General features: G+C 46.6%; 56 protein-coding genes, 1 other RNA gene and 2 other annotated features (1 of these 59 cut by a window edge). Of the genes, 11 read left to right on the top strand and 46 right to left on the bottom strand.

Annotated features, from left to right (window positions below; all coding sequences use genetic code 11):
- Positions 1-30 precede the first annotated feature (30 nt).
- Both NYE68_RS14115 and NYE68_RS14120 read right to left on the bottom strand, forming a co-directional pair.
- Positions 31-825 carry an HAD-IIB family hydrolase gene (locus NYE68_RS14115; protein ID WP_324636639.1) on the bottom strand — a complete coding sequence of 265 codons (795 nt, stop codon included), beginning with the start codon at positions 823-825 and terminating at the stop codon, positions 31-33.
- Between the two features lie 32 nt (positions 826-857).
- Positions 858-1,670, bottom strand: coding sequence for a Cof-type HAD-IIB family hydrolase (locus tag NYE68_RS14120; RefSeq protein WP_095352934.1), 813 nt, complete (start codon positions 1,668-1,670; stop codon positions 858-860).
- Positions 1,671-1,919: 249 nt separating this feature from the next.
- Between NYE68_RS14120 and NYE68_RS14125 the strand changes: the two genes are divergently transcribed.
- Complete coding sequence (locus NYE68_RS14125) at positions 1,920-2,630, top strand: MurR/RpiR family transcriptional regulator (protein ID WP_324636636.1); 711 nt, start codon at positions 1,920-1,922, stop codon at positions 2,628-2,630.
- Positions 2,631-2,725: 95 nt separating this feature from the next.
- Here NYE68_RS14125 and manA read toward each other — a convergent pair whose 3' ends face one another.
- The 6 genes from manA to NYE68_RS14155 all read right to left on the bottom strand — a co-directional run bounded on the left by manA (position 2,726) and on the right by NYE68_RS14155 (position 10,376).
- A complete protein-coding gene (gene manA, locus NYE68_RS14130) occupies positions 2,726-3,673 on the bottom strand; it encodes a mannose-6-phosphate isomerase, class I (protein WP_324636634.1) in 948 nt (315 codons plus the stop codon).
- Positions 3,674-3,687: 14 nt separating this feature from the next.
- On the bottom strand, positions 3,688-5,646 hold the full coding sequence (locus NYE68_RS14135) for a fructose-specific PTS transporter subunit EIIC (protein ID WP_324636632.1): 1,959 nt from the start codon (positions 5,644-5,646) through the stop codon (positions 3,688-3,690).
- Between the two features lie 152 nt (positions 5,647-5,798).
- Positions 5,799-7,751, bottom strand: coding sequence for a BglG family transcription antiterminator (locus tag NYE68_RS14140; RefSeq protein ID WP_324636630.1), 1,953 nt, complete (start codon positions 7,749-7,751; stop codon positions 5,799-5,801).
- Positions 7,752-7,980: 229 nt separating this feature from the next.
- Positions 7,981-8,898: an MBL fold metallo-hydrolase gene (locus NYE68_RS14145; RefSeq protein WP_256683594.1), complete on the bottom strand. Its 918-nt coding sequence runs from the start codon at positions 8,896-8,898 to the stop codon at positions 7,981-7,983.
- 44 nt (positions 8,899-8,942) lie between these two features.
- Positions 8,943-9,425: a Cys-tRNA(Pro) deacylase gene (gene ybaK / locus NYE68_RS14150; protein ID WP_033574163.1), complete on the bottom strand. Its 483-nt coding sequence runs from the start codon at positions 9,423-9,425 to the stop codon at positions 8,943-8,945.
- Positions 9,426-9,491: 66 nt separating this feature from the next.
- Positions 9,492-10,376 (bottom strand): LysR family transcriptional regulator, encoded by an 885-nt coding sequence (locus NYE68_RS14155; protein WP_015417890.1) that lies wholly within the window; start codon positions 10,374-10,376, stop codon positions 9,492-9,494.
- A gap of 124 nt (positions 10,377-10,500) precedes the next feature.
- On the opposite strand from NYE68_RS14155, the gene NYE68_RS14160 reads away from it, so the two are divergent.
- Positions 10,501-11,709: an MFS transporter gene (locus NYE68_RS14160; RefSeq protein ID WP_015240270.1), complete on the top strand. Its 1,209-nt coding sequence runs from the start codon at positions 10,501-10,503 to the stop codon at positions 11,707-11,709.
- 149 nt (positions 11,710-11,858) lie between these two features.
- Here NYE68_RS14160 and NYE68_RS14165 read toward each other — a convergent pair whose 3' ends face one another.
- The 7 genes from NYE68_RS14165 to NYE68_RS14195 form a co-directional block, all read right to left on the bottom strand.
- Complete coding sequence (locus NYE68_RS14165) at positions 11,859-15,020, bottom strand: bifunctional cytochrome P450/NADPH--P450 reductase (RefSeq protein WP_324636625.1); 3,162 nt, start codon at positions 15,018-15,020, stop codon at positions 11,859-11,861.
- Positions 15,021-15,047: 27 nt separating this feature from the next.
- A complete protein-coding gene (locus NYE68_RS14170; protein ID WP_014418456.1) occupies positions 15,048-15,614 on the bottom strand; it encodes a TetR/AcrR family transcriptional regulator in 567 nt (188 codons plus the stop codon).
- A gap of 209 nt (positions 15,615-15,823) precedes the next feature.
- Entirely contained in the window at positions 15,824-16,363 is a 540-nt protein-coding gene (locus NYE68_RS14175) for a methyltransferase domain-containing protein (protein ID WP_007408228.1), read from the bottom strand.
- 172 nt (positions 16,364-16,535) lie between these two features.
- Complete coding sequence (locus NYE68_RS14180; RefSeq protein WP_007408227.1) at positions 16,536-16,691, bottom strand: hypothetical protein; 156 nt, start codon at positions 16,689-16,691, stop codon at positions 16,536-16,538.
- 173 nt (positions 16,692-16,864) lie between these two features.
- Entirely contained in the window at positions 16,865-17,005 is a 141-nt protein-coding gene (locus NYE68_RS14185; protein WP_003152787.1) for a YrzI family small protein, read from the bottom strand.
- Positions 17,006-17,394: 389 nt separating this feature from the next.
- A complete protein-coding gene (locus NYE68_RS14190; RefSeq protein ID WP_007408225.1) occupies positions 17,395-18,195 on the bottom strand; it encodes a formate/nitrite transporter family protein in 801 nt (266 codons plus the stop codon).
- 266 nt (positions 18,196-18,461) lie between these two features.
- On the bottom strand, positions 18,462-18,830 hold the full coding sequence (locus NYE68_RS14195; protein ID WP_007408224.1) for a DUF2294 domain-containing protein: 369 nt from the start codon (positions 18,828-18,830) through the stop codon (positions 18,462-18,464).
- 306 nt (positions 18,831-19,136) lie between these two features.
- Here NYE68_RS14195 and fdhF point away from each other — a divergent pair, with 306 nt between their 5' ends.
- Together fdhF and NYE68_RS14205 are read left to right on the top strand one after the other, a co-directional pair.
- The gene (gene fdhF / locus NYE68_RS14200) at positions 19,137-22,079 is read left to right on the top strand and encodes a formate dehydrogenase subunit alpha (protein WP_100001722.1); all 2,943 of its coding nucleotides are present in this window, start codon (positions 19,137-19,139) and stop codon (positions 22,077-22,079) included.
- 17 nt (positions 22,080-22,096) lie between these two features.
- The gene (locus NYE68_RS14205; protein ID WP_085342221.1) at positions 22,097-22,588 is read left to right on the top strand and encodes a DUF1641 domain-containing protein; all 492 of its coding nucleotides are present in this window, start codon (positions 22,097-22,099) and stop codon (positions 22,586-22,588) included.
- Positions 22,589-22,627: 39 nt separating this feature from the next.
- Here the strand turns inward: NYE68_RS14205 and NYE68_RS14210 are convergent, their stop codons facing one another.
- The 5 genes from NYE68_RS14210 to NYE68_RS14230 form a co-directional block, all read right to left on the bottom strand.
- On the bottom strand, positions 22,628-22,858 hold the full coding sequence (locus NYE68_RS14210) for a YrhC family protein (protein WP_012118061.1): 231 nt from the start codon (positions 22,856-22,858) through the stop codon (positions 22,628-22,630).
- An 83-nt stretch (positions 22,859-22,941) separates the two neighbouring features.
- On the bottom strand, positions 22,942-24,084 hold the full coding sequence (locus tag NYE68_RS14215) for a bifunctional cystathionine gamma-lyase/homocysteine desulfhydrase (protein ID WP_032866647.1): 1,143 nt from the start codon (positions 24,082-24,084) through the stop codon (positions 22,942-22,944).
- A gap of 1 nt (position 24,085) precedes the next feature.
- On the bottom strand, positions 24,086-25,009 hold the full coding sequence (locus NYE68_RS14220; RefSeq protein WP_032866645.1) for an O-acetylserine dependent cystathionine beta-synthase: 924 nt from the start codon (positions 25,007-25,009) through the stop codon (positions 24,086-24,088).
- A gap of 47 nt (positions 25,010-25,056) precedes the next feature.
- A complete protein-coding gene (gene mtnN, locus NYE68_RS14225; protein WP_003152774.1) occupies positions 25,057-25,752 on the bottom strand; it encodes a 5'-methylthioadenosine/S-adenosylhomocysteine nucleosidase in 696 nt (231 codons plus the stop codon).
- Positions 25,753-25,772: 20 nt separating this feature from the next.
- A complete protein-coding gene (locus tag NYE68_RS14230) occupies positions 25,773-26,414 on the bottom strand; it encodes a class I SAM-dependent methyltransferase (protein WP_032866643.1) in 642 nt (213 codons plus the stop codon).
- A gap of 183 nt (positions 26,415-26,597) precedes the next feature.
- Between NYE68_RS14230 and NYE68_RS14235 the strand changes: the two genes are divergently transcribed.
- Positions 26,598-26,801 (top strand): YrzA family protein, encoded by a 204-nt coding sequence (locus NYE68_RS14235; RefSeq protein ID WP_003152771.1) that lies wholly within the window; start codon positions 26,598-26,600, stop codon positions 26,799-26,801.
- Positions 26,802-26,840: 39 nt separating this feature from the next.
- Here the strand turns inward: NYE68_RS14235 and NYE68_RS14240 are convergent, their stop codons facing one another.
- The 13 genes from NYE68_RS14240 to NYE68_RS14300 all read right to left on the bottom strand — a co-directional run bounded on the left by NYE68_RS14240 (position 26,841) and on the right by NYE68_RS14300 (position 40,126).
- The gene (locus NYE68_RS14240; protein ID WP_003152769.1) at positions 26,841-27,557 is read right to left on the bottom strand and encodes a YrrS family protein; all 717 of its coding nucleotides are present in this window, start codon (positions 27,555-27,557) and stop codon (positions 26,841-26,843) included.
- Positions 27,558-27,620: 63 nt separating this feature from the next.
- Complete coding sequence (locus NYE68_RS14245) at positions 27,621-29,375, bottom strand: penicillin-binding protein 2 (protein ID WP_174747044.1); 1,755 nt, start codon at positions 29,373-29,375, stop codon at positions 27,621-27,623.
- 53 nt (positions 29,376-29,428) lie between these two features.
- Positions 29,429-29,902 carry a transcription elongation factor GreA gene (gene greA / locus NYE68_RS14250; protein WP_003152766.1) on the bottom strand — a complete coding sequence of 158 codons (474 nt, stop codon included), beginning with the start codon at positions 29,900-29,902 and terminating at the stop codon, positions 29,429-29,431.
- Positions 29,903-30,155: 253 nt separating this feature from the next.
- On the bottom strand, positions 30,156-30,791 hold the full coding sequence (udk, locus tag NYE68_RS14255) for a uridine kinase (RefSeq protein ID WP_003152763.1): 636 nt from the start codon (positions 30,789-30,791) through the stop codon (positions 30,156-30,158).
- 6 nt (positions 30,792-30,797) lie between these two features.
- Positions 30,798-32,066 carry a U32 family peptidase gene (locus tag NYE68_RS14260; RefSeq protein ID WP_174747043.1) on the bottom strand — a complete coding sequence of 423 codons (1,269 nt, stop codon included), beginning with the start codon at positions 32,064-32,066 and terminating at the stop codon, positions 30,798-30,800.
- A gap of 17 nt (positions 32,067-32,083) precedes the next feature.
- The gene (locus NYE68_RS14265; RefSeq protein ID WP_007408214.1) at positions 32,084-33,013 is read right to left on the bottom strand and encodes a peptidase U32 family protein; all 930 of its coding nucleotides are present in this window, start codon (positions 33,011-33,013) and stop codon (positions 32,084-32,086) included.
- 6 nt (positions 33,014-33,019) lie between these two features.
- Positions 33,020-33,673 (bottom strand): O-methyltransferase, encoded by a 654-nt coding sequence (locus NYE68_RS14270; protein ID WP_174747042.1) that lies wholly within the window; start codon positions 33,671-33,673, stop codon positions 33,020-33,022.
- Positions 33,674-33,824: 151 nt separating this feature from the next.
- Positions 33,825-34,916 (bottom strand): endolytic transglycosylase MltG, encoded by a 1,092-nt coding sequence (gene mltG / locus NYE68_RS14275; RefSeq protein ID WP_053573165.1) that lies wholly within the window; start codon positions 34,914-34,916, stop codon positions 33,825-33,827.
- A 110-nt stretch (positions 34,917-35,026) separates the two neighbouring features.
- Positions 35,027-35,308 (bottom strand): DUF1292 domain-containing protein, encoded by a 282-nt coding sequence (locus NYE68_RS14280; RefSeq protein WP_003152751.1) that lies wholly within the window; start codon positions 35,306-35,308, stop codon positions 35,027-35,029.
- A 12-nt stretch (positions 35,309-35,320) separates the two neighbouring features.
- Positions 35,321-35,737: a Holliday junction resolvase RuvX gene (gene ruvX, locus NYE68_RS14285; protein ID WP_003152750.1), complete on the bottom strand. Its 417-nt coding sequence runs from the start codon at positions 35,735-35,737 to the stop codon at positions 35,321-35,323.
- Between the two features lie 8 nt (positions 35,738-35,745).
- On the bottom strand, positions 35,746-36,012 hold the full coding sequence (locus NYE68_RS14290; RefSeq protein ID WP_003152749.1) for an IreB family regulatory phosphoprotein: 267 nt from the start codon (positions 36,010-36,012) through the stop codon (positions 35,746-35,748).
- Positions 36,013-36,096: 84 nt separating this feature from the next.
- Positions 36,097-38,733 carry an alanine--tRNA ligase gene (gene alaS / locus NYE68_RS14295; protein WP_069473521.1) on the bottom strand — a complete coding sequence of 879 codons (2,637 nt, stop codon included), beginning with the start codon at positions 38,731-38,733 and terminating at the stop codon, positions 36,097-36,099.
- 80 nt (positions 38,734-38,813) lie between these two features.
- Positions 38,814-39,021 (bottom strand) — a binding site (T-box leader).
- Between the two features lie 43 nt (positions 39,022-39,064).
- Positions 39,065-40,126, bottom strand: a complete 1,062-nt coding sequence (locus NYE68_RS14300) for an AI-2E family transporter (RefSeq protein WP_033574169.1) — start codon at positions 40,124-40,126, stop codon at positions 39,065-39,067.
- 218 nt (positions 40,127-40,344) lie between these two features.
- Between NYE68_RS14300 and NYE68_RS14305 the strand changes: the two genes are divergently transcribed.
- The 4 genes from NYE68_RS14305 to NYE68_RS14320 are packed head-to-tail and all read left to right on the top strand — an operon-like array spanning position 40,345 to position 43,303.
- Positions 40,345-41,073 carry an amino acid ABC transporter ATP-binding protein gene (locus NYE68_RS14305; protein ID WP_324636600.1) on the top strand — a complete coding sequence of 243 codons (729 nt, stop codon included), beginning with the start codon at positions 40,345-40,347 and terminating at the stop codon, positions 41,071-41,073.
- Between the two features lie 20 nt (positions 41,074-41,093).
- Positions 41,094-41,921, top strand: coding sequence for a transporter substrate-binding domain-containing protein (locus tag NYE68_RS14310; RefSeq protein ID WP_324636598.1), 828 nt, complete (start codon positions 41,094-41,096; stop codon positions 41,919-41,921).
- Positions 41,922-41,977: 56 nt separating this feature from the next.
- Entirely contained in the window at positions 41,978-42,628 is a 651-nt protein-coding gene (locus NYE68_RS14315) for an amino acid ABC transporter permease (protein WP_007408207.1), read from the top strand.
- 18 nt (positions 42,629-42,646) lie between these two features.
- Entirely contained in the window at positions 42,647-43,303 is a 657-nt protein-coding gene (locus NYE68_RS14320) for an amino acid ABC transporter permease (RefSeq protein WP_012118075.1), read from the top strand.
- Between the two features lie 35 nt (positions 43,304-43,338).
- On the opposite strand, the gene NYE68_RS14325 is transcribed toward NYE68_RS14320, so the two are convergent.
- The 8 genes from NYE68_RS14325 to cymR form a co-directional block, all read right to left on the bottom strand.
- Positions 43,339-43,470: a YrzQ family protein gene (locus tag NYE68_RS14325; RefSeq protein ID WP_003152741.1), complete on the bottom strand. Its 132-nt coding sequence runs from the start codon at positions 43,468-43,470 to the stop codon at positions 43,339-43,341.
- 21 nt (positions 43,471-43,491) lie between these two features.
- Positions 43,492-43,683: a hypothetical protein gene (locus NYE68_RS14330; RefSeq protein ID WP_003152738.1), complete on the bottom strand. Its 192-nt coding sequence runs from the start codon at positions 43,681-43,683 to the stop codon at positions 43,492-43,494.
- A gap of 12 nt (positions 43,684-43,695) precedes the next feature.
- Positions 43,696-44,154 carry a PRC-barrel domain-containing protein gene (locus NYE68_RS14335; protein ID WP_007408205.1) on the bottom strand — a complete coding sequence of 153 codons (459 nt, stop codon included), beginning with the start codon at positions 44,152-44,154 and terminating at the stop codon, positions 43,696-43,698.
- Positions 44,155-44,272: 118 nt separating this feature from the next.
- On the bottom strand, positions 44,273-46,651 hold the full coding sequence (locus NYE68_RS14340; protein WP_324636594.1) for an ATP-dependent RecD-like DNA helicase: 2,379 nt from the start codon (positions 46,649-46,651) through the stop codon (positions 44,273-44,275).
- Positions 46,652-46,669: 18 nt separating this feature from the next.
- Positions 46,670-47,320, bottom strand: a complete 651-nt coding sequence (locus NYE68_RS14345) for a tetratricopeptide repeat protein (protein ID WP_007408203.1) — start codon at positions 47,318-47,320, stop codon at positions 46,670-46,672.
- 57 nt (positions 47,321-47,377) lie between these two features.
- The gene (gene mnmA, locus NYE68_RS14350; protein WP_012118077.1) at positions 47,378-48,493 is read right to left on the bottom strand and encodes a tRNA 2-thiouridine(34) synthase MnmA; all 1,116 of its coding nucleotides are present in this window, start codon (positions 48,491-48,493) and stop codon (positions 47,378-47,380) included.
- 36 nt (positions 48,494-48,529) lie between these two features.
- Positions 48,530-49,669 carry a cysteine desulfurase family protein gene (locus tag NYE68_RS14355; RefSeq protein ID WP_007612815.1) on the bottom strand — a complete coding sequence of 380 codons (1,140 nt, stop codon included), beginning with the start codon at positions 49,667-49,669 and terminating at the stop codon, positions 48,530-48,532.
- Positions 49,670-49,687: 18 nt separating this feature from the next.
- A complete protein-coding gene (cymR, locus tag NYE68_RS14360; protein ID WP_003152730.1) occupies positions 49,688-50,104 on the bottom strand; it encodes a cysteine metabolism transcriptional regulator CymR in 417 nt (138 codons plus the stop codon).
- 194 nt (positions 50,105-50,298) lie between these two features.
- Between cymR and NYE68_RS14365 the strand changes: the two genes are divergently transcribed.
- Complete coding sequence (locus NYE68_RS14365) at positions 50,299-51,567, top strand: replication-associated recombination protein A (RefSeq protein ID WP_324636589.1); 1,269 nt, start codon at positions 50,299-50,301, stop codon at positions 51,565-51,567.
- 116 nt (positions 51,568-51,683) lie between these two features.
- Here the strand turns inward: NYE68_RS14365 and NYE68_RS14370 are convergent, their stop codons facing one another.
- The 5 genes from NYE68_RS14370 to NYE68_RS14390 form a co-directional block, all read right to left on the bottom strand.
- A complete protein-coding gene (locus tag NYE68_RS14370; protein WP_015240289.1) occupies positions 51,684-52,448 on the bottom strand; it encodes a tRNA threonylcarbamoyladenosine dehydratase in 765 nt (254 codons plus the stop codon).
- Positions 52,449-52,519: 71 nt separating this feature from the next.
- Positions 52,520-52,711: non-coding RNA, 6S RNA (gene ssrS / locus NYE68_RS14375), on the bottom strand.
- Positions 52,712-52,773: 62 nt separating this feature from the next.
- A complete protein-coding gene (aspS, locus tag NYE68_RS14380) occupies positions 52,774-54,552 on the bottom strand; it encodes an aspartate--tRNA ligase (protein ID WP_020956140.1) in 1,779 nt (592 codons plus the stop codon).
- A 14-nt stretch (positions 54,553-54,566) separates the two neighbouring features.
- Positions 54,567-55,841 carry a histidine--tRNA ligase gene (hisS, locus tag NYE68_RS14385; protein WP_015417909.1) on the bottom strand — a complete coding sequence of 425 codons (1,275 nt, stop codon included), beginning with the start codon at positions 55,839-55,841 and terminating at the stop codon, positions 54,567-54,569.
- 63 nt (positions 55,842-55,904) lie between these two features.
- Positions 55,905-56,137: a binding site (T-box leader), on the bottom strand.
- 60 nt (positions 56,138-56,197) lie between these two features.
- On the bottom strand, positions 56,198-56,368 hold the full coding sequence (locus NYE68_RS14390; RefSeq protein ID WP_012118083.1) for a YrzK family protein: 171 nt from the start codon (positions 56,366-56,368) through the stop codon (positions 56,198-56,200).
- 130 nt (positions 56,369-56,498) lie between these two features.
- On the opposite strand from NYE68_RS14390, the gene NYE68_RS14395 reads away from it, so the two are divergent.
- A protein-coding gene (locus tag NYE68_RS14395; protein ID WP_015240291.1) for an SH3 domain-containing protein crosses the window boundary here: on the top strand, positions 56,499-57,671 show its 5' portion. 390 nt of this gene lie beyond the right edge of the window; only the first 1,173 of its 1,563 coding nucleotides appear in the window; its start codon is at positions 56,499-56,501; its stop codon lies off the right edge, out of view.

Genomic DNA, 57,671 nt, shown 5'->3' on the forward strand with positions numbered 1-57,671 from the left:
AGTAAGTCATGCCGCATTGATTTTAGCCCATCATTGTTTTTGCAGCGCTAATATTCTCATAATCGTGTGCATAACGCTGCTTTCCTCATTTGATTTGATGACCGCATCTTTTATTTCGTCAATGGCATTCTTAACCGCAAAGCTGTAGGATGCCGCTTCCATCAATTCTTTGTCATTGCGGCCGTCTCCGAACGCCATTGTTTCATCAGCCGAAACCCCTAATAATCGCTGCAGTTCTTGTACTGTTGTTCCTTTATGTATTCCGATATTTGCTATGTCCATCCAGGTATCCTCTGATGCTACGATATATAATTGGTGAAAAAATTCATGCAGCTTTTCTCTCGTTTCCGGACAGTTGGCGTCGGGATCATGAACCGTAATCTTGATAAAATCGTCTTTTATCTCAGTAAAATCAGTTATTTTCGTTACATGTGCATAAGAGGCATTTACATATTTCATTTCACTTTCAGACAGATTTTCTTTTACGATCGCGCCATTTTTTGTGCATGCGATAATGCTATGCCCGCAGCTGATTTTTTCTAAAGCGCCTATAATTGACAGTCCCGCTTCATTGCTGATCAAAGATTCATATACGAACTTGCCGTTCTTTTTTATACGTGTGGCACTGTCTCCTAAAATCCAAAAATCTTTCGCATCTTCTCCGAATAAAGCTTCCACTCTTTCACACTGCTTCCCGGTGCAGATGGCGAAAGCGACATGCTGTTCCTCCATTACTCGTTTTGTCTTTTCAAATAACGTTCTGTCAAAATCGCCTTGATTATTTAAAAATGTACCGTCTAAATCCGTAATCACTAATTTAATCATCGTTCAGCACCTCCGCAGTTAAAACGTCTTTTTCAGACAAAGGGTTTTTCACATTTGAGGATGGAATCAATCGCATTTAAGACCCCTTCTTCATTGTTTGATTGCGTGATATACGCGGCAGCCTGTTTAATGCTTGCCTGCGCATTATCCATAGCGACTCCGTATTTCACGGCAGACACCATCTCCAAATCATTGCCGCTGTCTCCGAAGGCCGCACACTCTTCATCGCCCATCCCCCATTGTTTCTGGAGGAGCTTAATCCCGCTTGCTTTATGAAGCCCCGGTATGATCAGATCTATGTCACCGTGCCCGCTTGATACAGGCGTGACGAAAGACCCGATGGCGTTTTTTAAACGGCTCAGAAGTGCGGAACAATGTTCGGCGGGAAAGCTGATGGAAAATTTTAAAATGTCATCATCGATGTTTTCAAAATGCGGCACCCTTTTTAACACATAATAATACTTACTGGCATGCAGATATTCATCTTCACCGGCATTTTCATGAATATACGCGCTTTTTTTTCCGCAGACAATGACGTTATTCACCTCATACTGCTTTAAAGCACGGATCACTGCTTTTATAGTGTCTTCAGACATCCTGCCCGCGAATAATTCTTCTCCGGCATTCACGACGAAAGCGCCATTCTCGGCAACGAAAGCGATTTCACTTTTGATTTCCGGAAAGAAGGATGTAAGCTGCGCATACTGGTTTCCGCTTGCTACGGCAAATTTAATTCCCCGCGATTTTAATTCACGATACTGATTCATAAAACGCTCTTTGTTATATGCCATTTCATCATTCAAAAACGTTCCGTCCATATCAACCGCTATCAGTTTGATACTCATATTGTCCTCCTTTTTTCGGCCGCTTTTGTCAGAGACCCTTGAAGAGATCATGCATAAAGCGTATGAACGAATTATATCCGCAGTTGTTTTGCGCCGTAAATCATTGGCTGACGTCTTGTTTTGAATGACACAAAAAGTGATTTGTCACATAAATATAACACTATGTTTCTTTTAAAAATGATATGTTACGATTAGATGTACATTCACCATTCTCATAAAAAGGAGAATCCCCCTGCATGTTCACACGAAATGATTGCTTCATTTAACGAGCTTGAAACTTCTTTATACAACTACATCTCCCAAAACAGCGAGAAAGTCGTCTATATGCGAATCCGTGAATTGGCAAATGAAACCCATGTATCTACGGCTTCTATTTTACGTTTCTGCAAAAAAATAAACTGTGAAGGGTTTTCGGAGTTTAAGGTGAAGCTGAAAATGTATACGGAGGCAAATAAAAAAACGATTTTAAAGAGTCCCCATCATTCCGTTGCCGAATTTTTTGAAAGAACAGTAAGCGGAGGGATGGAAGAAAAGCTGAAGGAAGCAGCAGCCCTTGCGGCCGATGCAGAAAGCGTTATTTTTATCGGAGTGGGAAGTTCAGGAATTCTCGCCGAATACGGAGCCAGATATTTTTCGTGCTTAGGGAAACTTTCAATGTATATTAAAGATCCTTACTTTCCGGCCCATTCCCATTTCCGTCATAACAGCATCACGATCGCATTATCGGTTTCAGGTGAAGGAGATTCTACGGTGACTCATCTGAATCAGCTGAAACAAGAAGGCAGCCGGGTCATCAGTATTACAAATCATAAACATTCAACCATTGCCAAAATGGCCGATGTGAATATTTCATATTATGTGACGGAAGAATGGGTTGAAAATGCGAATATCACCACCCAAATCCCCGCTATGTACATACTTGAATCGATGGCTCGGGAGATATACAAATTGAGAGAATAAGTTCAGGAACGAAAACACTGATACACTGGAAATTTCGTCCTTTTTGTAAAAATAATGAAAAACCCTTCTCTGATGCTAGAGAAGGGTTTTGAGGATCACAGATGAGACACAATACAATTTGCATGGCCGGCCAGTTTATATTCTCCCAAACCGGAAGGCAGGAGAATATGATCTCCTTTTCTAAAGGGATATTCATGCCCGCCTGCAATCATTATTCCGTCTCCTTCGATCACGCTGACAAGAAGGAAGGGCTGATGCTGGAATAGATTTGCTTCACCTTTTACATCCCACTTTTCGACTGAAAAATAAGGACATTCTATTAAAACAGCCGCAAGCAGATCATCTGTTTGTTTATAGTGAACGGTCGGCCGTTCACGGACAGATGGAACGTCTATCACTTCTATACTTTTTTCCAGATGGAGCTCGCGCATCCTGCCGTCCGCATCTTTTCTTCCGTAGTCATACAATCTGTAAGTCGTATCTGAATTTTGCTGCGTCTCTAAAATAAGTGTGTTCTTTCCAATCGCGTGAACAGTGCCGCTTGGAACAAAGAAGAAATCTCCCGGCTTTACCTTAACTCTGTTCAGGAGCCCGTCCCATTCTCCGCGCTCAATCATGGATATCAGTTCTTCTTTTGTAGTTGCGTTGTGGCCGAAAATGATCTCCGCATCTTTTGCACAATCAATGATATACCAGCATTCGGTTTTTCCAAGTTCCCCGTTTTCATGCATTTTGGCAAAGTCATCATTCGGATGCACCTGAACGGACAGGTCTTGGTCCGCATCCAAAATTTTTGTAAGAAGAGGAAAACGGTCTCCTTCAAGGTTTCCGAATAAATCTCTGTGATGCTTCCACAATTCACCGAGCGTACATCCTTTATACATGCCGTTTCGAACTGTGCTCTGTCCATTTTGATGAGCGGCGAAGGCCCAGCACTCCCCTGTCCGCTCGGACGGAATATTATAGTGAAAATCACGCAGGGCGGCGCCTCCCCAAATTCTTTCTTTGAAAACCGGATTGAAAAATATCGGTTCAGTAGACATGATCATCCCCCGCTTTATTCGATTTCTTCCAGAAGCTCATACGCCTCTTCTTTTGTCTGAACGGAGAGCAGCCTTTCCCGATAGCTGTCATCCATCAGTTTTCGGGATAACATCTGCAATATTTTCAGATGCTGATTTCCGCCGCTTTCCTTCGGTACGGCAATCATAAAAATCAGTTTTGCATCAGAACCATCAAGGCTGTTCCAGTCAACACCCGAACGTCTTATTCCGAAAGCGACACCCGGTGTTTTGACGGCTTCAGACTTTCCGTGCGGAATGGCGATATTCATACCTATCGCCGTGGTTCCCTGCTGTTCCCGGCTCAAAAGGGCCTGCTTAAAACCGTTGTCAGACAGCAGCATACCTTGACGGGACATTTTCTCGATCATTTCATCGATAATGTCATCCCTCGTTTCGCCGGATAAATGCGGTTCAATCAAGTCCGTACTGATAATGTCAGTCAGTTTTTTGATTTCGGTCATCCCGGCTTTTCGGCTGTCAGCCTGAGATGGTTCCTTTGTTTCTTTTGCCGCTGCAGCTTCATTTGATGCGGCAGACGGCAGCACCTCGCCGGACGCGGGGGATTTCGCCATATCTTTCTTCAGTACATTAACCAACAGAGCGGTGACAAGAGAGCCTGCTGTTACAGCGATAAAAAACATCAATACATGATCTACTGCTCCAAGTACAGCAACGATGGGGCCGCCGTGTGCCACTCTGTCCCCCACATGGCCGATCATCGCTATCACCGAGCCGGTCATAGAACCCGCCATAATACTCGGGATCACACGAAGGGGGTCTTGGGCCGCAAATGGAATGGCTCCTTCCGTGATACCGAAAAGGCCCATCGTAAATGATGCTTTTCCCATTTCTCTTTCTGCGGCGGCGAATTTTCTTTTTCCTAAAAACGTCGCAATCCCAAGCCCTATCGGCGGTATACAAATGGAAACGGCAATCGGGCCCATAATTTCATAATTTCCCTCTCCGATCATTGCCGATCCGAAAAGAAAGGCCACCTTGTTTACGGGTCCTCCCATATCAAAGGAAATCATCGCTCCTAAAATCAATGCCAGAAGAATTGAGCTCGAACCTTTCATTCCCGCAAGCCAAACCGTTAATGATGCGAAAATATGAGCGACGGGGGCGCCAATCAGAAATACAAACGCCAAACCGACGATCAGTGAGGCAAACACCGGAATAATAATGATCGGCATAATCGGCTGTATTGCTTTAGGAACTTTACATTTTTTGATTGCAAGCGCCGCATATCCCGCCAAAAATCCCGCAATGATTCCTCCAAGAAATCCTGCGCCGCTTGCACTGTCGTAAAAGCTGCCGGATGCCGCAATATATCCGCCGATCATTCCGGGGACAAGACCCGGCTTATCAGCGATGCTGAACGCGATGTACCCGGCTAAAATCGGGATCATGAATGAAAAAGAAGCACTGCCGATCTGTTCAATCGTTTTCCAAAAAGACTCGTCCGGAATGACTAAGCCCTTTGGTGTTTTTTCTCCTCCAAGCATCAATGCAACCGCTATCAATAATCCGCCGACGACAATGAAAGGAACCATAAAAGAAACGCCGTTCATTAAATGACGGTAAATCGGGTTTTGTTTTTTGCCCTGCTGACTTGCGGATTCAGCTTTTGAAGCAGATTGATAGACCGGCACTTCACCGCTAAGCGCTTTTTGAATTAATTCTTCCGGTTTGCGGATGCCTTCCTGAACCCCGACGGCCAGCAGCTTTTTTCCCGCGAATCGGTCTTTATTCACCGAACGGTCCGCCGCGATAATGATTGCGTCCGCTTCCCGGATTTCCTCTTCGGTCAGCCTATTTTCCACCCCGATTCCGCCCTGGGTTTCCACTTTGATCTCAACGCCTAATCTGCCGGCTGCTTTTTGTAAATTTTCAGCAGCCATATACGTATGGGCAATGCCGTTCGGACATGATGTAATCGCTAACAGTTTCATATAAATCCTCCTTTGCAGTCTGAATTTCAAGATCTTGTCTCAACTTTATACTGAAATCAGCCTGTGATAAGCGCGTTTTTTTACCATAAGTTCCGGAAATAACGGCATTTTTCCCTATAAACAGAAAAAAAGCAGGGAGCCATTCCCTGCTTTTAATAGTTTAAATACGATAAAAACGTCATCACATTTTTTTCTTCCGTCAGTTTTTGAATAAATGCCGGCTGCTCGCTAAGATAGGAAAGCTCACTGAATAATTGCTTTACCTTGTTTTGATCTTCGTGTTTGACGGCAAGCATAAAAACGAGCGACACCTTTTCTGTCCCCCATTCAATCGGCTCTTTTAAGGTGGCGATTGCAATGGCTGATTGTTTGATATATTTAGAGTTCGCGTGAGGGATGGCAATACCCGCCCCGATATTTGTCGCCGACATTTTTTCTCTCATTACTGCATGAATGCCATACTCTTTTTCTACATAGCCTTTTTCATACAAAGCCTGCGCCAGCTTTTCAATGACCTGATAACGGTGCTCTGTCTCTTGCTGTAAAAAAACGAGAAACGGAGTCGTGTCGTTCAGCATTTTAAACGTTTTTTGCTCCCGGCGATGTGATGTATCAAGCTGTTGCATAAATGCGCTGAGCTTCTTTTCATCAGCAGACTCCAAAAGCGGTGATACGACAATATGAGGGATCGTTACATTTCCAAGCCCTATCGTAGAAATGACGAAATCTATATCTTTATGCTTTTTGATATACTCTGTCAGCTCCGCTTTTGCGATACAGTCTTTTACCGTAATGTGATGAAATTTGCGTTCAATTTTAGTCCGCAGCAATTGTGACATGCCAATGCCCATATGGCAGACGATGATCGTCCTTTTAGGGTTATGACTGCTTCGGCGCAGCCGTTCGATCGCTGCCTGAAAATGCAGCGTCAAATAGGCCGCCTCTTCTTCAGGAATATAAAGATCAAATGTTTGATTGATGTCTTCTAAAACGTCAATGATAAGATGAAACAAATAAGGGTACATTTTTTTGATGTCGTGAAGCATGGGGTTTGAAACAGAGAGATCATAGCTCAGCCGCTTCAACACCGGATCGAGATGAATGTTCAATCCGTTGATTAGTTCCTGGTCTTTATGAAAATCCAGCATTTGCAGTTCTGAAACACGATTGATCAAATGCCTGACGACTTTGGAAAGCTCAGAATCTTCAAAATCAAGCTTCTTTTCTTGCTGCGATGGATAGCGGACTTTCCCGCCTATTATATGTAAAGTTAAATAGACGGCTTCTTCCTCAGGAAACCGTATGGCAAATACCGGCTCAAGCCGTTTAAAACAAGCCAGTGTCCATTCATATTCTTTCTTCTTTTTTACCGCGTCCAGCTGTCTTGGAGAAATGGCGACCGGCTGTTTCATTTTGATACGGCGGATAGTCAGCAATGTATGCAGCAGCAAACTTTCAAATGTTTCATCCGTAAAATAGATAGAATGGTTTTTTTGTAATAACTTGATTTCTTTTCTCACAAAGTCCGCTTCATAACTTAAAAACTTACTTTTTATAAATTGGCTTGTAAATTCCGCATTATCAATCAAATCTGAAATTCGTGCCAATGCTTTTCTTTTGTTTTTTTCGTCCCCTTCAATCTTTAAGCCGAGCCGCTGTTTAGAAACCAGCGTGAGATCAAATCGCTTCAGCCACTCTTCAACCGCACTTACATCCTTTTTAATGGAAGCTCTGTTTACAAAATGCTGTGCGGCAATTTCTTTTGCGGAAATGGGCTTTGAATTCATTAATAAATCATAAGCGATGTGAAGTATTCTTTCTTCATCGGTCTTGTGCCTGCACGTAAAGTGCTCATTATAAATTTGCCGGCTTAACCGTGACCTTTCCTGTTCCGATATATGTAAATAGACGCCTAATCCCGGTTTGCGGATCAGCTGAGCTTGAGCATGTTCATTCAGGAAATCTTCAATCGTTTTCAAATCATTCCTGATCGTTTTTTCAGAACAGCGGACCCTGTCTGCGAAATCTTGCACAACTAAGTAGTCATCAGGTTCAGATAACAACAGATACAAAATCTTTTTCTGCCTTGAATTCATGTATTTCATCTGTTTTTCTATCCTTCCTGTCCGTTTCTGCTGGAGCAATTGTGATAGGTTAAATATACTGCGCATACGAAACCGTTTTCATTTTATAGTGAAACAAAAGAGTAAAAAGTTTTGTTTTTTACCGCAGGTTCCGGAAAAATCATGTTTTATACAGAGACAATTCACCTTTGATTGACGTCAAAACACCAACCGTTTTTAAACGATTGGTGTCGGCAGCGAAAACCTGCTGTTACAGCCAAAATGTTTCGCCAAGCGCTAATGCTTTCAGGTTTTCAGGAGGTAATGCAAGCCGATCCCACTCGCCGTGCAGTCTGCTTAATGCTTCCGGGCCTGTATCATCAGCAAGCCGGAATGCCCCGTAATGCATGGGAATGAAGCTGTCAGCCTTCAGCTCCAAAAACGCTTTTACGGCGTCTTCCGGATTGATATGTGACACTTGCATAAACCATTCCGGTTCGTATGCTCCGATCGGCATCAGAGCCGCCTTAATACGAAACCTCTCTCCGATTTCTTTAAAGCCTTCAAAATAGCCTGTATCTCCTGCAAAATAGATGGACTCGCCGTTTTTGCTTTCTATGACCCAGCCTCCCCAATGAGAGGTATCGGTATCCCAAAGCGTTCTCCGTGTCCAGTGCTGGGCCGGAACAAATGATATGTTCACCCCCCGCAGCTCAAAACGATCCCACCAATTCATTTCATGAACCTTTTTGCGGCCTTTTTTGTTGAACAGCTTTTTCAATCCCGCAGGCACGTAAAAATCCGGGTTTCCTCTCAGTTTTTTTATACTCGGAAAATCAAGATGGTCATAATGCCCGTGTGAAATGAGCACGGCATCAATGTCAGGCAGTTCGCTCAATTCATATCCCGGCTCTGTCAACCGTTTTTGAAAACCCATCCTCCGCGCCCATACAGGGTCGGTCATTATGTTAAGCCCCTGTATTTGGATCAGAAATGAAGAATGGCCGATCCATGTTATGGCGGTTTCCGTCCGATTGACGGCAACATCACGGACATCCCTTGTGACCGCTTTCGGAATGTTCTCGCTTAAGTCTTTACTTTTTTCTCTTCGTTCTTTCATCCATTTCCACATGTCCCTGAATCCATGTTCATTCTTCACGCCATTCAAGTTTTCATATCTTTTTTTCATTATCATTCTCCCTTGACACGTGTTCCATTAGATTCATCGGACATTTATACAATGTCTGTAAATACCGCCCCGCTTGCTTTGGCCAAATCTTGAGGCGCTGCTTTCAGCTGCATTCCGATTTTCCCCGCACTGACAATCATAAACTCCAGTGTTTCAGCGGATCTATCAATAAAAGTCGGAAACCTTTTTTTCATGCCGATCGGAGAGCAGCCGCCGCGCATATAGCCGGTTACTCCCAAAAGGTCCTTCATGGCAATCATTTCTATTTTCTTCTCACCTGCCGCCTTCGCAGCTTTTTTCAGATTCAGTTCTTTTGCAACGGGAACGACAAAGACGTAATAACGATCAGTACCTGCAGATGCCACTAAGGTTTTATAAACATATTCGGCAGCGTATCCGATTTTTTGTGAAACAGAAAGACCGTCTGCGGGCTGTCCCCCTTCTGTTTTGTAACCTAATAGCTCATAGGGAATGTTTTGCTGCTCAATGATACGGACAGCATTTGTTTTCACTGTTTTTTTCGCCATGGTTTTCCTCCGTTTTTGTATTTCTTTCTGCTTTATTTTCAACTTCGATTTTAATAAAATGACCGCTCAGTTGCGTGCTTTGTAATACTCAAGTGCAAACTGTTTAAAACGCTCAGCAGCGGGAGAGAGTGAATGGTTTTTCAGCTGGGCTAACGCTATGGTGCGTTCGCATTGGTAATCTGCAACCGGTAGAAAAACGACCGGAAAGTATGAATGCTCCGCGGTTTTCGGCAGCACTGCAGCCCCCAGACCCGCGGCGGTCAGTCCTAATATGGTTGACACTTCCTCTCCTTCAAATGCGAGATGCGGGTGTATATTCAAATCCCGGCACATCAGATCAAACATATACCTCAGCCCGTATCCCGGTTTAAAACCCACAAAATCCTCGTCCTGCATCTCTTTCATTTGAATGCTTTTATTTCCTGCAAGCGGGTGGTTCTCAGGTAGCACCGCATAAAGAGGCTCTTTCTCCAGCACTGTCCATTGTAAAAGCTCGCTGGGAAGCGGCGGGGAGCTGAGACAGATATCCGCATCTCCCGTTTCCACCATTTTGCGAAGCGTTTCATTTGCGCCTTGATAAAGCCGGAAGGTCACGTTTGGGTATAGCTTTTTAAATTCGGCAATCAGCTGAGGCATTAAGCGCAGCCCGAGCGTATGAAGAAAAGATACAGATATTTCGCCGTGCTCCAGGCTCATATTCTTTTTCACTTGTTCAACGCCTTCATTTAAAGCTCGTCTCGCTTGTTTTGCTTTTATTAAGAACTGCTCTCCGTGCCTTGTCAGCCGGACGGCTTTTGTCTCTCTGTAAAATAACGGCGCGCCTAATTCTTCTTCGAGCCTGATAATCGATCGGCTTAATGCCGGCTGAGAAATCATTCTTTCTTTTGCCGCATTTGTGAAATGCTGATGAGTTGCCGCCGCAATGAAGTTGTCAATTTGATGAAGCTCCATTTTCTCCTTCTCCCCTTTCTTCATAACCTACACGCATTAATTCTATAGTTATTATAAATTAGACACATTGAAATGAAAAGCGTACGATACATATATAACCAACAGTGAGAAAAGAGGGACATTCATGACGTTTATTCAGCCTCATACAAAGGCTTACAGAAAGGCCAGCTTGGCTCTGTTTATCAGCGGCTTTGTGACCTTCGCCACGCTTTACACGACACAGCCGCTTCTGCCTTTGTTTTCGGAAGAGTTTCATATTTCCGCTGCGGCTGCCAGCTTAACTTTATCCATCTCAACAGCCGTTTTGGCATTTTCATTATTGGCCGCCGCTTCGTTGTCTGACGGATTCGGCAGAAAAAAATTAATGGTGCTGTCGTTAACAGCTACTTCTGTTTTAGGTCTATTAACAGCGTTCAGTCCGGCTTTTCCCGCGCTTTTGGCGATGAGAGCGCTGCTCGGTATTTTCCTGGCAGGCGTTCCGGCTGTCGCTATGACATATGTAGGCGAGGAGTTTGATCCGAAGGGCCTCGGGAAAATGATGGGCTTGTATATCAGCGGCACAAGCATCGGGGGAATGAGCGGCAGGCTGTTAACGGGGCTTCTGACCGATGTATTCGGCTGGCGGCCGGCGCTTGCCATCATCGGCATTCTTTCTATTGTATTAAGCTATTTGTTTTGGCGTTTTCTTCCGGCTCCGCGCCATTCATCTCAGCGGCATGCGGGCGTAAAAGCGGCATGTAAGGAATACGGAGCGGTCCTGCACCGCAAACGGCTGCTTTTGTTAATATCTCTGGGATTTATATTAATGGGGAGTTTTGTGACATTATATAATTATATCGGCTTTCATTTAATGGCGGCTCCTTATCATTTGTCGCAGACTGTGATCGGTTTTATTTTTATTGTCTATCTCGCGGGGACGTTCAGCTCTGTCTATATGGGGAAAAAAGCAGATCTTTTCGGAAGCGCGAAAATGATTAAGATTGCGATTTTTGTTATGCTTGCCGGCGCAGCGGTGACACTTTTGCCCCAGCTTGCGCTCAAAATCGCGGGGATTGCCGTCTTTACCTTCGGCTTTTTCGGCGCGCATTCGATCGCAAGCGCCTGGGTCGGCCGCGCAGCCGGTGATCATCGTGCGCAAGCCTCTTCATTATATCTGCTTGCATACTATATCGGTTCAAGCGTGGCAGGGTCTTGCGGCGGTTTCTTTTGGACGCATTTTCATTGGATCGGTATCATTTCATTTATTTCGGTTTTGCTATTGCTGTCTTATCCGGTTTTATTTCTGGCGGAATTCAGAAAAAAGGGACATAGCCGCCTGCATGTAAATCAATAAAAACATTAAAGATTTGTGCCTTTTGTCCGATACTAAAGATAAGGCCGGCACGATACTCCCTATAACTATTCCTTTTGATTCAGTAGATTTCAAATATCGTGCCGGCTTTCTTCAATTAAAAAACATTCTTCAGTTGTCTCACTCTTCTGTTACATACCTGCCCAAACATCTTTCGCATATCTTCCTTCCGCCTGCAGCTGTTCAAGCCACTCCAAGGAAACTTTTGAATCGGTGTTATGCACCTTTTCATACGCCTGAAGCAGTACATTTTCGACAGCCGGAGCCATTTTGCTTCCGTCACCGCATATATAGAGATGGCCGCCTTGGTCAAGAAGGGCAATAATTTGTGCAGCCTCGCGAAGCAGGGCATCCTGTACATATACTTTACAGTCCTGATCTAACCTGGAATACGCCCGATGCACGGTGACAAGACCGTTTTTCTCCGCATGGTCGAATTCATCTTTGTACAGATCGTCTTCTTCAGGATGCCTGCAGCCGAAGTATAAATGAGCTTCACCCAGGCTGTTACCGGACATTTTTTCGGCAGCCCGCGCCTGGATAAATCCCCTGAACGGCGCAATTCCTGTGCCTGCTCCGACCATAATGAGAGGCGTTTTCGGATTTTCAGGCAATGCGAAACCCGACTGCGGCGAGCGGATGAAACAGACGGCAGAATCGCCTTTTTGTAATCCGGCTAAATAGTTCGAAGCCACGCCCCGGTATTCCCCACGGCCGCTCCATGCCGGAGCCGTCACAACGCCGACCGTGATACTGAGCTCCCCGCTGGCTGCCTTCGGTGAGCTTGAGATTGAATAATAGCGCACCTTTAAGGACGGCAGAAGTTCTAAAAAGCGCTCAAACGGCAGTTCACATGCGGGATAATCTTCCAGCAGGTCCAGCATGGTCATTCGTTTTTTCAGCACGTTTTCTTTATATGCCGCATCATCAGAATAAAGATGCTCCAATTCTTTTTGGTGCGGCGGGCACACGGTATGTGCGGCAAGTTCGCGAAGCTGGGCTCTCGTTGCCGGCTCCTGCAGCTCTACATAGGACGCCAAAAGCTCCGGCGCATTAACCGGCCGGTCCATCGGCAGATGAGGCAGCTGCCGGCCCTTGATCTTAAAGTGCTGGTTCGGATCAAGACCGAATCGGCGAATGACACGGCTGATCAGTTCCCCGCTGTTTTGCGGAAGCACCCCGAGATGATCTCCTTCCTGATACGTTTCTGTTTCAGGGAGACGCAGCTCAATATGCCGGACTGAGCGCTTGCTGCTTTCGGTATGAAGCTCTTTGTTCGTGATGACCTCTGCCTCAAATGCTTTGTACGTTTTGGCAATCGGCGTCTCGGCTGCTTCACTTACGTATTCGATTGATAGCTGTGATTTGTTTGTCTGTTTTGGAGCGGCCTCTATATGAAAAGCCTTCATGATGTCCTTCCAGAATGAGTCTTCCCAGGCTTCCTGACTGTACTCAAAATCATCGGCATTGTCGCCCTCTCCGATAGAGGTCAGCCGTTTTGCCCCTTTTTCTTCAAGCACTTTGTCTATCAGGCGGGGGATCCTTTGGTAAGTGGCGGCCCAGTTGCGGTCTCCGCAGCCGAAGACGGCGTAAGAAACACCCTTTAATTCCTGATCTTCAAGGGTTTCCATCCATTTCACAAAACCCGCCGCATTATCAGGCGGCGCCCCGTTATAAGAAGCCGTAACAATAACGACCGCGCCTTTTACAGGCAGTTTCCCGGCATAATCATCGAGCGGGCCGGTTTCAGTTGAAAATCCTTTGCTTCTTCCGATATCAGCCAGCTCTTCCGCGATTCCTTCCGCAGTTCCTAAATTTGATCCGTAAAGAATGAGAAGCGGCGTTCCGTGGGACGGGATTTCTTTCGTTTCTTCTTTGTGGCCGCTGCCTTCAGCTTTTTGGCTTTGTACGGGCTGATGATTGGACACGTCCTTGTTTTTCACACGGATTTTAAAATCACCGGGCTTAATGGTTAGAGCTTCTTTAATCGTAAGCTCATAATCAGTATGATCAATCAGTTCAAAGTGTTTCAGGACAAGGCCGAGCACCATTGTCGCTTCCTGCAGGGCAAACTGCATCCCGATGCATGCGCGCTGTCCGTTTCCGAACGGCTTATACGCATCTGCCGGAATGGCCGCGGGATCACTGAACCTTTCCGGACGGAATGACTCGGCATCTTCTCCCCACGCGCTTTTATCCCGGTGCAGCTGCGGAGTCAGAATCGTCACCGGCTGTCCCTTCGCAATCGGATATTTCCCGCCGAGAACCGTATCTTCTTTCGCGTACAGAGAAAATGCCGGGGCAGTCGGATACAGCCGCAAAGTCTCGTTTAGCACCATGCGGATATATGTCAGCTGCTGAATCTGCTTATATTCAGGGGTCTCTCCCGTCAGCACCCGCTCGGCTTCCTGAACGGCTTTTTTCAATTTATCTTTATTTTTCAGCAGGCAGTATATCGCAAAAGAAAGCAGCCCGCTTGTGGTTTCATGCCCAGCGATCAAAAAGGTAATGATTTGATAACGGATATTTTCATCATCCAGCCTTTCCCCTGTTACAGGGTCTTTCGCTTCAAGCATCAATGCTAAAAGGTCAGACAGATTCTCATCCGGATTTTCCCTCCGCTCAGCGATGATCCGGTCTACAAGCGAATTCATCTCTTCAATATCCTGCTGGAACTGATGTCTCGTTTTGATCATCAGCTTGTCCTGCAGGCTGTGTCTTTGTGATTGGCGCATTGCCTCCTGCAGCGCACGAAGCATACTTGTGATAAAAGGATGCTGTGTGTCGCGGTAAAAGCTGTTAAAGCGGTAATGAAATCCGCACAGGCCGATTGTATCCAGCGTCAGGCGCGTCATATCTTCGGCAACGTCAATTTCTTCATTCGGATTTAATCTGCTCCACTTCTGCACGAGCTGCATGGCAATATCCAGCATCATTGAATGATAGCCTTTCATCGCCTTCTGGCTGAAGCTCGGCAATAAAATCCGATGCGCTTTCTGCCAATTCTTTTCGTGAGTCCAGCTCGTAAATAGTCCGTCACCGCCAAACTCACGGACTTTCAGCAGGGCTTTGCTGAGATTTTTGTCAAATCGCTTTTCATCACAGACTTCTGCCGCGAGCTCGCGGCCTGATACGAAGACCCCGACAGAGCTCGGAAATTCAAAACGAAAGATCGGGCCGTATTCTTCGGCAATTTTCCAAAGCGATTGTGACAGTTTTTCTTTTTCCAAGTGAGGGAGATTTTTCAGAGGCCCGTATGTTTTCGGCTGCGGTATAGCGCTTAGCTGTTTCATATCGATCTTCCTTCCTTCGGCGAATAATTAATGAGTTCTGATGGCATCCCAAGAACATTGCTCCAATTCTTTCAGAAACGGTTTTGTTATTTCGACGCTTCCCGTCCGGACAAGCTGATAGAGTTTGAGATATGCCCCGAGCAGCAGCGCCATCAGCACATTGGACGGCAGATTGCGGAGCACGCCTTCAGACTTGCCGCGCTGAAAAAAGACGTCAAGCATCTGTGTTATTTCATCAAGAAGCTTACGGCTCGTTTCATTCAGAAAGTAGGCGTCCTTATTCGTTTCAAGAAAAAACAATGCATACTCACTTTCCTTCGTAAAATCAATCAGACAATAAAACAGGTGATGAAACCCTTCTCTTACAGATATCCCCTGAAAGTCCGTTTTGACTTTTTTCATAAAACGCTGCGCACTTTCCTGATACAGTACGTTCACAAGTGTCTCTTTACTGTCAAAGTAACGGTAAATTGTGCCGGTTCCGACATCGGCCTGAGCGGCAATCATCGGAATCGTCGTGGCGTCAAATCCTCTATCTGTAAACAAAGTAAGCGACGCTTTCATAATGAGTTCAACCTTATTTGAAGCTGTCATTTCATCCCCCTTTCTAAATGCGGAATGAATATTCATTCCGTTTGTTCAAAATATTTAAAATGTACGGTCATCTGATTACCATTGTATAAGAAAAAAACTTTTTTTAATATAAAATATATGTGAAATAACCAAAAATAAGGAAATATGCCCAATTTCACAAAAAGAGCTGCAGTGACTTAAGCAGCTCTTTTTATTTCCCAAGAAATATTCTATTTAATGGCAGTAATAAAATGGAATGAATCTCTGCTGACAACTGAAATGTCTCTGAAATGCTGATCATAGAGCACCTCAATCACATCCTTTTCACTCATCCGCGAAGGTTTCAAAACCATATAGAAACACCCGTCAATTTGAAGAACGCGGTACACTTCTTTACATGCCGTGCGGTAATCGCTGACTGTTTCAGCAGTATGTAACGAGAAGACTTTATGAAAACTGCGGTCGCGGAACGGTATGCTTTCCGGCCTCCCCTGCTGAATGTTTCCGAGCCCGGCTTTTATAACCGAACGGTTTGCGCGCTGTGTTTTCCGTATTTTACGTTTCGATGTTTCTATGCTTTTAAGACTGCCCTTTTCAAGCTGTCCGATGATTTGTTTAAACATTGAGCCGTTTCCGGTCCCGATTTCCAAAATGCGGTCGTATTCCTGTATGTCCATCAAGATTTGCTGAATGACTGACTCTGCCGGTTCTGATGCAGCAAAGTATTTCGCGCGCATTCGTTTTAATGCTGAAGATGTATGTTGCAACATTGTATAACACCCGCTTTTCCATTCCTGTGATTTATTATTCAGAAATAATATTACCTCGTATTAGTATGAGGTACTAACTAGACGCACTTCTCTTCATGAACGTTTCGATTTATTTGAAATTTATATTTGTTTTCATAAAAAAAAGACGGAAAACGTAGGTTTTCCGCCTGCTCTAGTACCAATAATACGGTGCTATATATCTTGTCTGCCGGGAAAGCGCCGCCATTCTCTGCCGGCGATACGGGTTGCCGTAGCCGTGTTTAAATGAATGGGGCATTGACGCATACCCGTGCCCGATGGATGGAATTCTGTTCTGACCGCCTTGCATGCTATCACCCGCTTACCAATTTTTCTTTCTTTACCATGGTATGCAGGCCGTCTGCGACGTGACAGCAACATCCTCGCTAAACCTGGTCCTTCTCCATTGTGTAATGATTCAGCAGTTCAATTCTGAACATGATAATCTCCTCCTTCTCCTCCGTTTTGGCCCTTCGTGTCCGTTCAGTTCATATAAAAGTGTTTCAGCTGGCGTTCTTTCGCTTCATTATAAAACTCTTCGACCTGCTGTTCTCGTTCATACTCTTCCGCACTTTTAAAACGCTTTGAAATGGTCAGTGTTAAAAAGAAAAGATTAATGGTCATTATCGCTCACCCCCTTTCAATATCCGCACAAGCGAAAATAACCCGCAGCAAAGTTCATATGCGCTGCGGGCAGACTAAATCCGCAGACAAAAGAAGACTGTGCTTCTTTCCCTGCGGGGAGCTGCGAATGTCCTGATACTCCGAAATTAACGTGCTTGACAGGCAGAGGTTAAGGAAGGACACGAACTCTTCCACAGGCTGAATCGGTTCAATTGTAGATTTTGATTGCCGTTTAACGTCGTCATGTGATTCAACCTCCCTTTGCTTTTTTCTTACTTTGTAAGTATATCCATCAACTTCCATTTTGTAAACATTTTTTTCAAGATTTGGACGGAAAATGTGCTGGCATTCCGCTTCAATTGTCCATGTTTTCCGGCATCTTTCTTACCTCAGGAAACTCTTTTCATCCCTTGCTTTTTCTGATCTTTTTTTGAATATGCAATAAAATAAATAAGGCCGACAAACACTGCCCCGCCGATGACATTCCCGATAAAGGCCGGAATGAGATTGCCAATCAGATCACCCCACGAAAAAGAGCCTGCAAATATCGCAGCCGGGATGATAAACATATTGGCTACAACGTGCTGAAAACCAATTGCGACAAACGCCATAATCGGAAACCATATACCCGCGATTTTTCCGGCTCCGTCTTCTGCGCCGAAAGAAAGCCAGACGGCCAAACAGACAAGCCAGTTACAGCCGATCGCCGAAACAATGACTTTTCCAAACGGCATATCCAATTTGCCTTGTGCGACCGCAATTGTTTTTTCCAAGTAAGGTCCTGTTTCGGTTAATCCGACAACATGTCCGAAAAAGTAAGCGACAAACAGTGCGCCGACAAGATTCATCAACGTCACGATCACCCAATTTTTCACTAATGCACCGGCGGATATTCTTCTGGAAAACAGCGCCATGGATACCGACATCATATTTCCCGTAATCAGCTCCGCGCCGGCAAGAACGACGAGCACCAATCCGATGGGAAACACGGACGCCCCGATTAAACTCGACAGGCTTCCCCATTCTTTCGGAAGGTCGCCGATGACACGGATATCAAGCAAATAACCGAGTGCGATAAACGCTCCTCCCAAAAATCCTAATACAATCAGTGCTGAAAGCGGTGAATGCACCTTTTTTACCCCTGATTCGACCGCAAGCTCCGCTATTTCGTCCGGTTTACGAAAAGCCATAATAACCCCTCCATTTATCATTTCAGCCCGCAGTTTCCAAAGACGCCTAACAAAAAAGGCAGCATTCAACTAACCCGTCTGAAAAAACGGGGTTTGAATGCTGCCTAACTTGTATGCATACCCATACAACAATATCAAGCAGAATGAAAATATGCGGTATAGAATATGTACAGATCATGCACACATTCCATAAAAAATCGTCCTTAGGCCACTGCTGGCAGTTCATATCATATCAAATGTGACAATTTCGTGTCAATTGAATATTGTCAGCTTTTGATTTCTTCTTTATGCTCTTCAATTGAGCGGTCAAAGACAAACACCGATACAGCAATATTTTCCTCTATTTTAATATCTGAAAACAGATGCACAAGCTTTGCTCCGATGAGCTCTTCCATTCCGTCAGGCGTTTGTTTTGAATACAGTTCCTGAATTAAGCTGGTTCGCGCCGCATGAACCATTTCTCTTCCTTCAGGCGTGCGTGCGATAAACTGCTCACTTGCGCTTAGATTGCCGTAAAGCGTAGATACCGCCATGTTATCCACAAAAACGGTGTGAATTCGTTCAGGCCCCTTTCCAAATAATTCTTTGCGCAATTTCCGGATAATATCGTTAAATTCATGAATTTTTTTAGACATATTGACCCCTCCGATTTTAGCCTATGAAAGACATTCCCGGTTCCCCTTTGTGACATTTCACCTGGTTAAAGTTTTCCTTTCGTATTGTATTATAATAAATATCATCTTATAATAAAAGCAGTGAAGATGGATTTGTAATAGGAAACGTGTTATGAGTCTATCGTTTTATACAAATAGGATTGGTCTGTTAGTAAGACTTGCTAGTGAACTATTCCGCCATGCGTATTTATACCGTTCTCCGGACAGGAGGCCGGTATCTATGTGCATGGCTTTTTTTCGAGTTTAAAAGATGGAGGGGAATTGGAAGTGACAGACGTTCAGTCTATCCGTGTCAAAATTGACGGCACGGAGTATGAAGCACCAGAGGGGTCTAAGATTTTAGATATTTTAAACCAAAACGGAATTGAGATTCCGCAAATATGCCATGTACCGGAAGTGGATCCGATTCAAACATGTGACACCTGTATTGTTGAAGTAAACGGGAAATTGCAGCGCTCTTGTTCCACGGCTGCAGAAAACGGGATGTCCATCTCGCTTACGTCGGGAAGGGTAAAAGAGGCTCAGACAGAGGCCATGGACCGCCTGCTCGAGAATCACCTGCTTTACTGTACGGTATGCGATAACAACAACGGCAATTGCACACTGCATAATACAGCGGAAATGATGGGAATTGAGCATCAGAAATATCCGTATACGCCGAAAGATGATTCAAAGTGCGCGGTTGATATGTCTCACCCGTTTTACCGCTATGATCCGAACCAATGCATCGCCTGCGGCCAATGTGTGGAAGTGTGTCAAAACCTTCAGGTGAATGAGACCCTTTCAATTGATTGGGAGCGCGACCGCCCGCGGGTCATTTGGGATGAAGGCGTCGCCATTAATGAATCTTCCTGCGTCAGCTGCGGCCAGTGTGTCACTGTCTGTCCTTGTAACGCACTGATGGAAAAATCAATGCTCGGCCAAGCCGGATTTATGACAGGAATAAAAGAAGATGTCATGGAACCGATGATTGATTTAGTGAAAAATGTTGAACCCGACTATACAAGCATCTTCGCCGTGTCTGAAGTGGAAGCGGCTATGCGCGATAAACGGACGAAAAAAACAAAAACAGTCTGCACGTTCTGCGGCGTCGGATGCTCTTTTGAAGTATGGACAAAAGGACGTGACATCCTTAAAATTCAGCCTGTTTCCGATGCTCCGGTTAACGCGATTTCCACTTGTGTGAAAGGGAAATTCGGCTGGGACTTCGTGAATTCGGAAGAACGGATTACAAAACCGCTTATCCGGAAAAACGGCGCATTTGTTGAATCGTCATGGGAAGAAGCTCTTGATCTTGTCGCTTCAAGACTCGGTTCGATCAAGGCCGAACACGGAAATGGTTCTGTCGGTTTTATTTCTTCTTCTAAAATTACGAATGAAGACAACTATGTCATCCAAAAATTAGCGCGCCAAGTATTTGAAACCAACAACGTGGATAACTGCTCACGCTACTGCCAGTCACCGGCAACGGACGGCTTATTCCGCACCGTCGGTATGGGCGGAGACGCCGGCACAATTAAAGATATCGCAAAAGCGGGCCTCGTGCTCATCGTCGGCGCCAATCCGGCGGAAGGACATCCGGTTCTGGCCACACGCGTGAAACGCGCCCATAAACTGCACGGCCAAAAACTGATTGTTGCCGATCTGCGCAGAAATGAAATGGCTGAACGGTCCGACCTCTTTATCAGCCCGAAACAAGGGACTGACCAGGTCTGGCTCATGGCAGTAACGAAATATATGATTGACCAAGGCTGGCACGATCAAGCGTTTATTGATGAAAATGTCAACTACTTTGATGATTATAAAGAAACGCTGGAAAAATACACATTGGAATATGCGGAGCGCATCACCGGACTTTCTCAGAATACGATCATCCGCATTGCCGAAATGATTCGTGATGCAGACGGCACTTGTGTTCTTTGGGGCATGGGCGTTACTCAAAATACAGGCGGCTCTGATACATCAGCGGCGATTTCCAACCTGCTGCTTGCCACAGGAAACTACCGCCGTCCGGGCGCCGGAGCCTATCCGCTGCGGGGACATAACAACGTTCAAGGCGCTTGCGATATGGGAACTCTTCCAGGCTGGCTTCCGGGGTATCAGCATATTACCGATGATGCGGCACGCGCTAAATTCGAAAAAGCTTACGGTGTTGAAATTGACGGCAAGCCGGGTCTTGATAATATCGAAATGCTCCATGCGATTGAAGAAGGAAACATGAAAGCCATGTATCTCGTCGGTGAAGATATGGCGCTCGTCGATTCAAACGCCAACCATGTTCATAACATTTTATCCAGCCTTGATTTCTTTGTTGTGCAGGATATTTTCCTTTCAAGAACGGCGCAATACGCGGATGTCATCCTGCCTGCGGTTCCATCTCTTGAAAAAGACGGAACATTTACAAACACAGAGCGGCGTGTGCAAAGATTGTATCAGGCGCTTCCGACACTCGGCGATGCAAAACCCGACTGGTGGATTATTCAGGAAGTCGCCAATCGTTTAGGCGCTGATTGGAATTACACGCATCCTAGCGACATTTTCTCAGAAATGGCGAGCCTTTCTCCGCTGTTCGGAAAAGCAAGTTATGACGTTCTTAGCGGCTGGAACAGCTTCTTGTGGGGAAGCTTTACGGGAGAAAGCACTCCGCTTCTTTATGAAGACGGCTTTAACTTCCCGGACAAAAAAGCCCGTTTTGCGCTGAGCGATTGGGTGGAGCCTGCTGTATTCCCTGAAGAATATGACCTGCATATTAACAACGGACGGATGCTTGAACATTTCCACGAAGGAAACATGACAAACAAGTCAAAAGGCATTCAGTCTAAAGTTCCGGATGTATTTGTTGAAGTATCGCCGGAGCTCGCGGCTGAACGCGGAATTTGCGACGGAACAATGATCCGGCTCGTCTCTCCTTTTGGGGCGGTTAAATTGAACGCGCTTGTGACAGACCGCGTCCGCGCAAATGAGCTTTATCTGCCGATGAACTCTACAGATAAAGATTCTGCGATTAATTTCCTGACCGGGCCTGCGTATGATTCACGGACACATACACCTGCCTATAAGCAGACAAAAGTCCGCATGGAAGTGCTTGGTTCCTGTGATACTCCGCCGCTTCCGAAAACAAATCCGCGGAACAAAAAACGTCATCCGCAAAACGGTGTGGAAGCTCAGCGAAAATGGAACCGTCCGGGCTATGTGCACTTAACTGATTAAGGAAAGGAGGAAACATTATGGCAAGCCCAATTACTGAAATTCAAAAAGAAACGAAAACAGAGGAACAGCTGAAAGCTGAAAAACTGGAAGAACTGAAGACGCTTCTCGCAGAAAATGAAGAAGCTGTCGCGAAAACGATGTCCATCATGGCAGAGCTGAATGGCTTGGGCATTTTTGATGCCGCCGGCTATATGCTCCAGGCAAAAGAGGAGATTGCCAAAATCGCACTCGGACAGATTTCCCGGGAACCTGTCACCAATCTCCTAAATACGATGATGGCCGCGGGAGGCGCGCTGTCAAAAGCTGATCCCGAATTTATGGGCAGACTTTTAGAAAGCGCCATGGCCGGGACGGATCAGGCGCAAAGATTTTTAAAAGAGGACAGGAAAGTCAGTATGTTTGAACTGATGAAAGCCGTCGGTGATCCTGATATTAACCGCGCGCTCGGCTTCGGGCTGCAGTTTTTAAAAGGGATGGGAAAAGAATTACGCGAACCCCCGTCTGAATAAGAAACGAAAAAGCCATTGTCAAAAGACAATGGCTTTTTTTTATTCATCGGCCTCTTCCAGCCTCTTTTTATAAATAAGTGAACGGTCAACGCAGAAATAAGCGCCCGCTAAAAATACACAATCCGTTACAAACATCAGCATTTTCTGGCCCGCAGTCAGCCCTTGTCCGGGAAGAACCGCGCCGATATAAATGAAGGTGCTGACTGCAAGCAGAATAAATGCGTAATGCTTAAAATCTTCTATTAATGATTTCAGTCTTTTCTTCTCCATATAAGGTCACCTGCCAGTTTTATAGTCTACCAACATTATAATACAAGCTGACAGCCGACAGAGAATGTAAATCTATCCATTCTTTATAAAAGTGAATCAAGCGCCTGTTTCACATCCGCCGTTAAATCCTCAGTATCCTCAATACCGACCGAGATCCGCACGAGCCCGTCGGTAATGCCAAGCGCAAGCCGGCGGTCGCGCGGGATCGATGCGTGCGTCATTCTGGACGGCACGGAGATTAGGCTTTCAACCGCTCCTAAACTTTCCGCGATCGTAAACAGGTTCAATTTTTCTAAAAACGCGTCGACGCGTTCGCTGCTGCCGACATCAAAGGAAATCATTCCGCCGAAACCGGAGCTTTGCGCTTTTGTCAGCTCATGGCCCGGGTGTTTCGCTGATCCGGGATAGTAGAGCGTCTGAACGGCATCATGTGCTTCAAGCAGCTCGGCGATTTTTCCGGCGCTGTGATTGATGGCATCCATTCTGAGTCCCAGCGTTTTAATGCCTCTCATCAAAAGCCATGAATCCTGCGGTCCTAAAACGCCGCCCGTTGAGTTTTGCACATAATGAAGCTTTTCGCCCAGTTCTTTATCAGCCGTGACGACTAAGCCGCCGACGACATCACTGTGGCCGCCGAGATATTTTGTCGCGCTGTGCAGCACGATGTCCGCGCCGAAGCTGAGCGGCTGTTGGAAATACGGCGTGTAAAACGTATTATCGACGATAAGCAATACGCCCGCTTCTTTTGCGATGTCAGACATCAGTTTGAGGTCAGTCACTTTCAATAGTGGGTTTGTCGGTGTTTCGATATAAATGGCTTTCGTATTCGGACGGATGGCTTTTTGGACTTTTTCTTTGCTGCTCGTATCGACAAAGTCCGCTTCAATGCCGAAGCGGTTCAGCACGCCTGTCATCACGCGGTAAGTGCCGCCGTATACATCATCCGTCATAATAACATGATCGCCGCTGTCAAACAGCATCATGACGGCAGTAATCGCAGCCATGCCTGAGCCGAACGCATATCCTGCCGCGCCGCCTTCAAGCTCCGCAATTAAGCTTTCAAGCGCCGTCCGCGTCGGATTGGCCGTTCTTGAATATTCATAACCCGTGTGCTCGCCCGCTTTCGGCTGTTGGTACGTGCTTACTTGATAAATCGGTACGGAAACCGCTCCTGTTTTTTCATCTCCCGTAATCCCTCCGTGCACCATCAGCGTTTTTTTCTTCATCTTACTGACCTCCTTGAAAAATGTTTTTGCTTATATATCGATCGCTGCCGTCAGGGAAAATAGTGACGATATTTGATCCGGCGGGCGCTTTTTTCGCTTCTTCAAGCGCTGCATAAAGAGCCGCCCCTGAAGAGCTTCCGATTAAGAGGCCTTCTTTCTCAGCCGCTTCTCTGACAAGCGAAAACGCCGTATCGTCTTCCACCGTGTAAATGGCGTCAAAATGGTTCTCGTCCATATAATCCGGGATAAACTCCATGCCGATGCCTTCCGTTTTATGGGCATGCGGCTCTCCGCCATTCAGGATCGAGCCTTCCGGTTCAACGATCACCGTTTTGACGGCAGGATTTTTCTCCTTTAAATAAGCTGCCGTACCGGCAAAGGTGCCGCCGGAACCCGCTCCTGCGACAAAAGCGTGGATATCCCCGCCGAGCGCGTTCCATATTTCAGGTCCGATCGTTTTGTAGTAAGTCAATGGATTTACTCGGTTTTTAAATTGCAGAACGGCATAAGAATTATTAATCTCTCTCTCCAGTTCAAGCGCTTTTCGGATGGCTCCCTGCATGCCTTCTTCTCTCGGCGTATGCACGATGTCCGCTCCGAGAGCTTTCATAATTTGCTGCTTTTCTCTGCTGAAATGCTCCGGGACGCAAAAAATGGCGCGAAGCTGATGCTTTCTGGCGCACAGAGCGAGTCCGATCCCGGTGTTTCCGGCAGTCGCCTCAATGATAACGCCGCCCGGTTTCACCTTTCCCGTGCGAAGCGCATCTTCAATGAGCATCCCGCCCAGCCTGTCTTTAATGCTTCCGCCCGGATTCATCATCTCAAGCTTAGCATAAACCGCTGTTCCCTCCGGTATATCAAAATGCTTGAGACGGAGCAGCGGTGTATTTCCGATTAGTTCTGTAATATCTGTTATCACGTTCAATATATGTCCTCCTCCTGGAAAAGCGGAGGAGAACGAGAATCCCCCGCTTAGTGAATTCGTTTGATGACATTCAGGACAAGCTCAGTTGAATGAACGGCAGCCTGTTCTAAAAATTTATCAAATGAAACGTCAGATTCTTTTCCGGCAATATCAGATAAAGCTCTGATGACAACAAAAGGCGTTTTGAACTGGTGGCACACCTGTGCGACAGCCGCAGCTTCCATCTCAACCGCGTACAAATCCGCAAATTTGGCGCGTACGTCTTCAACCCGCTTCGGATCATTCATAAAAGAATCTCCCGTTGCGATTGTGCCTTTGGCGACTTGAATGCCGTTCAGTTCAGAAACCGCTTCCTCAGTAATACTGATCAGCTTTTCATCAGCTTTGTATGCTGCCGGAAGACCCGGCACCTGTCCGTATTCATAGTCAAACGCCGTCACATCCACGTCATGATGGCGGACATCTGTTGAGATGACGACGTCGCCTACATTCAATGTATGATGAAAACCGCCCGCTGAGCCTGTGTTAATCACATAATCAGGTTTGAAACGGTCAAGCAGAAGCGTCGTGCTGATCGCCGCGTTGACTTTCCCGATACCTGATTTCAGCAAGATGACTTCGACGCCTTCATAGCTGCCAGTTGTAAACTCACAGTGAGCGATCATCTCTTGTTTTGCGTCTTTCAGTTTGCTTCTTAAAATCGTAACTTCCTCTTCCATTGCTCCGATGACTGCCAGTTTCATTTATACACAATCCCTTCGATTTACCGTTTAATCGCCTCCATTATCCAGACAAAGTCATTTTGCTGCGTAAACCGAGCGGCAAATCCCTCTTCTGAAAAGATGTTTTTCATTGTCCCGAGTGTCGGATAATGTTCCGTCTTTAAATCGTCCGCTAATTGATGATAGCCGTTTCGGATTGCTTTTTTAATGGCTTCATCATAAGCTTCATGATCTTTAAAGACGGTATCGGCAAACACTATTTTATCATGCTTCTGAAGGATTGCGCCATACTGCTTTACAGCCGTTCGCTTTTCTTCATCGGTTAAATGATGAAAGGCGTACGAGCTGACGATGGTATCTATTTGAAAAGGCGGAGCGGGAAACTCCAGAAAATCTCCGTCACTGAACACGGCTTTGTCAGAAAGCTTGTCAGCCGCCAGTTTTCTCATTGACGGAGACGGTTCTACACCAAACACCTTTTTGTTCGCAGCGGCTAATTTCGCCGTTAAATTCCCCGTTCCCGGTCCGAACTCTAAAACGTTTGAACCTGAAAGTGCGACAATGCTGTCAAGAATGCTGTCATATCCTTTAAAAACAGCGGCATATTGTTTGTCAGCCCCGTGCACTGTGGCATCATAAGTCGCTGCCCAATCTTCAAATAAAGGAATAAATTCACGGCCCATATTTTTCACTCTCCATATTTTATAATTCCTATGAGTATAGTATGGATTAATCGTGGAACAGTTCTTATCCTATCACAAAAAAGAATGGAAGGGTACTAAAATACTTTGGGATTATTGCGCAATTACGGCAGAAAGGCTTATACTTTCATTGACTCAGAAGAAAAATCAGGAGGATCTGTACTGATGAATTTTCAATTGGATTTAATCAAAGATAAAGTAGAATTTTTCGAAGCGGCATCTTTGCAGGAGCTTGAAAAGAAAATAAACGTTCAGATTGAAAACAACCAGGCGATTATGCTTCGCGTCCGTTCCGTATCCCATCAGGTGACGGCCGTTGACGGCAGAATCCTTTACAGCGCGTCGGTGCATTTTTCAGCTGACGTATGACAGAAAAAAGCAGCTGAATAATCAGCTGCTTTTTTGCGGTTATTTTAAGGTTTCTACTTTTGTCGGCTTCCAGCCTTTTTTGTCTTTCCAAGTGATGGTGACCTGATACTTTTTGCCGTTCGTTTTGTCTAAAACTTTACCCTTCGCATCTTGCGGGCTTCCATTGTTTCCGAGCCACAGCACTGTCATATGATCTTTTGACACGCCTGTGGCGTAAGAGATGGCGTCAAGCATTTCGGACCAGTCTTCAGAGCTTGAGTCATACGTCGCCGCATGTTCTCCCGTCTGCTTTGTGCCGACCGCTTTCCATTTTGGGTTAACAATTGTTTTCTCGACATCGCTTGATGAGCCGCCCTCTGTTATTTTTGCGCCTTTAAAAGGATCGCTTGAATCAGAGTCTTTTTTGCTGCTGTCATCACTTTTCGATGAATCATCGTCTTTTTTGCTGTCAGAATCTGAAGATGAATCAGATGTGTCCTTATCCTGTTTATCTTTTTTGTCATCGTCTGATGCCTTATCTTTTTTGCTGTCTTTTATGTCTTCATCCGATGTCTGCTTCGTCTTGCCTGATGCAGGTGTTTCCTGCTTCTGGCTCGTGTCCGCTTTTTCGCTCACGTCGCTCGACGGACTGTTGATGAAGAGGCTGACGGCAACGACGACAATAAGAATAGATACGATAGCAATTAAAATGTTAAGCACCATATTTGCTTTTCTGCGCTTATCACGGTTTTCAAAACGAGATTGTTTATTGCTCAATCATTCTGCACTCCTTTATCCCTCTTGCTCAGCATATATTTTAACATGGGCTGAGCGGTTGTTCTATGTCTGATTTATTTCATTTTCATGTACCTTTTTAACAATATCATAAAACACTGTATTTGTCAGAGCCTTATCCCCCGGCGTGTCCATGTGCAGCACCACGAGAGCGTATTTCGGCTTGTCCGCGGGAAAGTATCCCGCAAACCATTTGTGGTAAAGCGTCTGTTTTTCTTTTGTGAACATTCCCGTCTGGGCCGTTCCCGATTTGCCTGCTATCTCATACGGCAGGTCCTGAAACCTTCGGCCGGTTCCTTTCGGTGAGGTGACGACTTCTCTGAGAATTTTTTGAAGCTGCTGCGCCGTATATTTGTCGATGTTTTCCCCTTTTAACGGCTGATCTTTGAATGACGCCATCGTCGTTTTGTTTTTGTATTCAATTTTGTCCGCGATTTTGACTTGTTTTTTTTCACCGCCGCGCGCGATCGCCGCCATCATATTGGCGACTTCAAGAGGCGTGACTTTCACGTTTTTTTGCCCGATCGCCGTCTGTGCGACGGCTTTTTTTACGGTTTTGTCTTTGTCAACTCCCCAAATGACCCCGCTTTTTTCATTATACAGCTGCCTGAATCCGTCTTCCCGGTACAGCTTGCCTTCCCAGCCCGCCCGCTGTGTGAGACCGAGTTTTTCCGCCATGTTTTCAATAACGGAATCATCTTTTTTGATCAATTTTTCCGCAAGACTTGTAAACGTATAATTGCAGCTTTGAGCAAAGCTTTCTCCAAAACTGAGCGTGCCTTTGTCATCCCCCGGCTCTCCGTACAGGTTGAGATTGCAGTTAAAGGATGTGCCCGGCTTCACTTCGTTTTGTTCTATTGCGGCTGCGGCGATCACCGTTTTAAACACTGATCCCGGATAAATCGGCGTCAGCATGTAATTTTGCAGTGTCTGCTGCTTTGACATGTCGGCGTCAGGCTTTGATACCATTCCGAGCACACTGCTTTTTTCAATGTCTAAAAGGACGGCTCCCCCCTTTTTTAACCCGCGGTCTTTCAATACATCTTCCATTGCTTTTTGAATATTGCGGTCGATGGAGGTTTTGACTTGCAGCGGATAAAACGCGTTTGCTTCAGCCGTATATTTGACGTCCATTCCGAATAAAGGGTTTCCCCTTCCGTCGACATGATACAAAAGTTTTGTGTCCTGATCCGCCAGTAAAAACTCATCAAACGTCCGCTCCATCCCGCTTGTCCCGATCTTTGCCGTGATCGGCAGTTCCTTCCTGCCGGGGTATTTCTTTTTCAAAAGCTCAGGGTCCTGGTTTGTCGCGCCCAACAGATGAGCGGCTATGTTTGTTTCCTTGCTGTCTTTCATATATACGCCGTAAATGCCGGGATATTTCAAAGAATTGATATTTGACACGGATTGTTTCGTCAAATGTTTTATTTTTCTGCTGTTCAGGACCACCGGTTTTTTCGCTTCCGTGAGCAGCTGCCTGAGCTCCCCCTGTTTCATTCCGAGAATGTCTGATACCCGGTCAACCGGCCAATCCTGCGTCACGAGAAAGGGAAACAGTATGACGGCAGGCTGCTTTTTTCCGGTCAGTTCTTTGCCGTTCCGATCAAGAAAAGAGCCGCGTCCGTCTGAAATAAGGACTTCTTCCGTCCGCTGCTTGACGCTTTCCTGAATCAGATTAATATTGGATTTTGAAAAAGATTCTGTAAAAAACAGCTGAATTTCAGCCAGCCTCGCAAGCAGAAAGAAAAACACGAGCAGAAAACAAATCACGGCCGCTTTCAGCCTTTTTGATACGATCATAAAAAAACACCTCATCCACATTTTGGACGAGGTGTTTCATTGTTAAACGGATCTTATGAAATTTTCACAATTTTCACGAGCATTTCTCCGCCCGGCGTCTGAACTGTCACTTCTTCGTCCACTTTTCTGCCGAGCAGGCTTTTGGCGATTGGCGAGTCGTTTGAAATTTTCCCTTCAAACGGATCAGCTTCAGCGCTTCCGACAATCGTGTAAGATTCTTCTTCACCGTCCGGCAATTCGATGAATGATACGGTTTTTCCCAAACCGACTACATTTGAACCGCCGTCGTCCTCGATGATTTTCGCATTGCGGATCATGTTTTCAAGCGTCGTGATGCGCCCTTCCACAAATGCCTGTTCTTCTTTTGCAGAATCATACTCAGAGTTCTCTGACAGATCTCCGAAGCTTCTTGCGATTTTAATGCGTTCTACTACTTCTTTACGTTTAACCGTTTTCAATTGCTCTAATTCTTGTTCTAGTTTTTGTTTTCCTTCGTGAGTCATCGGAAAAACTTTTTCTTGTGCCATGTTCCTTCACTCCTTGGTGGTTGTCCCTCAACAATAACGTGTGATTATGTATGAGAGCATAAACGAAAAAATCAAGAATGAGAACACAGGGCAGTCCTCGTTCTTCTCTCCCATATAGGTACTGTTTATCTTAAACTGAATGTGTGTTTTCTGCAAATGTTTCGGTTTATAAACAGGGAAAGAAGGGAACTGTCTCATTCCCTTCCAGCCTATACATAATATGGTCTGAGTTATTTATGTCTATGCTATGGTATTACAAAATTGCATTTTGTTCAAGGATCGTTTGAATCTTCGTGACCATCAGATCAATCGCGACGTGGTTTTGTCCGCCTTCCGGAATAATGATGTCCGCGTAGCGTTTCGTCGGTTCAACAAACTGATTGTGCATCGGTCTGACGACGGACACATACTGCTCAATGACAGAATCGATCGAGCGGCCTCTTTCGTTAATATCTCTCATAATCCGTCTGATGATACGGAGATCCGCGTCCGTGTCGACATAAAGTTTCATATCCATGAGGTCGCGAAGTCTTTTATCTTCGAGAACGAGAATGCCTTCCAGAATAATGACATCCTTCGGCTCAACCGGAATGGTTTCCTCAGAACGCGTATGCAGTTTATAATCATAAATCGGCTTTTCTATCGGCCGGTAATTCAAAAGCTCTTGAATATGCTCGATTAAATAGTCATTATCAAATGCGAGCGGGTGATCATAGTTTGTGTTCAGCCTTTCTTCAAACGGAAGATGGCTTTGGTCTTTATAATAAAGGTCTTGCTGGATCATTAAAATCGAGTGTCCTTTAAACTGTTCATAGATGGAACGGGTGACGCTTGTTTTTCCTGATCCGGAACCTCCTGCGATGCCTATAACTACAGGACTCTTACCCATTGGTGATTACTTCCCCTTTCTCATCATGTTGCTCGGATAAATCTTTTTGTCTACTTTAAATGTAACGATTTGCAGGGGATGGCGGGCAGCATCAAGCTCGTTTCCGTCTTCGTCCCAAATAGTGCCGATTGTGAATGTGAAATTGTCGATTTCAGGACCGAAAAATTCCACTTCGTCACCTTGTTTAAAGAAATTGCGCTGCTGGAGCGTCACCATTTGAGTTTCCTCGTTATACGCGAGCACGAGACCGGCAAAATCAAATGTTGTTTTCTTTCCGTGTTCGCCGAACATCTGCTCTTCATACCCGGGCGTGCCTTCAAAGAAAGCAGGCGCGGTATCCCGGTTTGCACATTTGTCCAGCTCATCCAGCCATTCTTTTTGAATGATAAAGTTTTCAGGATCAGCGCAGTATGCGTCGATGACTTTGCGATACACGCTGACAACCGTCGCAACGTAATGAATCGATTTCATCCGGCCTTCAATTTTCAGGCTGTCGATGCCCATCTCGATCATTTGCGGAATGGATTCAATCAGTTTTAAATCTTTCGGGCTCATCGCAAACGGAGCGTCTTCTTCGTCATAGAGCGCGACCGCGTTTGCACCGTCTGTCTGATACAGGTCATAATCCCAGCGGCAGGACTGACAGCAGCCGCCGCGGTTGGAATCACGGGCCGTCATGTGATTGCTCAGCACGCATCGGCCTGAATAAGCGATACACATGGCGCCGTGGATAAAGGTTTCAATTTCAATATCCACCTTTTCCTTCATTTCTTTAATTTCCAGTCCGCTCGTTTCACGGGCAAGCACCACGCGGTCAAGCCCTTCTTCTTTCCAGAACTGCACCGCTTTCCAGTTGGAAAGGGACTGCTGTGTACTGAGGTGAATTTCTACGTCCGGGGCCACTCTCCGGCATGTTTCAATAATCAGCGGATCAGCGACGATAATTCCGGCAACTTTTGCCTCTCCCAACGCTTTTAAGTATTCTTCCAGACCGTCCATATTTTCATTATGGGCGAAAATGTTTGTTGTCACATATATTTTTGCCCCGTATTTTTTAGCAAATTCTACGCCCTCTGCGATTTCTTCTATTGAGAAGTTATCCGCATTTGAGCGGAGTCCGTATTCCTGTCCTCCGATAAAAACCGCGTCCGCTCCGTAATGAACGGCAATTTTTAATTTTTCAAGGTTTCCTGCCGGAGCAAGGAGTTCAGGTTTTTTCGTAATGACGCGTTTTCCGTTTACGACTTTGGAAATGGTTTGATTTACGGCTGTCATCCGTTGCACCCTCCTTTTTAATAGACCGTTTCTTTAAAGAAGAATCCTGTGTCGATGCTTCTGTTCACAGGCTGAATGCTTTCAATCCGCTCTATCCAGCTCTCTTTTTTCTCTTCGTATGTCTCTCGGCTTTCGAAGCACAAATCGATTGCTTCTCTGTACATGCGGGTCACTTCAGTTAAGTATTCAGGAGACTTCAAAACTCCGTCGATTTTGAAAGAATCGATGCCGGCGTCCATCAGGTCCTCTAATTCATCAATCATGCACACATCGTTCGGGCTCATGATGTGCGTGCCGTTTTCATCTTCAAAAATCGGGTATTTATTGCCCCGTTCCTTGTCATGCAGAAACATCCCCGCTTCTTTTTTCTTCTGTTCGATGTCCATGACTTTACCCTGGTATTCGAAGTAATGGCCCACTAAAGAACGCTTCGATTGGAACATGCACGTCATGCCGTGGATTTGAATTTCAATTTCCACTTCGGCGTTTTCTTTTATGTCAATGATGCTGTCCATATTTAATTCCTTAGCCAGCACTGCCCGCCGTGCGCCTTTGCGTCCCCAGTAATTGCAGGAATAGTAGTTGGTTCCCGTTGTTTCCGTGCTCCAATGCAGTTTAAGCTCGGGAGCCGCTTCACGCGCCGCCATTAAAACGGCCGGATCACCGAAAACAGCCGCATCAACGCCGGCCTCCTGCAAAAAGGCAAGATAGCCGTTCAGCTCGTCCACTTTTTCGTTGTGAAAAATAGCATTGACGGCGGCGTACACTTTCGCGCCTTCCTGATGAGCTGTCTTTACGGCTTCTTTTATATCTTCTCTTGAAAATTCACCGGCCAGTCTCAGGCCGTATCTCTGTTCTCCGACCAACAGGGCCGTTGCGCCCGCTTGAATGAGCGGAAGAATATCCTGTACAGAAGTCGGAGTCACCAAAAGTTCAGGTTTTTTCATGATCCTTCACCTCTTCTTTTTACTGATGGCGATGCCGTCTCCGACCGGCAGTATGACCGTTTGATAGTCAGGCCGGTCCATCAGCCATTGGTTATATTGATCAATTTTTTCAACAAGCTTCCGTCTTCTTTTCGGCTCAATGTCCGAGTGATTTTGCGCCACCAGCCCTTTAAACAGAACATTGTCCGTAAAAATGACTCCATCCGGCGCAAGCATCGGTTCATAGAGCTCAAAAAAGTTCGTGTACTGGCCTTTGGCCGCGTCGATAAAAATGGCATCATAAGGAGCCGTGACACGGACAGACTCAGAAAGTTCCAGCGCATCCCCGTGCATTACGTGAATCCGGTTTTCCATTTCAAAGTCTTTTATATTGTTCACAGCTTCTTCATAGCGTTTGTCGTCCCGTTCAATCGTGTAAATATTCGCACCCGGAAGCTCAAGCGCCATCCGTATGGCGGAATATCCGATTGCCGCGCCGATTTCCAAAATGTTTTTCGCCTGTTGAATCGACAGCATTTGAAGCAGCACTTCAATGCCCGCTTCTTCCATAATCGGAACATGGTGCTCTTTTGCATAGGCTTCAAGCTTTTTCACTTTATCAGGCCGAGGCTTCAGCATCGCGTTTATATACTCGTTTATTTGTTCATACCGATCATTCACGGCAAACAGCCTCCGTTCTAAAAAGGAGTGCCCCTGACGAATCCGCGGGGACACTCTCTTAAGACACTTCTTTATCCATAAGTAAACAACCCGATATATTTTATCATAAAACCTTTCAGAATGGAATAAAAGGAGAGCTTTTGCCCTCCTTTTATTCGCTGTCTTTTTTGGAAATATACTTTTCCTTCGCTTTATTATGGTCTTTTAATGTTTTGGTGAAAACGACCTCGCCGTTTGATTTTGCAAGGAAATAAAGATAATCCGTTTTGTCAGGGCGGAGAGCCGCTTCCCATGATGAATCACCGGCATTTGCAATCGGTCCCGGCGGCAGCCCCTTATGTTTATACGTATTAAACGGAGAATCAATTTTCAGGTCTTTGTAGTAGACCCGGCTTTTATGCTTACCGGCCGCATATAATACCGTCGGGTCAGTCTGCAGCGGCATTTTTTCTTCGAGCCTGTTGTAAAAAACGCTGGCGATTTTGTGACGGTCGGCTTTGGCGGTGGCTTCTTCTTCAATTAGCGATGCCATTGTCAGCGCGTTATGAACGGAAAGTTTCTTTTTTTCCAGTTCAGATTTATACGTTTCGATACGGGCGTTTGTTTCCTGAACCATTGCCGTCAAAATCGTGTCAAGCGATGCATCCGGATCATTAAACGGATATGTGGCCGGATACAGATAGCCTTCTAGCGGATGCTTGAGCTTCTTGTTTGAAAGCGCGTCCGTTATCGTATCAGGAAACTGTTTCTTCAGTTTGCCGATGAATGTTTTGTCATCCAGTTTCGCCATGATCTCTTCTTTAGAATATGATGTTTCTTTTGCGATCGCCTCTGCAATCTGTGTAAGCTGTTTTCCTTCAGGAACGGAGATCTGAAAGGCATATCCCGTTGATCCCGCGGTCAGTTTTTTGATAATCGCATCCGCATCCATTCCTTTATTCAGGTGGTAAAATCCCGCCTGAAACCCGGAAGCGCCTTTATACTTCACATACAGCTGAAATGCTTTTTTGCTTTTGATGACATGCTGATCCTCAAGAATTTCAGCGATTGCCGAAACGGAAGAACCGCTCGGAATATTAATATTGACTGCCGTTTTGCTGCCTTTGTCAACCGGAGACAGCAGAGATTTTCCATAGAAAAAAGCACCGCAAATGATGATAAGCAGAGCGATCACGGAGGACAGTATTATCGTCGTTTTTTTGTTTTTACGCGGAAATGAATGTTTAGTCTGATTGATATTCATACAAGTATTTTCCTCCCAACAGCTCTTATACTACATGATTCATGTGCATTCGGCAATTTATTACAAAAAAAAGCCGAAGCGCATATGCGCTCCGGCTTTTTCCGTTCATTTTATTCTTCGTCTTCTTCCGCTAAAAACGTGTTCAGCGTTTCTTCGATCATTTCCCACTCTTCATCAGTTTCAATCGGCATCAGTTCGCCGTCTTCACCGTTTTCGTTCGGTTCGAAGCTTGAAGCGTGAATTTCGATTTCATCATCGTCTTGAGCATCAATCGGATAATAAAGTACGTAAGATTTGTTGAATGTGTCGTTTTCAAATGTGAACAGCACTTCGCAAAGCTGTTCGTTGCCTTGATCATCGACAATTGTAATGTGTTTTTCGCCGTGTTCCATTTTTTTCACCTCTTAGTTTAAACTGTCCAGATATCCTTGAAGGATCATGACAGCCGCCATTTTATCAATGACTTTTTTTCGTTTTTGCCTGCTGACGTCAGCCGCGATCAGCATTTTTTCAGCCGCCATCGTCGTCAGACGCTCGTCCCACAGCACAACAGGGACATTGTACGCTGTTTCAAGCAGTTTCGCAAATGTTTGGCTGGCTTCGCCTCTCGGACCGATCGTCCCGTTCATGTTTTTCGGAAAACCGAGCACGATCTTCTCTACATTATAGTCTTTCATCAGCTCGGATAAACGGTCCAGACCGTAATCTCCTTCAGCCTCGTTTATTTTTATCGTCTCAATGCCTTGAGCGGTCCAGCCCATTTCATCGCTTAAAGCTACGCCGAGTGTTTTCGTTCCAAGATCAAGTCCCAATATTCTCATGAATGTATTTACGCCTCTTTATGCTGTTCTAGATAGGATTTTACCAATTCCTCGATTAATTCGTCACGTTCCAGTTTGCGAATTAAGTTCCGGGCGTCGCGATGCCTAGGAATGTATGCAGGGTCTCCAGACAGCAAGTATCCGACAATCTGGTTGATAGGATTGTACCCCTTTTCCTGAAGCGCATCATATACCGTAATCAGCACTTCTTCGACGTTTGTTTCAGCAGAGTCATCGGAGAAATTAAATTTCATCGTTTTATCAAACGAGCTCACCGTTTTGCACCTCTTTCCCAAATTCGCAGGCAAAGTTCAGCCTGAGATCCTCATCTTATCATCATTCTACACTAGTTGAAAGGATTATAAAACGGATTTTATCCAATCTTCCGCAGATGCGAGCGCCTCTTCCAATTTTTCAGGCTGCTTTCCGCCGGCCTGCGCCATGTCCGGACGGCCTCCGCCTCCGCCTCCGCAGACTTCAGCCGCTTGTTTGACCATTTTGCCGGCATGAAGGCCTTTTTCGATCAGGTCTTTCGTCACGCCTGCTGAAAGGTTGACTTTCTCATTTTGCACGGCGCCGAGAATGATGACCGCAGAACCGAGCTTCGCTTTCAGATCATCCACCATAGTGCGAAGGTGGTTCATGTCTTTCGCATTTACTTTTTCAGCCAGCACTTTTACGCCGCCGATGTCTTTTACTTTAGACAGAATGGCTCCGGCTTCTACATTGCCAAGTTTGCTGAGCAATGATTCATTTTCTCTTTGCGCTTCCTTCAACTCCGCTTGAAGAGATTGAATTCGCTTCGGTACGTCTTTTACGTTTGATTTCAGCTCGTCCGCAGCGTGCTGCAGAAGGCTGAGCTGGCTGTTCATTTCCTGATAAGCGCCTTTTCCTGTTACGGCTTCAATTCTTCGCGTCCCTGCGCCGATCCCTGATTCGGATACGATTTTAAACAGGCCGATTTCAGCCGTATTCGTGACATGGCATCCGCCGCAAAGCTCAAGGCTGTAATCTCCGACTTGTACGACGCGGACGATATCGCCGTATTTCTCGCCGAACAGGGCCATCGCGCCCATTTCTTTCGCTTCATTGATCGGTTTCAAATCAATCGCTACCGGAATGCTCTCCCAGATTTTTTCGTTGACGATTCCTTCAATGCGTTCAAGTTCTTCTTTTGTCACTTGACCGAAATGAGAGAAGTCAAAACGCAGACGATTTTCGGTAACGAGTGAACCCGCTTGGTTGACATGTGTGCCGAGAACGTCTTTCAGCGCCTGGTGCAGAAGGTGGGTTGCTGTATGGTTTTTCACCACGCCGCTTCTCATTTGATCTTCAACTTCAGCCGTCACGCTTGCGCCTTTTTGAATCGTGCCGCTATCCACCGTGCCTTCGTGTACATGCTGACCGTTCGGAGCTTTTTTCACGTCCTTAATGGTTACGACAGCCTGCTCGCTTCTCAGCACTCCTCTGTCACCGATCTGTCCGCCGCTTTCAGCATAGAAAGGCGTTTTGTCAAGAAGAATTTGGACGGTATCCCCTTCATGCGCCTCGCTGATTAATTGCCCGTCATGAAGAAGCTCGATCACCTTCGCTTCAGCTTTTACGGCACTGTAGCCGACAAATGTGCTTTCTGCGGTAATGTCGCGCAATGCGCCGCCCTGCACCTGCATGCTTCCTACATCTTGGCGCGCATTTCTCGCCCGTTCACGCTGTTTTTCCATTTCGGCTTCAAAGCCTTTATGGTCAACCTTCATTTGCTCATCTTCCGCGTATTCCTCCGTCAATTCAACCGGGAATCCGTACGTATCGTACAGTTTGAATACGTCTTTTCCGGAGATGATGCCGCTGCCTTTTTCCTTCTCTTTCTTTATCACGTCGGATAAAATGGCCAGACCTTCGTTTAATGTTTCATGGAAGCGCTCTTCCTCCGTTTTGATGACTTTGGCGATAAACTCTTGCTTTTCTTTCACCTCCGGATAGAAAGCGTCCATAATTCCTGCAACAGTCGGAACCAGCTCGTACATAAACGGACGGCTGATACCGATGGTTTTCGCGTATCGCACCGCCCGGCGCAAGAGGCGTCTCAGTACATACCCGCGCCCTTCATTTGACGGCAGAGCTCCGTCGCTTACCGCAAATGCGACCGTTCTGATATGATCGGCGATCACTTTAAAGGCCGTATCCTTCACTGCATCCTTTCCGTAAGTATCTCCGGAAATACGCTCTGTTGCTTCAATAATCGGCATAAACAAATCAGTGTCAAAGTTTGTCGGGACGTCCTGAATCACGGAGACCATCCGTTCAAGCCCCATGCCCGTATCAATGTTTTTCTTCGGAAGCGGTGTGTACGTGCCGTCCGGGTTGTGGTTGAACTCTGAGAATACCAGGTTCCACACTTCAAGATAGCGGTCATTTTCGCCGCCCGGATACAATTCAGAATCTGACGGATCATTGCCGTATTTCTCGCCGCGGTCATAGAAAATTTCTGTATTCGGTCCGCTCGGGCCTTCGCCGATATCCCAGAAGTTCCCTTCCAGACGGATGATTCTTTCTTCCGGAACGCCGATTTTTTCCGCCCATAGCGTATAAGCTTCTTCATCCTCAGGGTGAACCGTTACAGACAGCAGCTCCGGATCAAAGCCGATCCACTTTTCGCTCGTTAAAAACTCCCAAGCCCACGTGATGGCTTCTTCTTTAAAATAATCACCGATGGAAAAATTTCCGAGCATCTCAAAGAACGTGTGGTGGCGCGCCGTTTTCCCCACATTTTCAATATCATTTGTGCGGATTGATTTTTGCGCGTTTACAATTCTCGGATTCTCCGGCACAACGCGGCCGTCAAAGTATTTTTTCAGCGTCGCAACGCCGCTGTTGATCCATAATAAAGACGGATCTTCATGCGGAACCAATGAGGCGCTCGGTTCAACGGCATGGCCTTTTTCTTTAAAGAAATCTAAAAACATTTGACGCACTTCAGCAGAAGTTAAGTGTTTCATCTATATTCCTCCTTATCACTACCCGAAATTCTCTTTTGCGACAGCAAAAAAGCTCTCTCCCTATGCAAACCATGCGTTCACACAGGGACGAGAGCTGTCTCGCGGTACCACCCTGATTACAGGCCGAAAAAGGCCTGTCACCTTTCATCCCGTAACGCAGGACTGCGGCAGCCTTTAACTGCACTCAGGATTAGCTTCGGCCGATCTTCTGCTGAAGCTCCTTTCAGCGTATCGGAGCTTCTCTCTTAAACAGGGCTTCGGCGTACTCATATCCGTCACTCGAGATTCGTATGTATTCTACTCGAAATTATAGACAAGCAGAACCCGAATGTCAATGTTCCGTCCTGATCCGCAAAAAGTGTATGGCCGTCACTTTTAAAACGGCTGCCGCCGGAACAGCGAGAATCATGCCGGGAATGCCAGCGAGCTCTCCTCCGGCAAGGAGCGCCAGCATGATCACGACGGGGTGCATTCTGAGACTGCGCCCGACAATAAGCGGGCTCAAAATGTTTCCTTCTATAAATTGCAGAATAAAAATCGTGACGATTACGATGATCACAGCTTTAGCAGAAATCGCCAGCGAAAGGAGCAGCGCCGGCACAGCGCCGATAAACGGACCGAAATACGGGATGACATTCGTAATCCCGATGGCAAGACCCAAAATCAGCGGGTAAGGAAGCCCGAACAGCCAAAATGAAACGCCGGCTATTAACCCGAGCAAAAAACAAACGAGAAGCTGACCGCGGATGTAATCACCGAGAGAGTCGTCCACATCCCGCAGAAATTCACTCCCCCTTTTTCTCCAGGACTTCGGCGTCAAATACCAGACTGTCTTTTTCATGACGTCTATATCCTTCACCATATAGAACACGAGAAAAGGAATCGTCGCCGCGATCAGGATATAATCAAGCACGAAACGGATGCTTCTAATCGTGCTTTCAATCGTGCCGGCAAGAAACGTTTCTGTCTGCTGAATCATTTTGTCCATTCGATGGTGCATGCCGTCAGGCCAATGATCCGTGTGATTATGCAGATGCTTCAGCATGCTGTTGTAGTTTTTGGCAAGACCTGGAATGCTCTCAGACAGATCCTGCAGCTGTTCAATTAAAACAGGAACCCCTTTATAACCCCCCCAGCCGATTCCGCCGAAAAACAGGCAATAAATCAGAAGCAGGCTTAAAGTTCTAGGCATCCCTTTTCTATGAAGCCATTCAGTAATCGGAAGTAAAAGATAAGCAATAAATACTGCAATGAATATAGGAATAAAGAGAGATTTTATAACAAGCCAAATGGGAGACCATAACATATCGAGCATGCAAAAGACATACACTGTTAACAAAACGAGCAGACATACAGCCGTCCACATTAAGAGCTGCAGCGGTTTTTGAAGCATGACGTTTCACCTCTTGCTTTATCTTTTGACAGAAAGCCGGAATTATTCCCGTTTCATAAACTCCGCCTTATGACACAGACCTCTTGACGGAAACAATTATCAGAAATTACGAAATAATCTAAATAATATTCATAAAAATCTGTATAACTATCGTAATGTGTTAAGGGGTTTTAAAACTGTCCAGTCAATATGACTCATGTTTTTTAAGGAGGTTGGCCATGATTTCATTTCAGGATGTAAATAAGCACTACGGACATTTCCACGTGCTGAAAAACATTAATCTGCACATTAAAAAAGGGGAAGTCGTCGTTATCATCGGACCTTCAGGATCGGGAAAAAGCACGCTTCTCCGCTGCATTAATCAGCTGGAAACAGTTGATGGAGGCGCCTTAACGGTAAACGGCGTCTCCATCCATGACAAGAAAACGGATATAAATAAGGTCCGCCGCAATATCGGCATGGTGTTCCAGCATTTTCATCTGTACCCGCACAAAACCGTTCTGCAAAACATCATGCTCGCACCGATCAAAGTACTTAAGCAATCAAAAGAAGAAGCAAAAGAAACGGCCTTATTCTATTTGAAAAAAGTCGGTATACCGGAAAAAGCGGACGCTTATCCTTCACAGCTTTCCGGCGGCCAGCAGCAGCGTGTCGCCATCGCCAGGGGGCTTGCGATGAAGCCCGAAATTATGCTGTTTGATGAACCCACATCTGCGCTTGATCCGGAAATGATCGGGGAAGTGCTGGATGTCATGAAAACACTCGCAAAGGAAGGCATGACCATGGCAGTCGTCACACATGAAATGGGATTCGCAAAAGAAGTGGCGGACCGCATCGTGTTTATCGACGGCGGAGCCATCTTAGAAGAAGCTGCACCGGCTGAATTTTACGAAAGCCCCCGTGAAGAGAGGGCGCGTTTATTCTTAAGCCGTATTTTAAATCACTGAAAAGAAACGGAGGAGCGCTTATGTCACGCGTAACAAAATGGCTGTCATTCGGATTGATATCACTGCTGGCCGTCTTTATGCTGGCCGCCTGCGGAGGGAAAGAAACGTCCGGAGATTCAAAAGGAACGGGAAAAGACACGTTAGCCTCTATTAAAGACAGAGACAAAATCATCTTCGGCGTCAAAACCGACACGAGGTTATTCGGGCTGAAAAACCCAAGCTCCGGTGATATTGAAGGCTTCGATATTGATATCTCAAAACAGCTCGCAAAAGATATTCTGGGGGATGAGAAGAAAGCGGAATTTAAAGAAGTAACGTCAAAAACGAGAATTCCGATGCTGCAAAACGGCGATATCGACGCTATCACCGCCACGATGACGATAACGGATGAGCGGAAAAAAGAAGTTGATTTCTCAGATGTTTATTTTGAAGCCGGGCAATCCCTGCTCGTCAAAAAAGGAAGCAGCATCAAAAGCACCGAAGACCTGGGAAAAGGCTCAAAAGTATTGGCGGTAAAAGGCTCTACTTCCTCACAAAACATCAGAGAAAAAGCGCCTGACGCCTCAGTGCTGGAATTTGAAAATTACGCCGAAGCGTTCACTGCGCTTAAAGCGGGACAGGGAGATGCGCTCACAACCGATAATGCGATTTTATACGGCATGGCAGATGAAAATAAACAATATCAGCTGACAGGCGAAACCTTCACCGATGAACCTTACGGAATCGCCGTCAAAAAAGGCCAATCCGAACTCATCAAGGAAATCAACGCCTCTTTGAAAAAAATGAAAGCCGACGGCAGGTACGAAAAAATCTATAAAAAATGGATTAAAGAAGAACCGGCAAAATAGAAAGGACCGCGGGATGAGCAGGCATGCTCATCCCCGTTTTATAAGGAGTGACATAGATGAACTTTTCAATTTTAACGGAAAACTTCGATATGTATATGGACGGTTTCCTGCACACATTGCTTGCGAGCTTCATCGCGCTGGCAGGCAGCTTTGCGCTGGGCGTTCTGATCGCAGTCATGAGAATCACGGCTTTCAAACCCCTTCAATGGATCGGCACTGCGTATGTGGAATTTATCCGGAACATCCCGCTTCTCCTCATCACATTCGTTTTTTATTTCGGACTTCCGAACGCCGGGCTGAGACTGGACGGCTTTCAGGCGGGAACGATTGCGCTGACGATATACACGTCCGCCTTTATCGCAGAAGCCATCAGAGCCGGAATTCAGACTGTCTCCAAAGGGCAGATGGAAGCGGCCAGATCGTCAGGCTTCACCTACAGTCAGGCGATGAGATACGTCATTCTTCCTCAGGCCGTAAAGATCGTGATTCCCCCGCTCGGAAACCAATTTCTCAACCTTGTCAAAAACTCATCAATACTCGGAGTGGTGGCGGGACTCGATTTGATGTATCAGGCGGATCTCGTTTCCTCAAGCACTCTTGTCGTGTTTGATGTCTATATTTTCGTCGCGCTTTTTTATTTGATAGTAACGATCCCGCTCAGCATCGGGGTTCACTATTTGGAAAGACGTCTCGGAAAGAGTTATTAGAGAAGGAGAGTGGAAAACATGGATTTTAGCGGCGCCTATACACCTGACCATCTGCTGTTTTTATGGGATGGCTTTTTGGTCACACTTTATGTTGCGCTGATCTCCATTGTCCTGAGTTTTATTTTCGGGCTTGCCGCCGGCACTTTGCGCTATGCGAAAATTCCTATCGTCTCGGGCATTATAGCGGCCATTGTGGAAACCATCCGCAACCTGCCGCTGTTATTAATCATTTTCTTTACGTTTTTTGCCCTTCCGGAAATCGGGATCAAACTGGAAATTACCGCGGCCGCCATCACGGCGCTGACGATTTTTGAATCGGCCATGCTGTCAGAAATCATCAGAAGCGGTTTGCAATCCGTTGACAAAGGACAGATTGAAGCGGCGCGTTCTTCAGGACTGACGTACACGCAGACTCTTTTTCTCGTCGTCATGCCGCAGGCGCTCAGGCGTATGGTTCCTCCGATTGTGAGCCAGTTTATCTCCTTATTAAAGGATACGTCACTTGCGGTCGTCATCGCTCTGCCCGAACTGATTCATAACGCGCAGATTTTAAACGGACAAAGCGCTGACGGGGGATATTTTTTCCCGATCTTTCTACTGGCGGCCCTGATGTATTTCGCGGTCAATTACTGCCTGTCTCTCGCAGCCAGACGGCTGGAAGCGAGACAAACGTAAAAAGGATACTTCCGGAGAAGTATCCTTTTTTCTGCTTAAAACATTTTCATGACTCGTCTTCTCATCCGTTTCATACCTTTTTTATTCAGCATATCGGACTGAGAAGCCATACGATACATAACGGCTCCAGCTCCTAAAGCCAACAGAGAGGTCATTGTTCTGCCCATCGCGCGTATCTCCTTTCAACTTTAAAAATTGATACTGCGTTCGTCTTCAGAAAACAAATCATCAAGACTGCTTAACGTGCCGTCTTCCTCTACTTGATGTGTCGCAATTTTGCCTTTGGCCACCGTCAGCTCAATGAAGCAGCCCCAGCAATAGTATTGGTTTACGCCGATTTTGCCGATATCTTTACTTTTGCAGTTCGGACATACAAGCACAGACTACACCTCTTATCCGTTCAGGACGATGCCTTCTTTCCCCGCTTCAATAAGCGTATCGGCGGCGCGGCGCACTTGGCGTCTGCCAGCCAGATCTGAAAAGAAGCCGTCCGAGAGTTCATATGCTACGATTATGCCCCTGTCCAAACAAAAGTATACATCTTCCAGCAAACCGAACATTTCACCATCAGGCGATTTCACCGGCTGCATCTTAATCTGTTCAAAGGTGAAACAGCTCTTCGGCAAAGGCTGCAAATGAGCATGACCGGCAGCTACGGCTTCTTGATCCATCTCTTTTATATCACTTGCCTCTAAAAAAAGATGGCGGTTATGAAACAGGCGTTTCTGCTCCAGCACGAAACCGAGAAACCGGCCGTCCAGAGAGAAACATACATCCGATATCATCCCGAGACTGCGCCCGGTGTTTTCGTCATATACTGTTCGTCCTTCAGCTGCATGGCATGTTCTCAAAGTGTGATCAACCACCTTTTGTTGAACACGTATAGGTTTTGCCAAGAAGCCGGGCAGCATACTTTGAAATGACTTCCACAGGCGAAAACCCGGCGCATGTTTATGCTCCGGGTTTTATTTACGCTTTTTCTTCCATAAAGTCAAACGGCGTGATGCCTTCCATTCCGATGTTCGCATCATATACACTGAACGGCAGCTCTTTTTGCAGGGCGGCCAGTTCTGCATCCATCTCTTCATTCTGCTCTGTGAGCCTGTTTCTAAGCGACGTCTGTCTGACGGTGGCATCATTGTTTTTGACGCCCCATTCAAGCGCTTCTTCTTCTCCGCAAAGAATCAGAAATTTTTTCGCCCTTGTTATGGCGGTATAAAGCAGATTTCTCCTGAGCATTCGATAGTAGCCTTTGACGACAGGCAGGACGACAATCGGGAATTCGCTCCCCTGCGACTTATGAATCGAACAGCAGTAAGCGTGGGTAAACTGGCTGAAATCCTTTTTCGTAAAGGTGATTTCGTTGCCGTCAAATGAGACGACGACCATGTCTTCTTTTTCCGTATTTTCTTTGGCATAAAAAATGGATACGATTTCGCCAATATCGCCGTTAAACACATTGTTTTCCGGCTGGTTGACAAGCTGTAATATTTTATCGCCCGTCCTGTAGACGACATCACCGAATTTCAGCTCCCGCCTTTTTTCTTTCGGCGGATTCATGATGTCTTGAAGAAGCATATTCAGCTCGTTAATTCCCGCTTTTCCCCTGTACATCGGGGCAAGCACTTGAATATCCCTGGAGGTATACCCCTTTTTTAACGCGTTCGAGACGACCTGATCCACGACTTCTTTAATCTGTGAAGAATTACAGCGGATAAATGAGCGGTCCTTAGTCGGCGCGGTCAGCCCCTTCGGAAGCAGTCCTTTTTTCATATCATGCGCAAGTTCCACAATGGATGATCCTTCAGCCTGACGGTAAATATCTGTCAGGCGCACGGTCGGCAGCACCTCAGAAGCCAAAAGGTCTCTGAGCACCTGCCCCGGTCCTACTGAAGGAAGCTGGTCTTCATCACCGACGACAATGAGCTGAATGTGCTTAGGAAGCGCCTTAAACAAATGGCTGGCGAGCCAGATATCGAGCATACTCGCTTCGTCTATAATGATCAGTTTCCCTTCTATCGGCTGATCTTCATTGTAGGTAAAGCCTTCAGCGCCATTCCAGCCGAGCAGCCTGTGTATCGTAACAGCCGGCAGACCCGTAGATTCGCTCATCCGTTTTGCGGCTCTTCCCGTCGGCGCGGCAAGCAGCACCGGGAACGCCTCGTCTTTTTTATAATCACCGGGGTCAAGCGATACTCCGTGCAGTTCACTGTATAATTCCACGATTCCTTTAATAACGGTCGTTTTCCCCGTCCCAGGTCCTCCGGTCAGTAAAAGCATCGGTGAAGACAGCGCTTTTTGAATGGCATCCTTTTGGCTTGGTGCGTATTGAACATTCATCCGTTCTTCCAGTTCACCGAGTGCAAGCAGAAATTCCGATTCAGGAAATTGATCGGCATACTCCGTCTGAGCCGCAATGTCGAGCACGCGTTTTGCGACATTTTGTTCGGCGTAAAACAAGGACGGAAAATAGCAGCGTTCTCCTTCTATGACGATATCCTTACTCTCCCCGAGGGCGATGATGCCGTCAGCCGCATCCATTTCCGTGACGCGGCCGCCTTCAGCTGACTGATTCAGGAGCGTTTGCGTATTGATTATCAGCTGCTTTGTTTCTATGTACGTATGGCCCTCTGAAAGACAGGTCGATTCAATTGTATATAAGATAGCCGCTTTGATCCGCTCCGGGTGGTTTCCTGACAGACCCATTTTTCCGCCCAGCTCGTCAGCTTTCACAAAGCCGATGCCTTCAACGTCTTTTACAAGCTGATAAGGATTTTCCTGAATTTTCTCCAGTGTTTCCGTTTCGTAGGCCTGATATATTTTCATGGATAGCTGAGGCCCGAAACCGTATTGGTTCAGAGAGATCATAATCTGCTCAAGCCCCTGATGCCGCTGCAGCTCTCCGGCAAGCTTATCCGCTTTCTTTTTCGACATTTTCGGCACATCGTAAAGCACCGACGCATCCGTCAGAATTTTATTGAGCGCGCCATCTCCGAGCTTTTTGACGATTTCTTCCGCCGTTTTTTTTCCGATTCCTTCAAACAGATCACTTGATAAATAGTGAATGATCCCTTCTTTTGTGGTCGGAATTTCTTTTTTAAAGTGCTCAGCCTGAAATTGCAGGCCGAACTTAGGATGCGTGGCGGTTTTTCCGTAAAATGTGTAGGTCTCATCTTCTTGCAGCAGAGGGAAGTAGCCCGTTACGGATACGACCTTGTCTTCGATCGCCTCAGACGTTTCTGCAACCTTGACTTTCAGCACTGTATACAGGTTGGTGTCATTATGATAAATGACCGTATGAATGACGCCTTTTACATACGGCTGTTCCTCGATGTTCAGCTGATCCACGAGCCTTCCCTCCTTTTGTTATGACTGGGTGATAAGCTGTTTCGCATGAAGCGCAAGCATATGATCAGGCTGTATGCCGATTGCGCCTTCCAGCATCTCAAGCGCCTTTTCACGATTTTCTTTGTACGCGTAAGCGACCCCGGCATTATAAAATGCGTCCGCGTGGCTTGGGTCCTGCTCGATCACCGTCTCAAACTGCGCCAGAGCTTCATCCAGCATTTCTTCGTTTGCGAGGCACATTCCGAACTGGAAGCGTGCTTCCGTGTCATTTTCGTTTAATTCAACGGCACGCTGCAAATATGGCAGTGCAAGCTTCGGCCGCTCTAATTTAACGAGAACGGTCCCCAGCATATAAAACAAATCTCCGTTTTCCATTCCGGAGCGAAGCGCTTTTTCAAACATATCCTTCGCTTCGGAAAACGATTCTTTCATCACATATACGTTTCCCGCACCGTAATAAGCGGCTGCCGCCGAATTGTCCAATTCGAGCGCTCTGTTATAGAATGCAAGCGCCCGTTCGAGTTCGTTCACAGAAGAAAGCAGATTTGCGAAGTTGATATATGGCACCGGATCTTGGCCGTTTTCCTCAATCGCTTTCGTAAAAGCCTCTGCCGCTTTTTCAAAATCGCCCTCCTGCATGGCGTCAATCCCGATTTTATTATAATCCATTTTTAACTTCCTTTCGCTAAAAAACCCCAACATGCGAGTTGAGGTTTTTTACATGTGTTATACGTACCACAGTTTTGTTCCGTCTTTATAAACGTCATCTATCGTTCCGCCGCCGAGGCACTCTTCTCCGTCATAAAAAACGACGGCTTGTCCCGGCGTAACGGCGCGTACCTGCCCGTCAAAAATGACTTCCGCTTCATCATCACCCGTCATTTTCACCGTTACTTTGTGATCTTCCTGACGGTAGCGGAATTTCGCCGTGCATGTCATTTCGCCGCCGTCCATCAGACCGGGACGCGTCCAGCTGACATTTGTCGCCGTGATCTTATCAGAATACAGAAGCGGATTATGGAATCCTTGATCAACATACAGAATGTTTTTTTCAAGATCTTTACCGACGGCGAACCACGGCTCGCCGCTTCCGCCGATTCCAAGACCGTGGCGCTGTCCGATTGTATAATACATCAGACCGTCATGACGCCCTTTTACTTCTCCGTCCATTGTCATCATATCGCCCGGCTGAGCGGGGAGATATTGGCTGAGAAACGTTTTGAAGTTGCGTTCGCCGATAAAGCAGATTCCCGTGCTGTCTTTTTTCGCAGCTGTCGCAAGTTCCGCTTCTTTGGCGATTTCCCGCACGCGGCTTTTTTGCAGATCACCGATCGGGAACATGACTTTGCTGAGCTGTTCCTGATTGAGCTGATTCAGAAAATAAGTCTGGTCCTTGTTTTCATCCAGACCGCGGAGCATGCGCACTGTACCTGCGCTTCTGTCCACGCGGGCGTAATGGCCCGTCGCAAGATAATCCGCGCCGAGTGACAGAGCATGATCCAAGAAAGCCTTAAACTTAATTTCTTTATTGCACATGACATCCGGATTGGGGGTTCTTCCGGCTTTATATTCATCAAGGAAATATTGAAATACCTTTTCCCAATATTGCTTCTCAAAATTGACGGCATAATACGGAATTCCGATTTGGTTGCAGACCCGGATGACGTCTTCATAATCTTCCGTCGCCGTGCAAAAACCATTTTCGTCCGTATCATCCCAGTTTTTCATAAAGATTCCGATTACATCGTAGCCCTGCTCCTTCAGCAGAAGGGCCGCCACGGAAGAGTCCACGCCGCCGGACATGCCGACTACGACTCTTGTATCCTCCGGCCGTTTTTCCATTTGCATTCACTCCATTAAAAACGTAAGTCCGCCGTTTTAAGCAAGCCGTTTAACGACGGCGGCAAGCTTTTCGGCGGCTGTTTCGATTTGTTCCGCCGTATTGCCGAGGCCGAAGCTGAGGCGGATTGACGAAGTCAGCCTGCCGCTCTCACTTCCGAACATGGCCGTAAGCACATGGGACGGAAGAACGGATCCCGCCGTACAAGCAGATCCGCTGGAGACGGCAATGCCTTCCATGTCAAGATTGACCAGCAGCGCTTCCACCGGCACACCGGGAAAGTAAAGGTTTAAAATATGAGGCAGGCATTTCTCGGCATCTCCGTTCACCTCCGCTGTGACGCCGGATTTTTCCAGCGTGCTCATGATAATGTTCTTAAACTCCTTATACTTCGCTGTTTTCTCTTCCCTCTCACGGTTTGAAAGGACGACCGCTTCTTTTAAGCCGGCGATGCCCGGTACATTTTCCGTCCCCGCGCGGCGCTTTCGTTCCTGCTCTCCCCCGAGAAGAATCGGTGACAGCTTCACCTCTTGATTTACATATAAAAAGCCTGTCCCTTTAGGCCCGTTAAGCTTGTGACCGGAAACAGACAGCATGTCAATTCTGCTTTTTTTCACGTCAATCGGCATATAACCGAATGCCTGGACGGCATCTGTGTGAAAATAGGCCTGATGCCCGCTTAACAGCTCTCCGATTTCGTCAATCGGCTGAATGGTTCCGACTTCGTTATTGCCATACATGACGGTAACAAGGATTGTATCATCACGGAGCGCTTCTTTCACCTGATTTGCACTGATCCGTCCTGAAGGGCCGGGGATGAGGTATGTCACCTCAAAGCCGTCTTCTTCCAGCTTTTCGCAGGCGTGCAATACAGCATGATGCTCAACAGCGGTCGTAATGATATGCTTTCCTTCATTCTTCCGGGCGGCAGCCGTTCCGAAAATCGCTAAATTATCAGCCTCCGTGCCGCCGCTTGTGAAAATAATTTCCTGTTCTTTCGCACTGATTTCGCGCGCGATGTCCGCTCTCGCTTCATCGACCCATTTCCGGGATTCTCTCCCGAATGAATGAATGCTTGACGGGTTGCCGAAACTGCCGAAGAAATGGGGCTTCATCTCTTCGAGCACACGCTCATCCATCGGGGAAGTCGCGGCATGATCTAAATAAATCCGTTCCATTGTCTGTACACCTCTGGTTTAAATATAGAACATATAAGCTTCCTGCTCGCCGTCCGTGTAGCTCGCAAGGTCTTCTAACGTCGTGCTGTCCAGCACGTCTTTTACAGCGTCGCGGATGCGGATCCATAACTCCCGCTTGGCAGGCTCTTCATCCTCAAGCACTTCTACCGGGCTGATCGGCCCTTCCAGCACTCTGATAATATCTCCGGCCGTTATCTCTTCAGGCTGGCCCCCGAGTACGTACCCCCCGTAAGCGCCTCTGATGCTTTTTACGAGTCCGGCGTTTCTGAGCGGTGATACAAGCTGTTCCAAGTAATGCTCAGAAAGGCTGTTTGTTTGGGCGATGCTTTTGAGCGACGTCGGACCGTCTCCGTGCTTTTTCGCCAATTCAATCATAATGGTGAGCCCGTATCTTCCCTTTGTCGATATTTTCAATATGAACACCCCAGTCAATTCTAATTGTTAATTTATACAAGTAAATGGATATGAATAATCTGTTTAGTATCTTATAGACCAACTGTTATTATAACATAACTTATCCTAATTTTCATTGAAACACGGGGCCCGCCGCAATTCGCTTTTCTAATCGTCCGTTTTCCGTTACCCTGTATATGTAAGGAGAGATGTTCATGAAACCATTGGCGTATCGGATGCGGCCTGCCAATATCGAAGACATTATCGGCCAGGAACATTTGGTCAAAGAAGATAAAATCATCGGCAGAATGGTGCGTGCAAAGCACTTATCATCCATGATCCTGTACGGGCCGCCGGGCATCGGAAAAACGTCCATCGCCACAGCGATCGCAGGATCGACAAGCATCGCATTCAGGAAATTGAATGCCGTCATTCATAATAAAAAAGACATGGAGATTGTCGTACAGGAAGCGAAAATGTCAGGCCAGGTCATTTTAATCCTTGACGAAGTGCACAGGCTTGATAAGGGAAAGCAGGATTTTCTGCTGCCCTATTTAGAAAACGGCATGATTATTTTAATCGGCGCGACGACCGCCAACCCTTATCATGCCATTAACCCGGCCATCAGAAGCCGGACCCAGATCTTCGAGCTTGAACCGTTAACACCCGATCTGATCAAGCAGGCATTGGAAAGAGCGCTCACAGATGAACACCGGGGACTCGGTTCCTACAGCGTTTCGGTGGACGACGACGCGATGGATCATTTCGCGCAAGGGTGCGGAGGAGACGTCCGCTCCGCTTTGAACGCACTGGAGCTTGCCGTGCTCTCCACAAAGGAATCAAGCGACGGCACGATCCGGATTACACGGGAGACGGCGGAAGAATGTCTGCAGAAAAAAAGCTATACTCATGATAAAAACGGCGATGCGCATTATGACGTCTTATCCGCCTTCCAAAAATCGATCCGAGGCTCGGACGCAAACGCCGCCCTTCATTATCTGGCCCGTCTGATCGAAGCCGGCGACCTTGAAAGCATATCAAGAAGGCTTCTCGTGATCGCCTATGAAGATATCGGCCTCGCAAGCCCGCAGGCAGGCCCCCGGGTGCTGAGCGCGATTCAGACCGCAGAACGGATCGGCTTTCCGGAAGCGAGAATTCCGCTGGCCAATGCGGTAATCGAATTATGCCTCTCGCCAAAATCAAACTCCGCCATCTCAGCCGTTGATGAGGCGCTCAAAGACATCAAGACGGGTAAAATCGGCGATGTGCCGAAACATTTAAAAGACGCCCACTATAAAGGGGCCCAAGAGCTCGGACGCGGGATCGGCTATCAATATCCTCACGATTTCGAGAACGGATGGGTCGAACAGCAATATTTGCCTGATCCGTTAAAAAACAAGCAATACTATAAACCGAAACAAACGGGGAAATTTGAAGCCGCCATAAAGCAAGTGTATGAAAAACTGATGAAGCAGAAAAAATAACCGGACCAAGGACACCCTATGTGTTCTTGTCTTTTTTGATACCGGCCAAAACCTTTCGTGTAAACGGCGGATTCAAATAAAAAAACAGCCTTTCCTGAAGAAGGCTGTTTTTCTTTTTATTTATCTTTAACCCGTTTAATGTCGATGTCCTTTAAGAGCTCCATGACAACATGTCCGCCCATAATCAGACCGGCCACTGACGGAACCCAGGCGTTGGAAGACGGCGGCATTTGCGCTTTTCGGATTTTCGCTTCATCATTCCCGACTTCTTTTCTGACGTCTTCACGGATGACGATCGGGCTTTCATCAGAAAAAATGACCTGTACGCCTTTTTTAATGCCCTCTTTGCGAAGCCTTGTGCGGACAACTTTGGCAATCGGATCGGTATGGGTTTTTGAAATATCAGCAATCTGAAAGCGTGTCGGGTCTGTTTTATTCGCCGCTCCCATGCTTGAAATCAGCGGAACATTCCGTTTCAGACATTCTTTCATCAGATGAATTTTATAATGAATCGTATCCGACGCGTCAATGACGTAATCGAGCGGATGCTCAAAGAACTGCTCATACGTCTCTTCCGTATAAAACATTTTTAAGGCGACGACATCGCAATCCGGATTAATATCCGCGATCCGCGCTTTCATCAAGTCTGTTTTCGGCTGTCCCACCGTCGACAAGAGCGCATGCAGCTGGCGGTTTACGTTTGTAATGTCAACATCATCTTTATCGACAAGCACGATCCGCCCCACTCCGGACCTCGCCAATGCTTCGGCTGCGAATGAACCGACTCCGCCGACGCCGAGAACGGCCACCGTGCTGTTTTTTAACGTGTCCAGCCCTTCTTTTCCAATCGCTAGCTCATTTCTGGAAAACTGATGTAACAAGAACCTCACTCCACATTCTGGTTTTATAAACTCGGCTTGTCAAAAAGCCGCTGGTTTTAGCGCACAAAAAATAAAGTCCCAATTGTGCCGTTGCAGCTTTCCTTCGTTTTGAACCCGCTCTCAGCAGGTGGGTGCCCTTTTTTAAATCTTGTAAGTCCTCTTAACGAATGAAAAGAGGCATGTACGCCATTTAAAAATGCGGGCTCCCAAATCAAAAAAATGTTCGGTCAAAACTAGGTGTACAACTAACACATCAGGACTTTATTTAACTTGTCAAAATCATATCACAGCAGATTTTGATTTTCAAGAAACAAACTGCTGATCTTTACTGTTTCACTTTTCTTTTGACAGAAAGGTGAAGTTCTTCAAGCTGGGCGTCGCTCACTTCGCCGGGCGCTTCCGTAAGAAGGCAGCTTGCGCTTGCCGTTTTCGGGAAAGCGATCGTATCTCTTAAGTTTGTGCGGCCTGCAAGAAGCATAACCAACCGGTCTAAGCCGAGCGCGATTCCGCCGTGCGGAGGGGCGCCGTATTCAAAGGCTTCAAGAAGGTATCCGAACTCCTCCTCCGCTTCTTCTTTTGTAAAGCCGAGAAGCCCGAACATTTTTTCCTGAACGTCTTTTTCAAAAATACGGATTGAGCCTCCGCCGAGTTCATAGCCGTTTAAGACAAGGTCGTAAGCCTGCGCTTTCATATCTTCAGGCGCCGTTTCAATCAGGTCAAGATCTTCACGGACAGGCATTGTAAACGGATGGTGAGCCGCATAGAAACGGCCTTCTTCCTCGTCATGCTCCAGTAACGGCCAGTCCACAACCCACAGGAAGTTGAAGAGGCTTTCGTCAATCAGGCCGCGTTCTTTGCCGAGCTTTAAGCGAAGCGCACCGAGGGATTGAGCCACAACCTCAAACTTATCAGCGCCGAACAGGAGCAGATCGCCTTCAGAAGCATCAAGCGCTTCAGCCAGTTTTGCCTGCTTCTCTTCATCAAAGAATTTCGCAATCGGGCCTTTTACGCCGTCAGCTTCAACTTTCACCCAAGCGAGACCCTTCGCGCCGTAATTTCCGGCAAAAACGCCGAGCGCATCGATATCTTTTCTGGAATAGTCGCCGGCAGCGCCTTTGACATTGATCGCTTTTACAACGCCGCCGTTTGCCACGGCTGATGAGAACACCTTAAATTCAGTATCTTTCACTATGTCTGACACGTCCGTCAGCAGCATGCCGAAGCGGGTGTCAGGCTTGTCGGAACCGTAGCTGTTCATCGCTTCTTCATATGTCATTCGCGGAAGCGGCAGCGGTACTTCAACACCTTTTGTTTCAAGCATGACTTTCGCCATCATCTCTTCCGCCAGAGCCATGATGTCCTCTTGACTCATAAAGGACATTTCGATATCAATCTGCGTAAATTCCGGCTGGCGGTCGGCACGCAAGTCTTCATCGCGGAAGCAGCGGGCCACTTGATAATACCGTTCAAAGCCCGACACCATCAGAAGCTGTTTAAAAATCTGCGGCGATTGCGGAAGGGCGTAAAATTCTCCTTCATGCACCCGGCTCGGCACTAAGTAATCACGGGCGCCTTCGGGAGAGCTTTTTGTTAAAATCGGTGTTTCAATATCAAGAAATCCGTTTTCATCCAAGAAATGGCGGATGGATTTTGTGACTTGGTGACGCATTTGCAATGTTTGAAACATCGCCGGGCGGCGCAAATCCAAATAGCGGTGTTTTAACCGGACGTCTTCAGAAACCTCAGCCGCCTGGTCACTGATCGGAAACGGAGGCGTTTTCGCCGTACTGAGCACCGTCACCGCTTCAGCTTTGATTTCAATTTTACCGGTTTTCAGGTTGGGATTCACCGTGCCTTCTTCACGGGCAGAAACCGTGCCTTCGATATCAAGCACATATTCGTTTCTGATTGCTTCCGCTGCGGCAAGGGCTTCCTTCGATACGTCAGGGTTGAACACGACTTGCACAATACCCGAGCGGTCGCGCAAATCAATGAAAATCAAGCCGCCGAGATCGCGCCGCTTCTGCACCCACCCTTTCAGTTTGACGGTTTCGCCAATCGCTTTTTCAGTTATCTCGCCACAATAATATGTTCTTCCAAACATAGCGTTCCTCTCCTTCACTGCTTTTGATCTGCCTTTAACACTTGTATCAGCTCGTCTAACACCACTTCACGCTGCTCTCCTGTTTCCGCATCTTTTACATTGATTTTATTTTGGGCAAGCTCATCTTCCCCTAAAATCGCAATAAAACGTGCGCCGAGACGGTCAGCCGTTTTAAATTGGCCCTTCATCTTTTTATTTTCATAATCGATTTCACTTGAGATGCCCGCTTCTCTCAGTTTGTACACGAGGGAAACGGAATAATCCTTCGCTTTTTCTCCGAGCGTCACGATGTAGCAGTCAATCCCCTGATTGACGGGAAGCTCTGTTTTCTCAGCGTCAATGGCTGCCAGCAGACGTTCGATGCTCATCGCAAATCCGATACCCGGCGCTTCAGGTCCGCCGATCTGTTCAACAAGCCCGTCATAGCGGCCCCCGCCGGCAAGGGTTGTAATCGCTCCGAATCCTTCGGCATTGCTCATAATTTCAAAAGCGGTATGGTTATAATAATCAAGCCCTCTGACAAGGTTCGGATCTATTTCGAACGGGATGCCGAGATCGTTTAAGTATTGTTTTACTTTCTCAAAATAAGCGGCTGATTCTTCATTTAAGTAATCAAGAATGGACGGAGCCGTTTTCATCAGTTCATGCTCTCTGTCTTTCTTGCAGTCAAGAATTCTGAGCGGGTTTGTGTGCAGGCGCGACTGGCAGTCTGAGCAAAACTCTCCGATGCGCGGTTCAAAATGTTTGACGAGCGCTTCCCGGTAGGATTTGCGGCTGTCCTGGTCACCAAGGCTGTTTAACACAAGCTTGACATGTTTCAAACCGGCTGTGCGGTAAATACTCATCGCAAGCGCAATGACTTCTGCATCCACGGCCGGATCTTTGGAGCCGATCGCTTCGATTCCGAATTGATAGAATTGCCGGAAACGCCCCGTCTGCGGACGTTCGTAACGGAACATCGGTCCGACATAATAAAGCTTCGTCGGCTGCACCGGGTTCGCAAATAATTTATTTTCATTGAACGCGCGGACTGCAGCGGCTGTTCCTTCCGGCCGAAGCGTCAGGCTTCTCCCTTTACGGTCTTCAAACGTGTACATTTCTTTCTGCACGATATCTGTAGACTCACCGACGCCTCTTGCGAACAATTCCGTATGCTCGAAAATCGGTGTGCGGATTTCTTTATATTGATAAGTGCGGCACGTCTCCCTCATAATTTGTTCGACGAACTGCCATCTGTCTGATTCACCCGGCAGTATGTCCTGTGTGCCTCTTGGAATGTGATATGCCATGTTACAGGCCTCCTTAATGTCTTTCTTCAAATAAAAAAACTCCCGCTCCTACTATACATGTATAGTAGGGACGAGAGTTATACCCGTGGTGCCACCCTAGTTGGAATGCCGAAGCATCCCCGCTCTGACCTTTAACGCAGGTTCACGTCCGCTGCCTAATGACTTGCAAAAGCGTTCAGCAGGGAACCTCCGGAGTGTTGTTTCGAGAAAGATGCAGTGCGGATCCGCTTTCAGCCCGGGACGGTTCCTCTCTTCTCCATGCATTCTGACCTACTCTTCTCCATTATCGGTTCAAAATCGTTATCATGACTTATGTACATCAATTTCTATTATAATAATGGGATTGCACTCCCCTGTCAAGTTTTATTCCGTCTGTTTTTCCTTGCGACCGCTTCTTTCGATAAGAGACCGAACTCCGTCGCCGTCTCTTCAAGAAAACCCGCCTTTTCGCTATCGCTCTGATCACTGAAGTGCAGATTTCCTTCCGCATCGTGCAGCGCGCGTCCCATTTTTGGTTGATATTTCATGATTTGCACACCTTTTCGCTGTATTTATGACTAGTATAAACAAACCATTTTATTTTTATTTAACATTCAGCAAGGAAAATACGATATTATACAAGAATGTATTTTAGTTAGTTCAGAAAGGAGGACAGCCATGAAGAAGAGAACTCTTGCTCTTATTTTATGCGGCGTCATCATCACAGCGCTTCTTCCGTCATTCCACACCGCAATCGCCGCAGAGGGAGAAGCGGTCATCGCGACAGACAAGATCAATGTCAGAGGCGGTCCCGGCCTGAGCTATGGAATTAAGGCTGAAGTAAAAAAAGGGGAAAGATACCCGATCGCTAAAGAAGAGGGAGACTGGGTGCAGCTTCAGCTGAGCCCCGGTAAAACCGGATGGGTCGTTTCCTGGCTGATATCAAAAACAGCCGGGGGAGCAGACCATTCATCCGCAACAAGCGGAACGGTCACTTCCACCGATCCTGACCTCCGCATCAGAAAAGGCCCGGGGACATCATATGAAGTCATCGGCAAACTTCCGCAAGGCGCACATGCATCCGTGCTTGACAAGAACAGCGGATGGGTGAACATTTCTTATCAAGGCACAACCGGATGGGTTTCTTCCGAATACGTCACCGCGGACAGCGGAGGATCGGATACGAAAGCCACTTCGGCCCGAAGCGGGTCAAAAAACGGGACTGTCGGCGTTTCTTCATTGAATGTCAGAAGTGCAGCGTCACATGATTCAGCGATTATGACTAAATTATCACGCGGAACAAAGGTTTCCATCTTAAGTGAAGACCACGGCTGGCTGAAAATTGAAGCAAACGGGCAAAAAGGCTGGGCAGCAAGCCACTACATCATAAAGGATTCTGACTCATCGGACAGCGCATCCGGCTCGGGAGACGGTTCTGCGGGCTCAGGCTCCTCGAAAAAAGCGTATATTGTTTACGGCGGCACCAACTTAAGGAGCTCGGCCTCGACTTCCGCTTCTATCGTAAAAAGAGCAGATAAAGGCGCAGCCTACCCGATTGTCGGCTCAAGCGGCAAATGGTATGAAGTCCGGCTTGAAAACGGACAAACCGCATATGTGGCAAACTGGGTCGTACAAACGTCAAAAAGCGGTGAGGAAACAGGTGAAGCACCTTCTCCCGACACGTCAGGCGGCAGCGGCTCACTTAAAAACAAGACGATCGTCGTTGATCCCGGACACGGAGGAAAAGACAGCGGAACGATCGGCTACTCCGGAAAGTTTGAGAAAAACGTAACCATTAAAACCGCTAAGCTGCTGGCCCAAAAATTGCGGGCGGCCGGTGCAAACGTGTAT

Source organism: Bacillus sp. FSL R5-0447 (genome assembly GCF_038606125.1).
In the GTDB taxonomy this organism is placed as follows: domain Bacteria; phylum Bacillota; class Bacilli; order Bacillales; family Bacillaceae; genus Bacillus; species Bacillus velezensis.

Coding starts and splice junctions, on each gene's coding strand:
- NYE68_RS14115 (WP_324636639.1), bottom strand. CDS start 825: ATGATTAAATTAGTGATTACGGATTTAGACGGTACATTTTTAAATAAT.
- NYE68_RS14120 (WP_095352934.1), bottom strand. CDS start 1,670: ATGAGTATCAAACTGATAGCGGTTGATATGGACGGAACGTTTTTGAAT.
- NYE68_RS14125 (WP_324636636.1), top strand. CDS start 1,920: ATGATTGCTTCATTTAACGAGCTTGAAACTTCTTTATACAACTACATC.
- manA (WP_324636634.1), bottom strand. CDS start 3,673: ATGTCTACTGAACCGATATTTTTCAATCCGGTTTTCAAAGAAAGAATT.
- NYE68_RS14135 (WP_324636632.1), bottom strand. CDS start 5,646: ATGAAACTGTTAGCGATTACATCATGTCCGAACGGCATTGCCCATACG.
- NYE68_RS14140 (WP_324636630.1), bottom strand. CDS start 7,751: ATGAAATACATGAATTCAAGGCAGAAAAAGATTTTGTATCTGTTGTTA.
- NYE68_RS14145 (WP_256683594.1), bottom strand. CDS start 8,898: ATGAAAAAAAGATATGAAAACTTGAATGGCGTGAAGAATGAACATGGA.
- ybaK (WP_033574163.1), bottom strand. CDS start 9,425: ATGGCGAAAAAAACAGTGAAAACAAATGCTGTCCGTATCATTGAGCAG.
- NYE68_RS14155 (WP_015417890.1), bottom strand. CDS start 10,376: ATGGAGCTTCATCAAATTGACAACTTCATTGCGGCGGCAACTCATCAG.
- NYE68_RS14160 (WP_015240270.1), top strand. CDS start 10,501: ATGACGTTTATTCAGCCTCATACAAAGGCTTACAGAAAGGCCAGCTTG.
- NYE68_RS14165 (WP_324636625.1), bottom strand. CDS start 15,020: ATGAAACAGCTAAGCGCTATACCGCAGCCGAAAACATACGGGCCTCTG.
- NYE68_RS14170 (WP_014418456.1), bottom strand. CDS start 15,614: ATGACAGCTTCAAATAAGGTTGAACTCATTATGAAAGCGTCGCTTACT.
- NYE68_RS14175 (WP_007408228.1), bottom strand. CDS start 16,363: ATGTTGCAACATACATCTTCAGCATTAAAACGAATGCGCGCGAAATAC.
- NYE68_RS14180 (WP_007408227.1), bottom strand. CDS start 16,691: ATGCAAGGCGGTCAGAACAGAATTCCATCCATCGGGCACGGGTATGCG.
- NYE68_RS14185 (WP_003152787.1), bottom strand. CDS start 17,005: ATGACCATTAATCTTTTCTTTTTAACACTGACCATTTCAAAGCGTTTT.
- NYE68_RS14190 (WP_007408225.1), bottom strand. CDS start 18,195: ATGGCTTTTCGTAAACCGGACGAAATAGCGGAGCTTGCGGTCGAATCA.
- NYE68_RS14195 (WP_007408224.1), bottom strand. CDS start 18,830: ATGTCTAAAAAAATTCATGAATTTAACGATATTATCCGGAAATTGCGC.
- NYE68_RS14205 (WP_085342221.1), top strand. CDS start 22,097: ATGGCAAGCCCAATTACTGAAATTCAAAAAGAAACGAAAACAGAGGAA.
- NYE68_RS14210 (WP_012118061.1), bottom strand. CDS start 22,858: ATGGAGAAGAAAAGACTGAAATCATTAATAGAAGATTTTAAGCATTAC.
- NYE68_RS14215 (WP_032866647.1), bottom strand. CDS start 24,084: ATGAAGAAAAAAACGCTGATGGTGCACGGAGGGATTACGGGAGATGAA.
- mtnN (WP_003152774.1), bottom strand. CDS start 25,752: ATGAAACTGGCAGTCATCGGAGCAATGGAAGAGGAAGTTACGATTTTA.
- NYE68_RS14230 (WP_032866643.1), bottom strand. CDS start 26,414: ATGGGCCGTGAATTTATTCCTTTATTTGAAGATTGGGCAGCGACTTAT.
- NYE68_RS14235 (WP_003152771.1), top strand. CDS start 26,598: ATGAATTTTCAATTGGATTTAATCAAAGATAAAGTAGAATTTTTCGAA.
- NYE68_RS14245 (WP_174747044.1), bottom strand. CDS start 29,375: ATGATCGTATCAAAAAGGCTGAAAGCGGCCGTGATTTGTTTTCTGCTC.
- greA (WP_003152766.1), bottom strand. CDS start 29,902: ATGGCACAAGAAAAAGTTTTTCCGATGACTCACGAAGGAAAACAAAAA.
- udk (WP_003152763.1), bottom strand. CDS start 30,791: ATGGGTAAGAGTCCTGTAGTTATAGGCATCGCAGGAGGTTCCGGATCA.
- NYE68_RS14260 (WP_174747043.1), bottom strand. CDS start 32,066: ATGACAGCCGTAAATCAAACCATTTCCAAAGTCGTAAACGGAAAACGC.
- NYE68_RS14265 (WP_007408214.1), bottom strand. CDS start 33,013: ATGAAAAAACCTGAACTTTTGGTGACTCCGACTTCTGTACAGGATATT.
- mltG (WP_053573165.1), bottom strand. CDS start 34,916: ATGAATATCAATCAGACTAAACATTCATTTCCGCGTAAAAACAAAAAA.
- NYE68_RS14280 (WP_003152751.1), bottom strand. CDS start 35,308: ATGGAACACGGCGAAAAACACATTACAATTGTCGATGATCAAGGCAAC.
- ruvX (WP_003152750.1), bottom strand. CDS start 35,737: ATGAGAATATTGGGACTTGATCTTGGAACGAAAACACTCGGCGTAGCT.
- alaS (WP_069473521.1), bottom strand. CDS start 38,733: ATGAAACACTTAACTTCTGCTGAAGTGCGTCAAATGTTTTTAGATTTC.
- NYE68_RS14300 (WP_033574169.1), bottom strand. CDS start 40,126: ATGCTTCAAAAACCGCTGCAGCTCTTAATGTGGACGGCTGTATGTCTG.
- NYE68_RS14305 (WP_324636600.1), top strand. CDS start 40,345: ATGATTTCATTTCAGGATGTAAATAAGCACTACGGACATTTCCACGTG.
- NYE68_RS14310 (WP_324636598.1), top strand. CDS start 41,094: ATGTCACGCGTAACAAAATGGCTGTCATTCGGATTGATATCACTGCTG.
- NYE68_RS14315 (WP_007408207.1), top strand. CDS start 41,978: ATGAACTTTTCAATTTTAACGGAAAACTTCGATATGTATATGGACGGT.
- NYE68_RS14320 (WP_012118075.1), top strand. CDS start 42,647: ATGGATTTTAGCGGCGCCTATACACCTGACCATCTGCTGTTTTTATGG.
- NYE68_RS14325 (WP_003152741.1), bottom strand. CDS start 43,470: ATGGGCAGAACAATGACCTCTCTGTTGGCTTTAGGAGCTGGAGCCGTT.
- NYE68_RS14345 (WP_007408203.1), bottom strand. CDS start 47,320: ATGGATTATAATAAAATCGGGATTGACGCCATGCAGGAGGGCGATTTT.
- mnmA (WP_012118077.1), bottom strand. CDS start 48,493: ATGGAAAAACGGCCGGAGGATACAAGAGTCGTAGTCGGCATGTCCGGC.
- NYE68_RS14355 (WP_007612815.1), bottom strand. CDS start 49,669: ATGGAACGGATTTATTTAGATCATGCCGCGACTTCCCCGATGGATGAG.
- NYE68_RS14365 (WP_324636589.1), top strand. CDS start 50,299: ATGAAACCATTGGCGTATCGGATGCGGCCTGCCAATATCGAAGACATT.
- aspS (WP_020956140.1), bottom strand. CDS start 54,552: ATGTTTGGAAGAACATATTATTGTGGCGAGATAACTGAAAAAGCGATT.
- hisS (WP_015417909.1), bottom strand. CDS start 55,841: ATGGCATATCACATTCCAAGAGGCACACAGGACATACTGCCGGGTGAA.
- NYE68_RS14390 (WP_012118083.1), bottom strand. CDS start 56,368: ATGAAATATCAACCAAAAATGGGACGCGCGCTGCACGATGCGGAAGGA.